Below are 56,736 nucleotides of genomic sequence, written 5' to 3'. Positions count from 1 at the left end.
CATGATCCGGTGAAGCGGCTGGATATCCAGTTCCAACTTGGCAGGATTTCCGATCGTATTCTCGACGGCGCGCTCAGACAGCCGGAACTGGCACCCTCGGCCTATGATGTCTGGCTGGATCACAGGCTGGAAACCGGTGAGGACCCGACCTGGCTTTCCCGGCACACGCTCTATGCCGCCACGGCCTTTTGCCGCCTGCTGGGCATAGAACTTCTGCGCCCGCGGAACATCGGCTATCGGCAGGCGGAAGTGGATCTTCGCGCCGCCCAGGCAGCGGGCTTTGAATATGCGCGGCAGGGCGAGGCCGCGATCCGTCAGGCGCTGGACGAACTGGCGGTGACGGCCAGCCGGGCGGCGGTGGAAGCACCGTCAGCCTTCGGATGGCTCTTCGTCAAACTGAGCCATGATTACCGTGATCTGCCCGAGTTCGACATCTTTCGGGATATCCTGCGCGAGGTCATCCTCTCGGTCTGGCCGGTCGCTCCCGGTGAATTTCTGCTAGGCCGCGAGGTGTCTGAGCGGCGCCTGCACTCGGTCAGAACCGCCTCTCTGGAAACCGGTGTCGGGGAGGTGGCGCTGGACCAATTCCTGACCGAGGCGGGCGCTTTCGCTCCGGGCGATGACCGACCGCGCCGCCGCAGGACCTTTCCTGCCAACATCTACGCGCCATTGCTGGCCGAGGTCGCGTCGCTGGTCACCGCCATCGGTCTCGCACAGGCCATGGGCGCGACCAAGGGTGAGGTCGAGGCGCTGATCCGCGGAGGGGTTCTGAAAGCCCGGACACAAAGCACGTCGATCAAGCTGAAATGGCGGATCCAGGATGGTCTCGCCCTGAACGCCGAGTTGCAGGCGCTGTCGGTGCCGATTCCTCCAGATGGGCAGGGGTGGGAACGCCTTGCAGGCGGCGAGCGCCCGGGCGCACATGCCGGTCGGCGACATCATCTCGGCCATCCGTGCGGGCGATTTGCAGATCGGTCGGGTCGCGACGGACGAGGGCTATCACGGGTTCTCGGTCCAGAAGTCATCGGTGGATCGATGGCGGAAAGCCCGTGCTGATCACGCGATGCGCGCGGTTGACGCCTTGCCCGGCGTCATCTCAGCAGCGGAATTCGCGCGTTCCATCGGTTTGCGGGACAAGCGGCGGTTTCAGGCGTTGATCGAGGCCCGCCATGCGGAAGCGCTGGAGACGCTGCACCCCGTCACCCGGCGGACACAGCTTCGGATGACGGAAGCGCATATCGCCTCATTCCATGAAAAATTCCTGACCCTGACCACCATGCAGACTGAAACCGGCCTTCACCGGAACACGATTCTTTCGCTGCTGAAGGCATCCGACATCCGGGCATTCGCCCCCGATGGCCTTAATTTCGGCCAGATCTATCTGCGCCAGGAGGTGATGCCGGTCCTCCTGACAGCGTCTGTCAGGGAGAAGCGGTGAAATGGCCTTCGCAGGCCTGAAATCCAGAAATTAGCCAACTCACATAAAAATATCAATATAAATCAACACGATATTCTGATCTATTTGTCGCGCCGAGATTGGCGCTTGACAGGGGTGTGGACGAAAAACCCCGGAATCGTGCACTCTTATGCCTCGTTAGCAGAATCGCAGGATTTTCTGGTGACCCCGACAGGACTTGAACCTGTAACCTGCCCCTTAGGAGGGGGCTGCTCTATCCAGTTGAGCCACGGGGCCGCCGTTGTCCTTTTGCATCGTCGCCGGGTGATTGGCAAGCTTGCCGCGCCACCCCCGGTCAGGTAACGATAATGATTATTTGAGGATCGGTCACGACATGTCCCCAAAACGCGCGCATCGCCCCCTGACTCTTCGCGACGTTTCCGAAGCGGCGGGCGTGTCCGAGATGACGGTCAGCCGGGTGCTGCGCAATCGCGGGGATGTTTCGGCGGCGACGCGGGAAAAGGTGCTGACGGCGGCGCGGACGCTTGGCTATGTGCCGAACCAGATCGCGGGCGGGCTGGCCAGCCAGCGCGTCAATCTGGTCGCGGTCATCATCCCATCCCTGTCGAACATGGTTTTCCCCGAGGTGCTGGGCGGGATTTCCGCCGAACTGGACGACACCAGCCTGCAACCCGTGGTGGGGGTCACGAACTACTCGCCCTCGCGCGAGGATCAGGTGCTGTATGACATGCTGTCCTGGCGGCCCTCGGGCGTCATTCTGGCCGGGCTGGAACACAGCAAGGCCGGGCGGGCGATGCTGGACGCCGCCGCTATCCCGGTGATCGAGATCATGGATATCGACGGCGAACCGATCGACACCGCCGTCGGCATCTCGCACCGCCGGGCGGGGGCTGACATCGCCGACGAAATCCTGGCCGCCGGCTATCGCCGCATCGGCTTTATCGGCACCCATATGCCCGAGGATCACCGCGCCCGCAAACGTCTGGCCGGGCTGGAAGAACGTCTGGCCGAACAGGGCGTGCAACTGGCCGCGCGCGAATATTATCAGGGCGGGTCGTCGCTGGCCAAGGGCCGCGAACTGACCCAACGCATATTGGCACGCCAGCCAGATCTGGATTTCCTGTATTATTCCAACGACATGATCGGCGCGGGCGGGTTGTTGTGGTGCATGGAACAGGGCATGGACATCCCCAACCAGATCGGCCTTGCCGGGTTCAACGCGGTCGAGCTGCTGGACGGGCTGCCGATGCGTCTGGCCACGACCGACGCGCGCCGCATCGACATTGGCCGCCGCGCCGCCCGCATCGTCGCGGGGAAGGAAGAGGCGCCCGAGGATGGCATCGTCGCCCTGACGCCCACCTTCATCCCCGGCGACACGATCCGCCGCCGGTAGGTCGATGGACGCCGCCAAACCCCGCGTATCCTTCCTGATCGTCGGCACCCAGAAGGGTGGCACGACCGCATTGCATGCCATGTTGCAAGCCGTGCCCGACCTGTATCTGCCCCCGGACAAGGAACTGCATTTCTTTGACAAGGACGCCGACCGCAGCGACCCGGCGCTGGCCCGCCCGGATCGCGATGACATGGCCTGCCTGAACGCGCTTTACCGCGACGATATCACCGATACCGCCGCGCTGATCGGGCGTGACCTGTCGCATTGGCTGGGAACAGCCTAAGCAAGTTTCGGCATGAACACCCCGCCGGGCGACAGGGTAAAGACCTCGCAGCCGTCGGCGGTCACGCCCACCGCATGTTCGAACTGGGCCGACAGCGATTTGTCGCGGGTCACGGCGGTCCATTCATCGGCGAGGATCTTGGTTTCCGGGCGGCCAAGGTTGATCATCGGCTCGATGGTAAAGAACATGCCCTCTTCGATGACCGGCCCCTTGCCCGAGCGGCCATAGTGCAACACGTTCGGCGGCGCGTGAAAGACGCGGCCGATGCCATGGCCGCAGAAATCGCGGACGACGGACATGCGCTGGCTTTCGGCATAGCTCTGGATCGCCTGGCCGATATCGCCAAAGGTGGCGCCGGGGCGCACCGCCTCGATGCCGCGCATCAGGCTGTCATGGGTGACTTCGATCAGCCGCTCTGCCTTGCGGTTGGTCTTGCCCGCGACATACATCCGGCTGGAATCGCCGAACCAGCCGTCATGGATCACCGTCACGTCGATGTTCAGGATATCGCCGTCGCGCAGCACCTTTTCGCCGGGAATGCCGTGGCAGACGACATGGTTCACGCTGATGCAACTGGCGTGCTGATAGCCGCGATAGCCGATGGTCGCGCTGACCGAATTCAGTTCGACCACGCGGCGCGTGATGAAGGCGTCGATTTCGCCCGTGGTCACGCCCGGCGCGATCATCGCGCCCACCTCGTCCAGGATGCGCGCGGTGATCTGGCCCGCCGTGTGCATCCCCGCGAAATCCTCGGGGTTGTGGATCCGGATACCTTCCTTGGTGACGCGCCCGTCGTTCATCTTGCCCTCGTCTTCTGCTGTTACACAGATAGTCCCCATTGCGGACTTGTTCCAGCCCCACGCGCGGACCTATACCTTGGCATCAGGCAGCCATCAGATCGAGGCCAAGCGCAATGCAATCGGACAACCCCACCGCAGCCATTCTGGTCATCGGCGACGAAATCCTGTCGGGCCGCACCCGCGAAGGCAACGCGCATTACCTGTCGCAGGTGCTGAACAGCATCGGCATCGACCTGCGCGAGATCCGCACCGTGGGCGATGACGAAGACCAGATCGTCGGCGCGATCCGGGCGCTGGACAAATCGCTTGGCGGGGCCTTTGACATGCTGTTCACCAGCGGCGGCATCGGCCCGACCCATGACGACATCACCGCCGACGCGGTCGCCCGCGCCTTCGACACCGGCATCGACATCAACCCGCAGGCCCGCGCCATTCTGGAACGCCGTTGGGGCGAGCGCGGGGTCGAGATCACGGAAAACCGCCTGCGCATGGCCCGCATCCCCTTTGGCGCGGCGCTGGTTGAAAACGCGGTCTCGTCCGCCCCCGGTTTCCACATCGGCAACACCTATGTCATGGCCGGCGTCCCCGAAGTCTTTCGCGCCATGGTCGAGGCGATCGTGCCGGAACTGCCCACCGGCCGCCCCTCGGTCAGCGAGGCGCTGGAGGTGCTGCGCCCGGAATCCGACGTGGCCGATGGCCTGCGCGAGGTCGCGGGCGAATTCCCCGATCTGTCGCTTGGCTCCTACCCGTTCCAGCGCGGGCAGCGCTATGGCACGAACCTTGTGATCCGGGGGCTGGACGGTCAGCGCGTGACCGATGCCATGACCCGTCTGCGCGAAAGGCTGGCCCTGTGATCCGCGATCCCGAACTGTCCCGCGCCTTTGAAGAAAGCTGGCCTGCCGCCGAATACCGCGATGCCGGGGGTTTCCGCGTCGGGCGGGGTCTGGGCGGCGGCGGGCGCGTCGGTTCTGCCCGCGCGCTGGAGCGCTGGACGCCGCAGGGCATCCACGACGCCATCGCCATTCACCGCGACTGGAACCAGCCCGTGCTGTTTCGCGCCATGCAGGACGATACCCCCCTGAAGGATGCGCTGGCGGGCGCGGGCCTGTCGCCCGGCAAACCCACCGCCGTCATGGTGGCCCCGACCGCCCTGCTGGCCGAGGTCGAACAGCCCTATCTGTCCGCGATCCCGTCATGGCCGCCGCTGGCGGTGCAGCGCGAAATCTGGGAAGGCGGCAGCATCGCCCCCGCCCGGCAGGCGGCGATGGACCGCGTGACCCTGCCCAAGATGTCGATTCTGGGGCGCAGCAAGGACTGGCCGGTGGCCGCCGCCTTTCTGGCATGGGCCGATGATGTCGCCATGATCCACGCAATCGAGGTCGCCCCGAACGCCCGCCGTCAGGGCATGGGCGAATGGGTCGTGCGCGGCGCGGCAAAGGTCGCGCGCGATGCCGGTGCCAGCCGTCTGGCGCTGGCCGTGACGGTCGCGAACGCCCCCGCAATCGCGCTGTATCGCAAGCTGGGTTTTGCCACGGTCGGCATCTACGACTATTGGGAATAGCACGCCCGTGGCGACCATGGGCCGCCGCCGTGTGTTGTCGTATCGCGCCCGGACATGCCCGAAAATCAGCGCGGCGTCGATCCGACCGGCAGCGGATCACCCCGGCACGCCATGATGGCCAGCACATGCCGGACCCGCCAATTCGTGCCCGTCCCAGTTTGTGCCCGTCACTGTGCCCCGGTCACTTTGGCCCCGGTCACACTGGCCCCGTCACTCTGCCGCCTCGGCCCCATCGCCCGATGATCGCCTCTCGGCAGCCATGCGGCGGAATTCGCGTTTCAGCAATTCGATCTCTGCTTTCAGCAGCGAGATTTCGGCCTGGATATCTTCGTCCAGAACCGCCCCGGCCAACAGGTTCACGACGGCCAGCCGATCCGCGCCCGGCCCCGGCGGCTCCAGTCCCGCACCGCCGTCCTCGACCAGAATAAAGCTCTGGACACCGTCCGAAATCCGATCCGACGGGATCGAAACGGCAACCCGCCAGTGGCCCGGACCGTCTTCGGTCACGCGGGCCTCAGTCACGGTTTCGCCCAGATGGGTCAGGATGACCCGCCCCGGCCGGGCGTCGCGGTGCAAAACACCCTGCCAGATGCCGCCCTTCAATCCGATCTGTTCAAATCTGTCTGCCATCTTGGGCATCCTTTCCGGCGGAGCGCCTGATTTTTCCTAGAAATCCGCGCGCAAATGACGCGAGACGAACAGCTCGCGGATGGCCAGCGCGTTCATATAGGGAGCTTCGAATATCAGGTCGATCCAGATCTTTTCCAGCCGCTTTTCGTTGATTTCGGTATAGGCCAGATCGAATTCGATGACATGCTGATGCTGTGCGCCGGGCGTCAGGTCGCCGATCTGGTGCAGCACCTGATCGGTGTTCGGCCCATTGGCGACGTTCAGCCGCGCATAGACATTCATCGGCCGTTCCAGCGCCAGCCCGGTTTCCAGCCGCAGGATATGTTCGCGCGTCAGCCCGTCCAGCGCCCGGTCCGGCAGGTCGATCGAGACCGACAGATAGCTGCCCGCAAAGCCGAACACCTCAAGGCGCAGGCCAAAGGGCGACAGGTCGGTGGCGCGCAGGTTTTCGATCTGTTCCAGAATCAGCGCGCGTTCGGGGCAGTCATGCCAGACCGCCGCCTGTTCGCCCAGCCTTTCGCCGTTTTCCGGCGCCGCGATCCCCGTCGGCCGGATGGTCGAGGTCATGAAGATCGGCCGCCACCGCCAATCCGTCCCGACCGGCAGATGCAGCGCATCCAGGCTTTCGCGGGCCAGATCGCGGCGATGGTCTGTCCGCATCAGGAACAGGTCCAGCTTGCGGCGCAGGGCCAGCGCCTCGTCGCGCAGGGCGCGCTGGCGCGAAAGCCCGAATTCCAGTTTCGACCGGGCCAGATCCGCCCAGCCCCGATAGGCCCGTTCTCTTGTGACCCTGTCCAACCACTTGCGTGGGCGCATTGCCATGACTGCAATCCGATCGTTACTGATCCATGTAAACGTGGGTTTCGGCCGCGGCACCCGGATGGGTGACCGCCCCGTAACGCGCCTTGCCGACAAGCTGGGCGTATTTCCACAAGGCGCCCGACGCATAATCGGTCCGGCGCGCACCATTCCATTCCGCCCTGCGGCGTTCAAATTCCTCATCCGAAATATCGACCGAGATTTCACCCCGGATCGCGTCAATCGTAATCATGTCGCCGTTCCGCAGCAAGGCGATGGGACCGCCATGCGCGGCCTCGGGCCCGACATGGCCGACGCAGAACCCGCGCGTCGCGCCCGAAAACCGGCCATCGGTGATCAGCGCGACCTTTTTGCCCATGCCCTGCCCCGAAAGCGCCGCCGTGGTGGACAGCATTTCGCGCATGCCGGGGCCGCCCGCCGGACCTTCGTTGCGGATGACAAAGACATCGCCTTCGCTGTAGGCGCGGTTCTGGACGGCCTCGAACGCCTCTTCCTCGCATTCGAAAACCAGCGCGGGGCCGGTAAAGACCTGGCTTTCCGCGCTCATGCCCGCGACCTTGACGATGGCCCCGTCGGGGGCAAGGTTGCCCTTCAGCCCGACGACGCCGCCGGTTGCGGTGATCGGCGTGGCGACGGGGTGGATGACGCGGCCGTCCGCCTCGCGGGTGATCAGGTCCAGTTCCTCGCCCATGCTGCGGCCGGATGCGGTGAGGCAATCCTCGTGGATCAGCCCCGCCTTGCGCAATTCGCGCATGACGACGGGGACGCCGCCCACCTCGAACAGGTCCTTGGCGACGTAATCGCCACCGGGGCGCAGGTTCACGAAATAGGGGGTGTCCTTGAAGATGTCGCAGACGTCGAACAGGTCGAAATCAATCCCGGCCTCATGTGCGATCGCGGGCAGATGCAGCCCGGCATTGGTCGAGCCGCCGGTGCAGGCGACGACCCGCGCGGCGTTTTCCAGCGCCTTGCGGGTCACCACGTCGCGGGCGCGGATGTTTTTCTCGATCAGGGTCATCACCGCCTCGCCCGAGGCAAGGCCGTATTGGTCGCGCGATTCGTAAGGCGCGGGGGCGCCGGACGAATTCATCAGCGCCAGACCGATGGCTTCCGACACGCAGGCCATGGTATTCGCGGTATATTGCCCGCCGCAAGCCCCGGCGGATGGGCAGGCGACACGTTCCAGAATTTCCAGTTCGGCGTCCGACATATTGCCGGCCGCGTGCTGGCCCACGGCCTCGAACACGTCCTGCACGACGACGTCCTTGCCGTTCAGCTTGCCCGGCAGGATCGAGCCGCCATAGATGAACACGCTTGGCACGTTCAGCCGCACCATCGCCATCATCATCCCCGGCAGCGACTTGTCGCAACCGGCCAGCCCGACCAGCGCGTCATAGCAATGGCCGCGCATGGTCAGTTCGACCGTGTCGGCAATCGCGTCCCGGCTGGCCAGCGACGACCGCATGCCTTCGTGACCCATGGCGATGCCGTCGGTGACGGTGATCGTGGTGAATTCGCGCGGGCAGCCGCCGCCCTTTTTCACGCCCTGCTTGACCGATTGCGCCTGACGGTTCAGCGCGATGTTGCAGGGCGCGGCCTCGTTCCAGCAGGTGGCGACGCCGACCCAGGGGCTGTGGATTTCGTCTTCGGAAATGCCCATCGCATAGAAATAGCTGCGATGCGGGGCACGCGCCGGGCCTTCGGTCACATGCCGCGACGGCAGGCGGGATTTGTCGAAACGCTGGTTCGTGGTCATCGAACGTCCTTTGGCTGGGCTATTCGGGCTAAGGAAAAGCGATAGGCCCCCCGCCCCCGCAGTGCAAGACCGCCCGTCCGCAGCCCGCCCGTCACAGCCCGACCGTCCCCCGGCTGGCACGACAGCGCCTAGCAGACCGCGTTCAGCCGCGCCGCGCAGATCAGGTCGTTCATCGTGACGCCGCCCGCCGAATGGGTCGAATAGCGCACGCGGGCATAGCCCCAGCCATAGGCGATGTCGGGGTGATGATTGGCCATTTCCCCGATCCCGCCCGCCAGAGCCGCAATCGCCTGCGCCCGGACAAAGCTTTTCGTGGCAAAGGCGCGCTCGATCGCGCGGCCATCATCGACGAGCGCCCAACCTTCGAGGTCTTTCAGGATCAGCGCGGTTTCGTCAGCGGGCAAAAGCGGCGCGCCATCGACAATGCGGGCATCGGCTATCGACATGGTATCCCCCTATAAAAGCGGGCTGGCCAGAGCCAGCAGGTTGTTGCGCAATCTGCGCCAGACCGACCAGTCACGGATTTCCTGGATCGTCAGGGGCCGCGCCCGGCGGATATAGCTGTCCTGACGCTGCAGGATCTGCGCGGTCAGGGCGTTGTCCAGAATCAGCATGTTCATCTCGTAATTGATCTCGAAGCTGCGGCGATCCATGTTGGCGCTGCCGACCATGGAAAAGGCATTGTCGACGGTGATCGTCTTGGAATGCAGCAGCCCCGCGCGGAACAGATACAATTCGACCCCGGCCGACAGCAGGCTGTAATAGAAACCCTCGCTGCTGGCGGCAACGACCAGCAGATCGTTGCGCTCGGGCAGGATCATGCGGACCCGGACGCCGCGCCGCGCGGCCGAACGGATTGCGACGTCCAGCGCCGCATCCGGGACGTAATAGGGCGTGGTGATGGTGACGGATTCGCGCGCCGCATACAGCATCGTCGCCATGCAGTCGGACAGCGTGCCATGGCGGCGGTCGGGGCCGGTGCCCGCGACCTGCGCGATGATGCCGGGTTCGTCGGCCGGGACGGTCTGTTCCAGCATCTCGCCCAGATCCTCGCCGGTATAGCTCATCCAGTCCTGCAAAAAGACCGCCTGCATCTGCCGCACGACCGGGCCGTTGATGCGCAGCAGGATATCGACCCAGGGGGCAAAGCGCGGCTTGGCGGCAAAGGCCATGTCCGAACAGTTGCGGCTGCCGGTAAAGCCCGTGTCATTGTCCACGACCAGAATCTTGCGGTGGTTGCGCAGGTCCATGCGCTGAAACAGCGCCCCGATGATCGGCAACCCCAGGGGCAAGGCGATCACACATTCGATCCCCGCGGCCTTCATATTGGCCCATGTCACGCTGCGCGAAAACGCGCGCGAGCCGATGGCGTCCACCATCACCCGGACGGCAACGCCCCGGCTGGCCGCGCGAATCGTCGCATCGGCGACCTTGCGGCCCGACACATCGTCCAGCCAGATATAGAACAGGATGTGGACATGATCCTGTGCGGCGTCGATGGCCGCGACCATCTGGTCCATCGCCGTGTCGTCTTCGGGCAAAAGCTCGATCCGGTTGCCGCGCACGGCATGAAAGCCGCCCGTCGCCTCGACCGCCGCGACCAGCGGGCCGGCAACGCCGCCAAAGCGCGCGACGGTCTGGTCGCTGGCACGCCACAGGCTTGACAGGCGGTCGCGGACATCGGCCATGCGCTGCACTTCGGCGCCGCGCATGCGGATCTCTCCGAACAGGACATAGGCCAGGATGCCGACCAGCGGGATCAGCTGGATGATCAAGATCCACGACAGCCGCACGGAAGGTTCCAGTCGCGGCCGCAACAGCACGCGAATCGCAACCGCCAGCGTGACCCCGTAATGCAGGAAAATAAGCGTTTCGGTCCACATGCGAACCATTTAGGCGCGGCCAACGCGGAATTGCAATTCCGCGCGTCTCGGCCTATTTCATGCTGCGGCAGCAGCGAAAGGCTAGGGATGAACTGGATCACCAATTATGTGCGCCCGCGCATCAATTCGCTTTTCTCGCGGCGCGAGGTGCCCGAGAATCTGTGGACGAAATGTCCGGAATGCGGGACGATGCTGTTTCACCGCGAACTGGCCGACAATCTGAACGTCTGCACCAGTTGCGACCACCATCTGGCGATCTCGCCCCGCGACCGTTTCAAGGCGCTGTTCGACGGCGGAATCTTCAACGAAGTCAAGGTGCCAGAACCGGTGGCCGACCCCCTCAGCTTCCGCGACCAGAAGAAATATCCCGACCGGATGAAGGCCGCGCAGAAATCGACCGGCGAAAAGGAAGCAATGCTGGTCGCCGAGGGCGAAATCGGCCGCACCCCGATCGTCGCCGTGGCGCAGAATTTCGCCTTCATGGGCGGGTCGATGGGCATGTATGTCGGCAATGCGATCATCGCCGCCGCCGAGGCCGCGGTGCGCCTTGGCCGTCCGCTGGTGCTGTTTTCCGCCGCAGGTGGCGCGCGCATGCAGGAAGGCATCCTGTCGCTGATGCAGATGCCGCGCTCGACCGTCGCGGTCGAAATGCTGAAAGAGGCGGGCCTGCCCTATATCGTCGTCCTGACCCACCCGACCACCGGCGGCGTCACCGCATCCTATGCGATGCTGGGCGATATCCAGATTTCCGAACCGAATGCGCTGATCTGTTTCGCCGGGCCGCGCGTCATCGAACAGACCATCCGCGAGAAATTGCCCGAAGGCTTCCAGCGCGCCGAATACCTGCTGGAACACGGGATGCTGGACCGGGTCACCCACCGCAAGCAGTTGCGCGAAGAACTGATCACCATCCTGCGCATGACCCTGCGCGAACCGGCTGCCGTGGTCGCCGACCTGCCCGCACCCGGCCAGATCGAAACCGGCCAGATCGAAACCACACAGCCCGAAGCCGAGCCCGCTGCGGCCCGGGCCGAATAAGCAGACAGGAAACGCCAAGATGACCGGATCGGACGCCATCCTGTCGCGGCTGATGTCGCTGCACCCCAAGGTCATCGACCTGTCGCTGGACCGGATGCACCGGATCCTCGCCGCGCTTGGCCATCCCGAACGCCACATTCCCCCGGTGATCCATGTCGCGGGGACGAACGGCAAGGGCTCGACCGTGGCGATGATCCGCGCCGGGCTGGAATCGGCGGGGCTGAAGGTCCATGTCTATACCTCACCGCATCTGGCATGGTTTCACGAACGCATCCGGCTGGCGGGCGATCTGATTTCCGAAGACATGCTGGCCGCCACGCTGGAAGAATGCGAAACCGCGAATGCGGGCCAGCCGATCACATTCTTCGAAATCACCACGGCGGCGGCCTTTCTGGCCTTTTCGCGGGTCGAGGCCGATTTCACCCTGCTGGAGGTCGGTCTGGGCGGGCGGCTGGATGCCACGAATGTCACCGATGATCCGCGCCTGACCGTGCTGACGCCGATTTCCGTCGATCACACGCAATATCTGGGCGAGACGATTGAGGCGATTGCGGGCGAAAAGGCGGGCATCCTGAAACGCGGCGCCCCCTGCATCCTCGCCCCGCAACCGCCCGAGGTGCGCGAGGTTGTGCAAGACCGCGCCGACGCCCTGCGCGCCCCCCTGCGCATCGCAAATCAGGACTGGCAGTCGCGCCGCGAAGGCGATGCGCTGATCTATCAGGACGATCACGGGCTGATGGACCTGCCCCTGCCCGTCCTGCCCGGCCCCCATCAGATCGAAAACGCCGGCACCGCCATCGCCGCCCTGCGCGAGCTGGGCTTTGGCCGGATCGAGGCCCGCGCCGCCGTGACAGAGGCCGAATGGCCCGCCCGGATGCAGCGCCTGACGCATGGCCCGCTGGTCGATGCGGCTGCGGGGTGCGAATTGTGGCTGGACGGCGGGCACAACCCGGCGGGCGGTCAGGCCGTCGCCGCAACGCTGGCGATGCTGGCCCCGCGCCCCGTGCATCTGGTCTGCGGCATGCTGAACACCAAGGATGTGCTGGGCTATATGCAGCCGCTTTCGCGCGCGGCGGACAGCCTGATCGCCGTCGCCATCCCCGGCGAACCGAACACCCTGCCCGCCCCCGAAACCGCCGCCTATGCGGCCGAGGCAGGCCTGCCCGCCTCGACCGCCGATGACGTCATGGCCGCCGTCACCCGCATCGCCGACGAACACCCCGGCGCACGCATCCTGATCTGCGGCTCGCTGTATCTGGCCGGCCGCGTGTTGCGCGACAACGGCTAGACCACCACGATCCGCCCGGGCATGACATCGCCACCGCCGATCTGCTGTAACCTGCGAGAAGCGGGGCCGTGATGTTCGTTTGAGTCCATAGCCGTCATTGCGGCCCAATGGCATTCATTCACCCTCGGACCGCAGTGATCGTTTACTTGATTCTGAGGTTGTCGAAGTCCTGCCGCAGCGGTGCGGTGTCGTAGATGATCGTCAGTTTCTCGAACCGATCTCGCGCGCTGTTCAGTTCGAACACATCAACACATTCGAACGACACCTGCTTTCCGTCAGCCAAGGTCCACAGATAGCGGAAGTGCAGGGCAACCGATTTCGATGTTTCGGACGTGTCGAACACATTCAGCAAGGAGGTTTCCGACCTGTTCGTGTCATTGAAAAGTTCGGCATAGAAATCAAAGGCGGTTCGCACCCCATAGAGCGGGGATACAACTTCCGCGTCTTCGCTGAAAAGGGCACGAACATCCTCGAGATTTCCCTCGTTCAGGGCTTTCAGATAGTCGATGCAAAGCTGTCTGGTGGTCATTTCAAGCTCCGTTGAAAGAGCCGCGACCGGGGTGTCTGAAGAAGCAAACCGCCCAATCACGGCGGTTTGGATCAGCAACGTCATCCACCGCTTTAGGGGCGGGGATAATAGGTGCCTTGAGCAAGCTGGATCCGCTGATTGATCATGGCAGCGTCGGTATCAGTGGTGTCGTGAAAAATCAAGTCGTGTTCGGTCGAATGGCGGCTTAGTCCCGCAAAGCAGACATCCGGATCACTGCGTCATCCGAGCTATCAGCCGTTGTCCTGCGCTGTCCGGTTCCCCCAATCGGCATCGCGCATTTCGTGCAACCGGCTGGCGGTGCGTTCGAATTCGAATGCGCCCTCGCCTTCCTGATACAGGCGTTCGGGTTCGTCGACGGAGCTGGCGAACAGTTTGACCTGCGCCTCATACAGCGCATCGACCAGCGTGACGAAGCGCTTTGCCTCATTATAGTTCGTCATGCTCAGGCGCGGGATGGCGTCGATGAAGATCACGTCCAGCGCCTTGGCTATGGCCAGGTAATCGGCGGGGCCAAGCGGTTTGCTGCACAGGTCCCAGAAACTCGCCCGCCCGACGCGCCCGACGTGCTGCGGGATTTCGACCTTGCGGCCCATCACCTCGATCAGCAGGGGCGTCGCGGGGCGACCGCCGGTCAGGTCCGACCAGATCAGGTCCATCGACTGGCGCGCCGCCGTGTCGGCGGGCGAAAACCAGACCTTGCCGCCTTCGGCGCGGTTCTGGCGGTGATCCTGATCGGACACCAGTTCGACCACCTCCATCCGCTCGCGCAGCAGACCGATGAAGGGCAGGAAAAGCTGGCGGTTCAGCCCGTTCTTATACAGGTCCTCGGGCACCCGGTTCGATGTCGTGACGACCATCACGCCCCGGTCGAACAGCACCTGAAACAGCCGCCCCACGATCATCGCATCGGCAATGTCGGTGATCTGCATTTCGTCGAAACAGAACAGCCGGGTCTGGGCCGCGATCTCATCGGCGACGGGGACGACGGCATCGGCGACACCGGCCTTGCGCATCCGTTCAAGCCCGGCCTGAACCTCTTGCATGAACTCGTGGAAATGCACGCGCCGCTTGGCCTTGATCGGCGCGGCGTCCATGATCAGGTCCATCAGCATCGACTTGCCACGCCCGACGCCCCCCCACAGATACAGCCCCTTGGGCCCTGCGGCGGGCGTTTCGGATTTGCGCGACAGCCGCGACAGCCAGCCGCGCGACGGCGCCGCGGGCGCCGGGACCGGCAGGCGCGCGATCACCCCGTCCATGGCGGGCAGGACCGCCCTTTGGGCCGGGTCCGGTTGCAGCACGCCCTGGGCGACGCGCGCGTTGTAAAGCTCTGATACCGTAGCTCATGTGCCAACCCTGCCACCTGTCGCGCCGCGCCGCAGGGGTCGGTTGCGCGGTTCATACGCTGTGGCTAGGGTTGGGCGCAGGGGGACCGCCGATGCAGGATCAGTTCACCGCCATGCGGGCCGCCAGCCGGGCCGGACCTGCCGTGCCGCACAAGCTGCGCGACGAACGCCTGCAGGCGCTGCACGGGCTGGTGATGGACAACCGCCAGGTCTTTGGTCAGGCGATATCGCAGGATTTCGGCCAGCGCCCGCAGGCCGAAACCGATCTGGCCGAAGTCACCCCCATTCTGGAGGAACTGCGCGAAGCCCGCCGCCACATGCGCCGCTGGATGGCGCGCAGGCGCGTGCCCGTCGGGCGCTGGTTTCATCCGGCGCGGGCATGGGTGCAGCCGCAGCCGCTTGGGCTGATCGGCATTGTCGCGCCCTGGAACTACCCGCTGCAACTGGCCGTCGCGCCGCTGATCTGCGCCTTTGCGGCGGGCAATCGCGCGATGGTCAAGCTGTCCGAACACACCCCGGCCTTTTCCGCCGCCTTTGCCCATGCCGTGCGGCGTGATTTCGACCCCGATGTGCTGTCGGTCGTCACCGGGGATGCCGGGGTCGCGTCCGAATTCTGCGCCCTGCCCTTTGACCATCTGCTGTTCACCGGCTCGACCTCAGTCGGGCGCAAGGTGATGGCGGCGGCGGCGCCGAACCTGACCCCGGTCACGCTGGAGCTGGGCGGCAAATCTCCCGTGCTGATCGCCCCCGATGCGCGTTTCGACCATGCCGTGGCGCGGATCATGGCGGGCAAGATGCTGAATGCGGGCCAGACCTGCACCGCGCCCGATTACGTCCTGCTGCCGCGCGGCCGCGAACAGGATTTCATCGCCGCCGCGCGCAGATGGGTGGCGCGGCACTATCCGAAACTGGCCGCCAACCCCGATTACACCCGCATCATCAACGCCGCGCAATTCGCGCGCCTGACCGATGCGCTGGATCAGGCGAAACAGGGCGGCGCGCTGCTGCACCCGCTGACGGATGCCGAACCCGATCCGGGCCGGCGCCTGATGCCGCCCATCGTCACCACCCTGACCACCGGCCCCCTGTCCGAGGATGAAATCTTTGGCCCGATCCTGCCGCTGGTCCCCTATGACACCCTGCGCGAGGCGGTCGCCGATATCATCGCCCGCCCGCGCCCGCTGGCCTTCTACCCCTTTACCGAAAGCGCCGAGACGCGGGACCTGTTGCTGTCGCAGGTCGTCGCCGGGGGCGTGTCGGTCAATGACACGCTGTTCCACGTCGTCCAGACCGGCCTGCCCTTTGGCGGGGTCGGCGCCAGCGGCATGGGGGTCTATCACGGCCGGGCGGGCTTTGACCGGATGTCGCATCTGATGCCGGTCTTTGCGCAGTCGCGGCTGAACGGCGCGGGGCTGATCGCCCCGCCCTATGGCGCGCGGTTTCGCAATGTGCTGCGCTGGATGATGCGCTAGCCGATCGAGACGTTGCGGGTTTCGACCTGGATCATCAGCGTCGCCACCGCCGCCAGAACCAGCAGCGCCGCGAACATGCCGATGGCCACGCCAAAACCCTGCGCAAAGACATAGGCCAGCATCGACGGCGCCAGCAGCCCGCCGACGCGGGCCATGGCGCTGGCCGTGCCCATGCCGGTGCCGCGCAGCCCGGTCGGGTAAAGCTCGGGCGTAAAGGCATATAGCGCGCCCCATGTCCCCAGCAGGGCAAAGCTCATCAGCAGCAGCGATGCCGCGATCAGCGCGGTGCTGCCCGCGATGGTGAACAGGAAACAGCCGATCGCGCTGAGGATCAGGAAAATCTGCAAGGTCGGCAACCGGCCCCATTTTTCGACGCCGTAAGCCGCCAGCGCATAGCCGGGGATCTGCGCCAGCGCCATCAGGACAAGGAAACCATAGCCCCGGACGAAACCGAAACCGCTGGCGAAAAGCTCGGACGGGACCCAGACAAAGATGCCGTAATAGGACAGCGACACCAGAAACCACACCGCCAGAATGGCCAGCGTGCGGCGCAGCAGGGTCGGGCCAAAGATGCCTTCCTGTTCGGTGTTGATCGGGGTCGGGACGATGCGGACGCCTTCGGGCAGGGGATCAGCGCCATTGACCTGCAAGACGCGGTCGATGACGCGCCGCGCCTCGGCGTCGCGGCCCGAACGCAGCAGATACATGGGCGATCCGGGCACGAACAGCCGCAGCCCCATGCCGATGATCGCGGGGACGGTGGCAACGAAAAAGATCCAGCGCCATGCCTCGACCCCTTCGCGACCGGCGACGGCCCATGCGGTGACGGCGACGATGATCGTGCCGATGGCCCAGAAACCTTCCAGCCAGACCAGCCAGCTGCCCCGGTTCCGGGGCGGCAGGAATTCGGCCATCATCGCGTAATCGACGGGCAGGGTGCCGCCCACCGCCGCGCCGGTCAGGAAACGCAGCACCAACAAAGCGGTGAAACCGGGCGCAAAGACCGACAGCAGGCCAAACAGCGCCTCGGCCGCGACGGTCAGCAGCAACACGTTGCGCCGCCCGATCCGGTCCGCGATCCGGCCAAAGACGGTGGCGCCGACGAACATCCCCAGAAAGAACAGCGTGCCGGTCATCAGCGCCTGAGGCACCGTCAGCCCGAAACTGGCCGCGATCGAGGGCGCGGCGATGCCGATGGCAATGACCTGCATCGCATCGGCGGTCCAGACCAGCCCGAAGACCCCCAGAAGCCGGGCCTGATAGCGCCCCGCACCCCCGCGCGCCAGCGCATCGTCGATCATCATGTCCATGCCCGGCTTCTCCTGTTCGGTGGCGCCTGTTCGATGTGCGACGCAACAACGATTGCCGCAGCGCGTCAAGCCCCGCGGCGATTGACTTGCCCGAGCGCCGGGCGATATGTTTTCGCGAACACAACCAACCTTGCCAACAGGATATCGCGATATGAGCGCCAGCCTGCGCCCGCATGAGCGCGCCGTCACCGCCCCCGACCGACAGGATGCCGCGCTGTGGTTCATCGGACAGATCCACACGCCATGGGCCGACCGCTCGGACTGCCCGCGCAAGGGCGATCCCGTGAACGGCCCGCTGTGCCGCATCGCGCTGGACCCGCTGTGGTCCGAGGCGCTTTTGGGCGTCGAGGACAAGGATCACCTGCAAATCCTGTATTGGTTGCACCAGTCGCGCCGCGATGTCGTGCAGCAGAACCCGAATTTCGGCGACCGCGCCATCGGCACCTTTGCCCTGCGTTCGCCCCTGCGGCCAAACCCCATCGCCTCGTCCACCGTCAGGCTGGAACGGATCGCGGGAACCGACCTGTTCGTGCGCGGGCTGGATTGCGTCACCGGCACGCCGCTGGTCGATATCAAGCCGGTGTTCTGCTGCGACGAATCCAGCGAAAGGCGGCACGGCTGATGCGTATCTTGGGGATTTTCGCGACCGCCCTGCTGATCGCGCTGGCGCCGCTTGGGCCTGCCGATGCGCGGATGGTGCAGGATGCGACCGGCCGCCAGATCGAACTGCCGGATGACAGCAGCCGCATCTATTCCGCAGGCCCGCCCGCCGATGTGCTGCTGTATGTACTGAAACCGCATGCCATGCTGGGCTGGGTCCGCGCCATCCCCGATACGGGCCGCCCGCTGATCCTGCCCCAGACCTGGGACCTGCCCGCGCTTGGCCGCCTGACCGGCAAGGGCGATACGCTGAACCTGGAAGGTCTGCTGGCTGCGAACCCGCAGATGATTCTGGATTACGGCAATATCAACGCGACCTATATCGACCTTGCCCGCCGCGTGCAGGACCAGACCGGCCTGCCCTATCTGCTGCTGGACGGCGCCTTCGACCGCATCCCCGAAACGCTGCGCACATTGGGCGCGGCGCTTGGCACGCCCGAACGGGGTGACGCGCTGGCGATACGCGCGACCGAGATGATCGCGGAAACCGAGGCGCTTGTCGCCGCCATCCCCGCCGATCAGCGCCCCCGCGTCTATCTGGCGCGCGGGCCAGAGGGGCTGGAAAGCGCCGCCAAAGGCTCGATCCATTCCGAAATCATCGAACGCGCGGGCGGCATCAACGTGGCCGAAGGCGACGCGGACAGCCTGATCACGGTTTCGCCCGAACAGTTGCATCTCTGGGCGCCCGAGATCATCATCACCGTCGATGCCGATTTCGCACGGAACGCGCCGGACATGCCCGAACTGGCGGGGATTCCCGCCATCGACAACCGCCGCATCCATCTGGCCCCGCAGGAACCGTTCGGTTTTATCGACGCGCCGCCCTCGGTCAACCGGCTGTTGGGGCTGCGCTGGCTGGCCGCGAAATTCCACCCCGGACAGGCGGGCGCCGGGCTGGACCGCGATATCCGCGATTTCTACGCGCAATTCTATCAGGTCGATCTGGACGACGCGCAGTTGAAGGCCCTGATGGGTGAGTAGGATCGGCTGGACCCTGCCCCTTGGCGTGGTCCTGATCGCGGCCCTGCTGTCGGGGATCATGCTTGGCCCCTACCCGCTGTCGCCCGGTCAGGTGCTGGCGCAGCTTGCCGGGCGCGGCGTGCCGGGGACAGAGACGACGGTTTTCTGGCATATCCGCCTGCCCCGCGTGCTGGCCGCCGCCTGCATCGGCGCGGCGCTGGCCGCAGCCGGTGCGGCCTATCAGACCGCGTTCCGCAACCCGCTGGTCTCGCCCGATATTCTGGGCGTATCCTCGGGCGCGGGTCTGGGCGCGGTGCTGGGCATCTATCTGGGCCTGCCGGTGCTGGCGATCCAGATGCTGGGCTTTGCGACCGGGCTGGCCACGGTCTTTGTGGTCGTCACGCTGGCGCTGGCGATCCGGGGCTCGGCGCTGGTCATGGTGCTGTGCGGCATCGCGGTCGGCGCGCTGGCGGGCGCCGGGATTTCGCTGGTCAAGCTGCTGGCCGATCCCGATGACCAACTGCCCGCCATCACCTTCTGGCTGATGGGCAGTCTGGCGGGGATGAAACGCGGCGATCTGGCTGCGGGCGCACCCGCGATCCTTCTGGGCCTGCTGCCGCTGGTGCTGCTGCGCTGGCGGATCGGGTTGCTGGCGCTTGGCGATGACGAGGCGCGCAGCCTGGGCGTCAATGCCGGTCGCCTGCGTGCGGTGGTCGTCGCGGGCGCAACGCTGATGACGGCCGCCGCCGTGTCGATGGCGGGGATCGTCGGTTGGGTCGGGCTGATGGTGCCCCATATGATGCGCCTGCTGACCGGCCCGCGCTTTGACCGGCTGCTGCCCGCATCCGCGCTAGGGGTGCGGTCTTTCTGGTGCTGGTCGATTGCGCGGCGCGGATGATGGCACGACAGGAAATCCCGCTTGGCATCCTGACCGCCGTTCTGGGCGCGCCGGTCTTTTTGCTGCTGCTGGCGCGCGGCGGGCCGGGGTGGCGGCAATGACGGCGCTGATCGGGGCCAGCGGTCTGGCCACCGGACATGGCCGCAGCCCCTTGCTGTCCGGCGTCGATCTGGCCCTGCATCCGGGGCAGGTGCTGGGCCTGCTTGGCCCGAACGGGGTCGGCAAGACGACGCTGTTTCGCTGTCTTCTGGGTCTGCTGCCCGTGCTGCGGGGGCAACTGACCCTGCAGGGCCGCGACATCGCGCGGCTGGACCGCAGGCAGATCGCGCTGGCCATCGCCTATGTCCCGCAGGCGCAAAGCCTGCCCTTTGCCTTCAGCGCCCGCGACATCGTGCTGATGGGCCGCAGCGCGGCGCTTGGCCCCTTTTCAGCGCCGGGGCCGGATGATCTGCGACGGGCCGACGCCGCGCTGGACCGGCTTGGCATCCTGCATCTGGCCGCGCGCGACATGACGCGCCTGTCGGGCGGGCAGCAACAGATGGTGCTGATCGCCCGCGCCCTTGCCCAGCAGGCCCCCGCGCTGGTGATGGATGAGCCGACAGCCAGCCTTGACCTTGCCAACCGCGCCCGGATCGAGACCCTGATCGCCGAACTGGCCCGCGACGGCATCGGCATCATCCTGTCGACCCATGACCCCGATCAGGCGGCAAGGCTGGCCGATCAGGTGATCTTGCTGGGCGCGGGCGGTGTCGTGGCCCAGGGCCCGATGCGGCAGGTGCTGACCGCGTCGCATCTGTCCGGGCTGTATGGAACGCCCATCCGGCGCGAGGAGCTTTCCGACGGCGGCCTGCATTTCCGCGCGGATCACCAGACTGGGGATCACCCGGCAGCGGGCTGAAACCGCACCCAAACCACGCCGCAGACAAAAAAATCCCCGCTCTTTCGGGCGGGGCGGGAGGAGGTGCGAGGGACGATCAGGCCCCTCGCTGGACCACAACAGGTAACCATTTAACATTTTCTTATACCTATCAAAGTATAGGGTCTGCGGTAAGTTGTCGTCATTGCCTACGACTTTAGTCGTAGCATGCTGATGCGGTCCTTTTCACCCCTCAAAAGGTGATGCGGTTGTTCAGGAAAAAGCTGCGGCCCTGTTCGGGAAAACCTTCGACCAGCGCATAATCCTTGTCGAAAACATTGCGCAAGCCAAAGACGACATTGGCATTTTCCGTGATCTGCCAATCCACGTCCAGGTTCACCAGACCGAAGCCCGGCATCCGCGTATAGGCAACCTCGGTCGGGTCCGAGGGCTGGATCGCGCTGTCCGACCAGCGCGAGCTGGCCAGTTCGATCGACGGCGCGATGCGCAGATCGTCCTGCACCTGCCAATCCAGCCGCAGATAGGCCGAATGGCGCGGGATATCGGTCGAACGCAGGCCCGCGCGGACCGGATCCTCGATCTTGCGATGCAGATAGGTATAGTTCGCGACCAGCGTGAGCGCGGGGCTGATGTCATATTGCGCGGCCAGTTCCAGACCGCTGATCCGCCCCTCACCCACGTTCTGCGACTGGCTCAGATCGGTGCCGACCGTGACCGACTGGATCATGTCCTTGACGCGGCTGTGGAAAATCGCGGCCTCGATACCCACCGGGCCCAGATCGCCGCCATAGCCCAGTTCGACCGTCAGCGCGCGTTCCGAATTCCAGATCCGGATTCGGAACCGCCGTGCCGAAGCGTGTCGAATAGCGGTTGAACATCGTCGGGAACCGCGTGCGCGACGACAGGCTGGCGTGGAAATCGCCCATGTCGGTCGCATAAAGCGCCGCCAACTGCCAGTTCACCGCATGCGAACTGCCGGTGGGCCAGCCCGGATCCTCATCCGTGCGGCTGGCCTTGACCACCTTGGCGTGATCATAGCTGAGACCCGCGATCACCGTCAGCGCATCATTCGCGCGCCAGGTGTTTTCCAGCGCCAGCGACCATGTCCGCTCTTCGCTTTTCTCGACCGGATCGGGGATGTCGTTGATGCCCGGCTGCGACAGTTGCTTGTCGTCATGGCGGTCGACGCGATAGTGCAGCGCGCCGCGCAGGGTGTTGTTCGCCGTGATGTCGCTGCCTGCCTCGACGCTCAGGCCCCATGCGGCATCGTCATAGGTGCTGCGAAAGGCCCGGCGCTGTTCCTGCGTGGTATGGGTATGGTCGTCATAGGCCAGCAACACGTTGTCGAAGGTGTTGTAATAGGCCCGCGTCTTGACATAGGAACCGGCCCCGATCGCGGTATGCGAATAGAACGCCACGCTTTCGATATCCCATTCCGGCCATGTCCAGTCGCGCTGATAGGACTGGCCGTCGGGCAGCGGCTCGGGCGTCAGGCCACGGATCGGCTGGTCGGTGTTGTAGGGCGCGTTCTTGGCGCCGGTCTGGCGGGTATAGCTGAGGACATATTCGTCGGTCGCATTGGGCGTATAGCCCAGCTTGAGGTTCAGGCGCGTATCCTTGGTGTCGGAATAATCGCGCAACCCGCTGCCCTGCCCCGGAGTCGGCGTATAATCCTTGGACAGATAGAACCCATCGCTGTCGCGCCACATATAGCTGGCCTGCGCATAGAACTGGTCCTGTTTCGTGCCGAATGACAGATAGCTGCTTTTCGCGGTGATATCGCCGCGATTGCCGGCCTCGATGCCGACGCGCGCCTCGCCCTCAAAGGGTTTGACGGGTTTGCGCGTGACAAGGTTGATCGCCCCGCCCATCGCCCCCGGCCCGTTCAGGACCGAGACATAGCCCTTTTGCACCTGCACCTCGGCCAGATCGGGGGTCAGGAAGCGGCCAAAGTCCAGCCGGTTGTCGGCGGGCAGGTAAACCCGGATGCCGTTGATCGACAGCGGCACCTGAATACGGTCAAAACCGCGGACATAGATCAGGCGTTCGTTCCGGCTGCCGCCCGTGTTGCCGACCGTGACGCCGGGCTGGATGCGCATGGCATCATCCAGCGTCTGGCGGTTGGTTTTCAGGATTTCTTCAGAATCCACGGTGGTCGTGGTGCCCGCGCCAGCGGATTCGTCGGCGCTGCGGCTGATGGTGATGGTGCCCAGAACAAAGACGTTGCCTGCGCGTGCATCCTCTGTCTGGATCTCTTGCGCCATGGCCCAGCCGGTCATCAGGCCGGGCATGACAAAGCCCTCCAGAACGAGCCTTTGGATAAGTGACATATTGCTTCCTGTCCCTGATTTTGCCCGCCAAGGGGATCATTGGCGAGAATCGTTGTATATCATCAAGCACATCGTATCACGGAGCAATATGGCTTTTGGGACCAGCAAGGCACGCCAAAGCCGCATTGAGTTTCAAGAAAACGCGCAATATGGCGCCATCGCCTTTGCGCCTTTCATCAGATGCGGCGGGGCGGGATGCGGCGGGGCGGGATGCGGCGGGGCGGCAATGGCGGCAGGCGCGAAACCGGAAAGGGCAAAAGCCGTCCCAAAGGACGGCTTTTTCGCTGAAATACCAGTCGGTTGACTGGTGCCGGTGAAGGGACTCGAACCCCCGACCCCATCATTACGAATGACGTGCTCTACCAGCTGAGCTACACCGGCATTATCCCGTCGACCGGGCTGGTGCCGCGCCGGATATCAGGTTCCGGCGCGGTGGGAAAGGGGCATTCTGCCATTTTCTGGCAAAAGCTCAATCATCGCCGATCGGTTCGACATCGGGGCGGACCGGAACGACATCGCTGTCGCGCACCATGCGGCTGTCCGGACGGGCGGCGCTGGCCTTTGGCTCTGCCGGTTTCGGCGTGGCAGGGTTAGGGACGGACGGTGCTTCGCCCGGTGTGTCGGCGGTGGTGCCGATCCCGGTTTCCGTCACGGGATCGGACCCCGCACGAAGCGGTTCCGGCCGCAACTGTTCCGGGTCGGGGTCGGTCAAGGTCATCACCGGCTCTGGTTCTTCGGGGGTGGTCTCTGCCTGTCGGGGCCGGACGCTGACGTAATCGGATTCGCGCGGGACCATGCCGGGCGCGACATTCGCGACATGCCCGACCGACGGAGGCACCTCTGCCGCGACCGCAGGCGCCGGATCGGCGGCAGGCGCGGCCGGGATCGCGGTCGGGGTCTGCAGCGGTCCGGACACCGCCGCCCCGCCCTTGCCGACCAGCAGGGGCAGCATTTCGGCGCTGCTGCCGGCGGGGGCATAGGCGGTGCTGCGGCTGCCTTCGGGTTCGCGCCAGGTCAGCGTGTCAAAGCCGCCGCAACTGTCGCAGACCGGGGACCAGTCGGCCATGATGTTGTGGCATTGGTCGCAGACCCATTGCGGGCCACGGCTGGCCGTCATCGCCCGTGTCAGCCAGGCGCGCACGATGGCATCGTCCGAGCCTTCGCCGCGTTCGATGGCGGCCATGATCGACAGGGTCCGCGTCGTCGGATGCTTTTCCGCCAGATCGCCAAGCGCGCGGCGGGCACCGGGAAAATCCTCGGCGGCCAGCAACAGCTCGGCGCGCAGCAGGCGGGTCTCTTCGTGATCGGGATTCTTGCGCATCAGCGCGTCAAAGCGCGACAGCCGCGCGGCGGGCGTTTCATCCGGCACGATTTCGGCATAGGCCGCCGCGACCGAGGGATGCGGGCGCACCGACCAGGTCTTTTCCAGAATGCGGCTGGCATTGCGGAAATCCTTTTGCGCGATATAGCTGCGCGCGGCCAGAACGGCGGCGGGAATCAGGTCGGGGCTGGCCTTGGCGGCGGAAATCGCGGCCTCGCGGGCGCTGATCGAATTGCCCTGCGCCAGCACGTCCGACGCCTCTTGCAGCGCCAGAACCGCATCGCGGCGCATCACCACATCCTGCGGCAACTGGCCCTGTCTGCGCTTGTCCTTCAGCACCGCGCGGGCGCCCTTCCAGTCGCCCGCCTGCGTCTGCAACTGCAACAGCGTGTCCTGCAACTCGCGGTGTTTGGGCTTCAGCGCATAGGCCTTTTCCGCCAGTTTCAGCGCGGTCGCCGTATCGCCATCGGCCAGTTTCTGGCGCATCAACCCGCGAATGCCGACAAAGCGGGTGCGTTCGTCCGACAGCAGGCGGCGATAGATGTCCAGCGCCCTGGTCCTGTCGCCCGAAACCTCTGCCGCCTGCGCGGCCAGGACATCGGTGACATGGGGTTTATCCAGATATTTCGCGGCCTTGGCGGCCTTGTCCTGGGCCAGACGCCCCTCGCCCGAGGCGACGGCCAGCATGCCTTCGGCCAGCGCGTCATAGCCCTTGCGTTGGCGGGCACGGTGAAAATAGCGGTTGATCGCGGTTTCATCGCCGGTGACGAAACGCAGAACCGCGATGGTCAGGCCGATCAGCCGCATGACGACCCAGCCCAGCACCACGACCAGCACGACCGCGACGAAAAGCTGAACGGGGCCAAGCGTGTATTCGACGCCATCATAGACCAGACGCAGCCCCTGTCCGTTTTCGGACAGGTAGACGGCGCCCAAGGCGATGGCCAGAACGACCGCGAAGAAAATCAGGATCTTGAGCAGCGACAGCAGCATATCGGCAACCTCACTTCACGCTGGCGGACAGATCGCCAAGCGCGGCGCGGGCGGCGACCCAACGCTGCGCCTCGGCGGTCCAGCCCGACATGGCATCCTGCCCGGCGGCGGGCAGGGTCGCGATATCATCCAGCGCCGCCTGAATATTGCCGCGACGCACCGCATCCGCCGCGCGCGACAGCACGGCATCCGGGTCCTCGCCCTCGCGCGGTTCGACCGAACGGGCGCCGGTCTGGACGCGCAGGAAGTTCCCGATGGCGCCCATCGCCCCCTCGCCCTGCGATTCCGCCTTGAGCGCGGCATTCAGCCCCGCGCGGGATGCGGCGTCGAAATCGGCCTGCAACTGCACGAGCGAGGGCACATCCGCCGTCAGCCCTTCGGGCAGGGTGATGCCGCCCGCCGTCAGATCGGCGATGCCGCCCTCCAGGCTGCCGCCGGTTTCCAGCGCGGCCTGCAGCCCTGCGACGGCTGCCGAAACCGGGCGCGGCGACCGATCTGGGCGGTCTGTTCCTGCACGGCGGCGGCCTCGGACCGGGCGCTGGCAATGCGCTGTTCAGCCTCGGCCGCGGCGGCGGCGATGCTGTCCTGCATCTGCGCGGCCTGCTGCTGCAACTGTTCAAGCTGCGCGGCGGCCTGAGGGTCGGCGGTCGGGCGCGCGGCCAGATCGGCAAGCTGCCGGTCCTGCGCATCGACGCGGGATTTCAGCTGAGCCAGCGCCGATTGCAGCGCCAGCACGGCGCGCTGATCGGCATCTGCCAGACCTGCGGTCGAGGCGCCCTGCCCCGGCGTTTCAGCGGGAGTCGGGGTGGGGGTCGCGGCGGGCGCGTTCAGGGCGGAAAGGGCGGCATCCAGCCCTTCGATCCGTTGGTCCTGCGCCTGCAACTGCGATTCGATGGCCGAGAGATCGACGGTCGGCGCCTCGGCAGGGGCGGCAGGGATCGCACCGGCCAGCGCCTCGCGGGCGGCAGCGTCACCGGCTTCGCGGGCGGCAGCGGTCGCATCCTCGATCAGCGCGGCGCGGCCGGCTGCGATCTCGCTGCGGGCGGCCTCGGTCCCGGCGGTGCGGGCGGCGTCGATCTGGGCCTGCGGGTCGATTGCGGGGGCGCTGACGGGGCGCCAGCCCTCGGGCAGTTGGGGAATCGCCCACCATGTCGCGGCGGCCCCCAGCCCGGCGGCAACCACGCCGCCCAGCAGAACCGGCATGAATCCGGCCTTGCGGACCTCGACCACGCGGGTTTCGGATGTCGTGGCAGGGGCTACGGCAGTTTCGGGTTTCACGGGTTCAGTTTTCACGGGCGCGGCCTTGAACGGTTCAGGCTTGTCCGGTTCGGGCGTGTCGGTGGCGGCAGGCGGGACCGGGGTCGTCGCATCCTTGCGGGCGGCGGCATCGCGCGGCTTGCCCTGCGGCGTCCCGACCAGCGCGGGATCAATCGCGGGTTTCGGCGCGGGCTCGGCCTTGGCACCGGGGGCATCTGACGGCTTTGGCACATTCGGCACGACCGGCGTGGTCGAGGCGGCCTTTTGCGGCGCGGCGGTTTCGGTGATACCCGCGCTGGCGGAATCTTCTGGCTTGGTCACGGCGGTCCCCCGTAGTTCTGTCCGCATATCTGTCGGCTCGGCGGCGGGAATCCGTCCGCACACCGCGTTACTCTAGACGGCAGATATCATGGCCTCAAGTCGCGGAAAGGATGATTGTTCCCATGCAACAGCCCCGTGACAGCCGACTCGATCCCCGGCGCGTCGGGGTTTCGGCCTGCGACAGCCGGGCCGGACGTGGACCCTGCGCATTTTCCCAGGCCCTGCCCGCCGCCGCGCTGATCGGCACCAGCCACAGGGGCGCGCGCGCATGCCGCGCCCCATCGGCCACGATCGCCGCGCTGCGGGGCGAAAAAAGCGGCACGATCACCGGCTGATCGCCCGCCAGCGCCGCCAGCGCCGCATCATTCAGCGCCCGCGCCTGCTGGTCATAGACCGCCACGCCGGGCAAGGGCAGTTCGCGCGCGCGGTGAACGCCATGCAGATGCAGCCAGCCGGGGCCCAGATCCTGCACCAGCGGCATCAGCCGTTCGGCATCGCCGGGGCCGGCGGTCGCGCGAAACCCCGCCGCCCCGGCCACGGCGGCGGTGCGCGGCCCGACGCAGATCGCAGGCCGCCCCGCCCCCGGACCGGCAAGGCGCACCGCGTTTCCGAGGTAAAGACCAGCCCCTTGCCGCCGCCACCCGCGCCGCGTCATGGGCCACCGGCACGATCCGCAGCACGGGCGAAATCACCACCGGCAACCCCAGATGCGCGATCTGGGCGGCAAAGCGTTCGGCGGCAGGTTCGGGGCGCGTCAACAAGAGCAGCGGCATGGTCTTCCTTTGACCGCGGTGATAGGTCCATCCTGCGTAGGCGACAGGCGTCGCGGGAACAAGAGGCAGCCATGACCCTGAGATTCCTTGGCATCGAAAGCAGCTGCGACGACACCGCCGCCGCCGTGGTCACGGGCGATGGCCGCGTGCTGGCATCCGTCGTCGCGGGCCAGACCGCGCTGCATGCCGATTTCGGCGGCGTCGTCCCCGAAATCGCCGCCCGCGCCCATGCCGAAAAGCTGGATATCTGTGTCGAGGATGCCCTGTCGCAAGCGGGCCTGACGCTGGCCGATCTGGACGGCATCGCGGTCACCGCCGGGCCGGGGCTGATCGGCGGGGTTCTTGCCGGGGTGATGCTGGCCAAGGGGCTGGTCGCGGGCACCGGCCTGCCGCTGGTCGGCGTCAACCATTTGGCCGGTCACGCCCTGACACCGCGCCTGACCGATGGCGTGGCCTTTCCCTATCTGATGCTGCTGGTGTCGGGCGGGCATTGCCAGTTCCTGCGCGTCGATGGCCCGGATGATTTCACCCGCCTTGGCGGCACCATCGACGATGCACCGGGCGAGGCCTTTGACAAGGTCGCAAAGCTGTTGGGCCTGCCCCGGCCCGGCGGCCCGCAGGTCGAAACCGCCGCCCGGCAGGGCGATCCGAAACGCTTTTCCCTGCCCCGGCCGCTGCTGGACCGGCCGGGATGCGACATGTCCTTTTCCGGGCTGAAAACCGCTGTCCTGCGGCTGCGCGACGAACTGGTGGCGGCGCAGGGCGGGCTGCATGAACAGGACCGCAACGACATCTGTGCGGCGTTTCAACGCGCCGTGGCCGATGTGCTGGCCGAAAAATCCCGCCGCGCGCTGGCCCTGTCGCCGGTCGAGACCTTTGCCGTCGCGGGCGGCGTCGCCGCGAATGGCGAATTGCGCGCGGCGCTGGAACGCACGACGGACGCGGCGGGCGCGCGCTTTGTCGCGCCGCCGCTGGCGCTGTGCACCGACAATGGCGCGATGATCGCATGGGCCGGGATCGAGGCCTTTCGCGCCGGTCAGCGCGACGGCATTGATCTGGCGGCACGGCCGCGCTGGCCCCTGGATCAGAAATCCGCGCCGATGCTGGGCGCGGGCAAACAGGGGCCAAGGCATGAGCGTCGCGGTTCTGGGCGCGGGTGCCTCTGGCACGGCGCTGGCGGTATCGCTGGCGGCGAACGGGCCGGTCACGCTATGGGGGCGCGACACAAGCTGGTCGGTGGATCGTGAAAACCCGCGCCTGCCGGGCGTAACCCTGCCCGACAATCTGCATGTCACCGACCGTCTTGACGATATTCAGGCGCAAACCCTGCTGCTGGCCCTGCCCGCGCAAAAGCTGGGCGGTTTTCTGGCCGAACATGGCCCGGACCTGAACCGCCCCGGCCGCCGTTTCGTCAGCTGCGCCAAGGGGATCGACTCTGGCCACGCTGACCGGGCCATCGACGCTGATTGCAGAGACGTTTCCGGGGCGCCCGGTCGCGGTGCTGACCGGCCCGTCCTTTGCCGCCGATATCGCGCGCGGCCTGCCGACGGCGCTGACGCTGGCCTGTGCCGACGGGGCTGCGGCGACATCCCTGCAACATGAACTCTCTACCCCGAACCTGCGGCTTTACCGGACCAGCGATGTCACCGGCGCCGAACTGGGCGGGGCGCTGAAAAACGTCATCGCCATCGCGGCGGGCGCGGCCATTGGCGCGGGCTATGGCGACAGCGCCCGCGCCGCCGTGGTGACGCGCGGCTTTGCCGAAATGACCCGGCTGGCGGTTGCGATGGAGGCCCTGCCCGAAACGCTTGGCGGGCTGTCGGGGCTGGGCGATCTGGTGCTGACCTGCACATCCGAACAGTCGCGCAATTTCCGCTATGGCACATCCATCGGCAGCGGCACCGGCACTGACGCCGCGACCACCGTCGAAGGCGCCGCCACCGCCCGCGCCGTCACCGCGCTGGCCCCCCGCCTTGGGCTGGAGATGCCGATCTCGGCCATCGTCTCGGGGCTTGCCCGGGGGCATGTCGGCATGGGACAAGCCCTTGAAACCCTGCTCAACCGTCCGCTGAAGGAAGAATGATGCCTCTTTTCGCCCTGATCTGCCGCGACACACCCGGCCAGTTGCAAACCCGTCTGGACACGCGCGACGCTCATCTGGCTTTTCTGAAGGCCGCCGACCACCTGCGCATGGCCGGCCCCCTGATCGAGGAAGGCGAGATGCGCGGCTCGCTGCTGATCGTCGAAATGGACGATCTGGCCGCCGCACAGGACTGGGCCGCGGCCGACCCCTACAAGGCGGCGGGGCTGTTTGACTCTGTCGAGGTGATCGAATGGAAAAAGGTGATTGGCTGATGCGTTACTGGCTGTTCAAATCCGAACCCGATGTCTTCAGCTTTGACGATCTGGTGGCCAAGGGCGACGCGGGCGAGGAATGGGACGGCGTGCGCAACTATCAGGCGCGCAACAACATGCGTGCCATGCAGATCGGCGACCGGGGCTTTTTCTACCATTCCAACATCGGCAAGGAAATCGTCGGCGTGGTCGAGGTGATCGCGCTGGCCCATCCCGACAGCAAAGCCGCCGATCCGAAATGGGAATGCGTCGATATCAAGGCGATTGCCCCGGTCAACCGCCCCGTGACGCTGGATCAGGCCAAGGCCGAACCGCGCCTGGCCGATATGGTGCTGACCAACAATTCGCGCCTGTCGGTGCAGCCGGTCAGCGAAGCGGAATGGCAGGTCGTTCTTGACATGGCGCAAGGCACCGCCTGACGGGATAGGATCAACATCCTGTCGCGGCGCGGGCGCCATTGATGGACCGGACTGCAACCTTCGCAGGGCTTTGCTTGCCTTGCGCCGCCACCATACCTAAACCCTGCGACAGCCTTTTCAGAAAGATGCCATGGCCCGCCAGCCCAAGATCCTCGCAGACCGTCCGACCACCAAACGCATCGGCGCGCTAAGCGCGCTGTTTCCGTTTTTGCGCCCTTATGCGGCGCTGCTGACATTGGCATTGCTGGCGCTGGTGATTACTGCCTCGATCAGCCTTGTCCTTCCGGTCGCGGTGCGTCGCGTCGTCGACGGTTTCGACAGCGGATCGGCGCTGCTGGACGAATATTTCTCGGCCGCGCTGATCATCGTGGCGCTTTTGGCCTTTGGCACGGGGGCGCGCTATTACCTGATCACCCGGCTTGGCGAACGGGTGGTGTCGGATATCCGCAAGGCGGTGTTCGACCGCGTGATCACGCTGAGCCCCGCCTTTTACGAACGGGTGATGACCGGCGAAATCATCAGCCGCATCACCACCGACACGACGCTGATCCAGTCGGTGATCGGCTCGTCGATCTCGGTCGCGCTGCGCAATGTGATGATCCTGATCGGCGGCATGGCGATGCTGATCCTGACCTCGGCCAAGCTGAGCGGGCTGGTGTTGCTGCTGGTTCCCATCGTCGCCGTGCCGATTGCGGTCATGGGGCGACGGTTGCGCGTGCTGTCGCGCGAAAATCAGGACTGGATCGCGGCATCGTCGGGGATGGCCTCGGAAAACCTGCTGTCGGTGCAGACGGTGCAGGCCTTCACGCATGAGGACCTGACCCGCAGGCAGTTTTCCGACGTGACCGAAAACGCCTACGATTCCGCGCTGCGCCGGGTCACGACGCGGTCGGTGATGACGGTGATCGTGGTTTTCCTGATCTTTGCCGGGGTGCTGGGCGTCCTGTGGATCGGCGCGCGCGATGTCTATGCGGGCACGCTGACGGTCGGTGCATTGGTGCAATTCGTGATCTATTCGGTGATGGTGGCGGGTTCGGTCGGCGCCCTGTCCGATATCTGGGGCGAGTTGCAACGCGCCGCAGGCGCGACCGAACGCATGGCCGAACTGCTTTCGGCCCAGGACAATTTGTCCGACCCCGCGCAGCCCAAGGTGCTGCCGCAGCCGGTGCGGGGGCAGATCGACTTTGAAAACGTCGGTTTTCACTATCCCTCGCGGCCCAATACCTCGGCGCTGCATGAGGTTTCGCTTTCGATCAGGCCGGGGGAAACCGTGGCGCTGGTCGGCCCTTCGGGTGCGGGCAAGACCACCATCGTGCAGTTGATCCAGCGGTTCTGGGACCCGGAAACGGGTGCGGTGAAAATCGACGGCATCGACCTGCGCCAGATGTCGCGCGGCGCATTCCGGCAGTCGATTGCGCTGGTCCCGCAAGAACCGGTGATCTTTGCCGCGACGGCCCGTGACAACATCCGCTTTGGCCGCCCCGATGCCAGCGATGCCGATGTCGAGGCCGCCGCCCGCGCCGCCCATGCCCATGATTTCCTGACCGCCCTGCCCGAAGGCTACGACAGCTTCGTCGGCGAACGCGGCGTGATGCTGTCGGGCGGTCAAAAACAACGCCTGGCCATCGCCCGCGCAATTCTGCGCAACGCCCCGATCCTGTTGCTGGACGAGGCGACCAGCGCGCTGGACACCGAATCCGAACGGCTGGTGCAAGAGGCCGTCGACCATCTGGCGCAAAGCCGCACCACGATCATCGTCGCGCACCGCCTGTCCACGGTGCGCAAGGCCGACCGGATCGTGGTCATGGATCAGGGCCAGATCGTTGCACAGGGTCGGCACGACGATCTGGTGGCACAGGGCGGGCTGTATGCGCGGCTGGCCCGGCTGCAGTTCAGCGACACATCGGCATAACGCCGGGGCATATCCCAGGGACAGGCTGCGTCCCGCTTGCCGGCCCGTCCCGCCAGCCTGTGTCCCGCCAGCCTGTCCCGCCGGGATGCCCGGCATCCTGCCGCGTCAGGCCGGCCGGCTCCCATCCCGCCGCATATGGGATCCGACACGGGTCATACGGGCACCGCCTTGTCTGCACCCCGCACCCCGCCTTTGCCTGCGCTATCGCCGGATGGGCGAAAAGCTCAGCGCGGCGCGGCGTATACAGCGGCCCAGTAAACCGTGCGCCCGTCCGCGGCGACGGCACGGCCGATGCCGAATTCCTCGACCTGAGGCAGCAGGATATTCGACAGATGCGAGCGCGAATTCACCCAGGCACGCTGGATCTGTTCGGCGCTGTCGAAGCCCTTGCCAATGTTTTCCGCAACGATGGTCTGGCGATACCCCTGCGCCCGGACACGGTGCGAGGGCTTGCGCAACCGGCTGCCCTGATGGGTCATTTGATTGCGTTGCGCCATATCGCAGGCGTGGCGCGCCGCCGCCGCCGCCAGCTTGTCATTCGGACGCATATCCCCCAATCCGCGCGAGGCGCGGATGGCATTCGCTGTGGCCGCGCCATTGGCATTGTCCCGCCTTGTGGTCGCAAAGCACTGAACGGTGCCGGTGACAATCGGGCGGTTCGCCGTCGAGGCCGCGCCGCCAAAGGACTGCGCCTGAACGACACCGACGGCCAGACCGCCCGCGATCAGCCCCAAAACACCAATCAGGACGCCCAGAAAAAACGACTTTGCCTTGAACATTACAGACGCTCTCCGTTGTCACGACCCGATCCGGCATGTGGGGTCGTTCCGGTATAACAACCCGGAGTTGAAAATACTGTTAACGGCAGGTCAGCAGAACGCAGTCCCTATGAAAATAATCGTTAAAATTTGAACATCCGCGTTTTAACTGCGCGGCGCATTGCGGCAAAGCAGAGTCTTTCGCCCCTGCAAGGGATTGCCAACCGCGCAGCCGGAACCGGCAAAAACCAGCCGGTTGCCTTTTTATTGCGCGCATTCATCGAAAATTCACTTTTGGCACACAGAATAGATCTGTTCCGACCGTCCGCCGCGCCCCCGGAACTGACCTCCCGATGCCCGTCGGTCTTACGCTGCGTTGCCCGCGCGGCGCAGGCTGCGGCCAGACTTGCCCAAAAGGTCGCTTTTGGCACATGCTGTTTGGGCAAGATCAGGGCTCGCGACCACAACGCCGGGCCCGCAACGGGAGGCGAGGAGAGGAATGGTTCAATTTAGCGGCGTCGCAACGCGGGACGCGGTCGAACGGGAATTGCCCTATGAACAGCGGGAACTGCCCCGGACAATTTATTCCTTCGTGACCGATGTCCGGGACCGCTTTCCGGATCGCCCCGCCATTTCCTTTCAGCTTTTCTCGGGCGCCGATGCGCCGGCACGCACCCTGACGTGGAATGACGTGCATGAGCGCGTGACCGAAGCCGCCAACCTGTTTCGCAGCCTGGGCATCGGCCCCACGGATACGGTGGCTTATCTGCTGCCCAACAGCGCCGAAACCCCGATCATCCTGCTGGGTGCGGCGACGGCGGGCATCGTCAACCCGATCAACCCGCTGCTGGACGCCGAACAGATCAGCGGCATCCTGCGCGAGACGAATGCCAAGGTGCTGGTCACGCTAAAGTCCTTTCCGAAATCCGATGTCGCGCAAAAGGCGGCGGCGGCGGCGGCCCTTGCCCCGAATGTGCAGACCATCGTCGAACTTGATCTGCGCAGCTATCTGACCGGGATCAAGCGCCTGCTGATCCCGCTGGTCCGGCCCAAGAATCCGGTCAGTCACAAGGCCCGCGTCATTGATTTCGAGGCCGCGGCCAGCGCCCAGCCCCATGACCGCCTGACCTTCGACGACCCGCTGCAGGACCGTGTCGCCGCCTATTTCCACACCGGCGGCACGACCGGCACGCCCAAGGTGGCGCAGCACAAATATTCGGGCATGATCTATAACGGCTGGCTTGGGCACACGCTGCTGTTCAGCGAAAAGGACGTGCTGATGTGCCCGCTGCCGATGTTCCACGTCTTTGCCGCCTATCCGATCCTGATGTCCTGCATCGCCTCGGGCGCGCAGATGATCATGCCGACCCCCGCCGGCTATCGCGGCGAGGGTGTTTTCGACAATTTCTGGAAACTGATCGAACGCTGGCAGGTGTCCTTCCTGATCACCGTTCCGACCGCGCTGGCCGCGCTGATGCAGCGGCCTGTCGATGGTGATGTTTCATCGCTGCGGACCGCGATTTCCGGCTCTGCCCCCCTGCCGATCGAGCTGTATAACCGCTTTCATCAGGCCACCGGGGTCGAGGTCGCCGAAGGCTATGGCCTGACCGAAGCGACCTGTCTGGTCAGTTGCAACCCGGTCGATGGCAAGAAGAAAGTCGGCTCGGTCGGGATTCCGCTGCCCTATACCCATGTCCGCATCCTGCGCGAAAACCCGGCGGGCGGCTTTGACGAATGCGCGACCGATGAGGTGGGCGAAATCTGCATCGCCAGCCCCGGCGTCTTTGAAGGCTCGACCTATACCGAAACCGACAAGAACCGCGATCTGTTCGCCGAAGGCCGGTTCCTGCGCACCGGCGATCTGGGACGGCTGGATCCGGACGGCTATCTGTGGATCACCGGCCGCGCCAAGGATCTGATCATCCGCGGCGGCCACAACATCGACCCCGCCGTGATCGAGGAAGCGATGCTGTCCCATCCCGCCGTGGCCTTTGCCGGGGCGATCGGCCAGCCCGATTCCTTTGCGGGCGAACTGCCCTGCGTCTATCTGGAGCTGATGCAGGGCGCCAATGTCACGCCTGATGAGCTGGAAGCCCACGCCCGCACCCATATCCACGAACGCGCGGCCATTCCGAAACATATCGAAATCCTGCCCGAACTGCCCAAGACCGCCGTGGGCAAGATCTTCAAACCCGATCTGCGCAAGATGGCGATCAAACGTGTCTATGATGCCGCATTGGCGGAAACCGGCGCATATGTGACCACCGTGGTCGAGGATAAAAAGCGCGGTCTGGTCGCCAGGCTGGGCAGGGCCGACACAACCGATCCCGATGCCGTGACCGCAAGGCTGGGCCAGTTCACCCGGCCGTGGGAATGGGGCTGAGAACTTTACTTTCGGGGTGGATAATGCTGTCTAGGGGCCATGAATCGCCGCGCCACCGGGCCGGTGACCACCGCGAATGGGCACAGGATCATGACAGACCAAGAGGCCGAGGAAACGGTCGACATCGGCGATGACGACGCTTCCGAACAGGCTGCCGAACGGGTGGCCGAGCCTGCCCCCGAATGGCTGATCGACTTTCGCAGGTCGGGTTTTCCCAAGGGTTTCTACCGTTCGGGCGATGGCTATGGGATCGTCTTTGCGGAACGCAGCGCCGATACGCTGGTCGTCAGTTTCGACAACCTGTCATCGGCCCGCGACGATGCGATCGACCGCACGCCCTGGGGCTATGGTTTCGTCGCCAAGAACGGCTGGTCGCAACTGGGGGTGATGACCTTTGCGCCCGACTGGTTCCGCAACGGCGAATTGCTGGATTATCTGCAGAATCTGGCGGATTCGAGATTCCTCAAGCGGTTCAGGACCGTGGTGATGACCGGAACCTCGATGGGGGGCTATGCGGCCTGCGCCTTTGCCTCATTGGCGCCATGCTGCACGGTCATCGCCTTTTCGCCGCAATCGACGCTGAAAAAGGAACTGGTGCCGTGGGAAAAACGCTTTTCGTCCGGGCGGCGCGCGGATTGGAGCGGGCCTTTCGCCGATGGCGCACAGGAATCGCTGGCGGCGGGGAAGGTTCTGCTGCTGTATGATCCGCATTTCGCCGAAGACGTCGCCCATGCCGACCGCTTTACCGGCGATAATGTCGTCCGTCTGAAAGCGCGCTATTCGGGCCATAAATCGGCGCTGTTCCTGCGTCGGGCCGGGCTGTTGTCGACCATCGTGCGCGAAACGGTCGAAGGCAGGATGTCCGAACAGCGTTTCTACGAAATCTATCGCGCAGGCCGGGCGCTGCCCTGGTATGTAAACGCCGTCGCCGGGCGGTTGGCGGAAACGAACCGCCACCGCCTGCTGCCGCGAATGTCGCGGGCAGTGAGCAAGCTGGGCTTTGAACAGATCTCGCGTTCCGTCGTCGCCCGCGCGGTCGAGGCGGGCGTGATGGAGGCGCCACCGCCCCCGCAGCGGCAAGCCCCCGGCCCAATCAACCGGCCCAATCAACCGGCCAGCCCCGCCCGCCCCGCGCAAGCGCAGCCTTCCGGCGGCGCCCGACCGCACAGGTCCAGCCCGTCGAAGCCGCCCCCGCCCAGCCGGAGCCCGAGGAAACGGTCGATCTGTATCTGAGCGATCCCGACCTGCCGCCGCTGGAAAACGTCGATCCGGCGCCCTGGCAGGTGACACGGGCCCAGTCCGTGGGAACGCAAACGGCGGACGCGAATGCGGCGGATCTGCCGAAACCCGTCTGGCATATCCCCAGACGGATGCGCAAAGCGGATCAGAACAGCAACCGACCCATGAAAAAGGCCCGCAATCGCGGGCCTTTCGTCATTCCGGCCGGATCAGGCGACCCTGGCCATATCCTGCACATGGCTTTTGATGAAATCCGCCAGCACGAAATAGCCCTTGCGGGTGTAATGGTCGCTGTCCACGAATTCCTCGCGCGGGACAAGCTGGTCGACGTCGATGAAATGCGTGTTCGGATGGCTGTCGCAAAAACTCCGGCACATCGCGTTATAGGCCACGCGCTTGTCGGCCGTCCGCTCTGCCTGCGGGCCGAAAGTGGCCGAGCAGCCCAGAATGAACAGGCTCGCTTCGGGGCGCATCAGACTGCGGGCGCGTTCGAAACATTGGCGGATCATGCCCAGATGCGCCTCATCCTCCAGCCGCAGATGATGCAGGGTGCGCAGCATCCGCATCGCGATTTCGGGATTGCGCACCAGCGTGCCCAGCCGTTTCGGCGGCAGCGTCGCCAGATAGCGATCCGGGTCGCCCTGCGCCTCGAAGGTGAACAGGTTATGGGTGATAAAGGCGAACAGCAGCGACAGGATCGTGACATCCGCGCGGCCCAGGCTTTCGTCCAGCCCCAGCATGTCGTCCAGACTGTGGCCGACGATGTTTTTCAGCACCCAGTTGTTGGCCAGCGACTTGTCGCGCGGATTCAGGAAAAAGCCCGCATCGTCATAGCGCACGATCAGCCCGTTATCGTCAGGCTTGTTGACATATTCATCGCGCTGCGAGCCGCAGTAGAACGACACCTGTTGCAGGTCGCAGCCGCCGACCAGACACAGGCGCCGGTCGCTGATGCTGGACTGTTCGGCGTCGAAATCATCGACCAGCGCAATCCAGTCGACCTTGGCCGGGTCGTCCAGACTGCTGGATACCGGCCCCACCACCTTGAATTCGGGGCGGTCCAGATGCTGCCAGACCCATTGCTCGATCCCCATGTTCAGGGTGCGGCAGGAAAAGGCGAAATGATGGACATTGGTGCCGTTGAAACGCTTGTGGACGCAAAAGAACCCGACGATCCCGTAATCGCCGTAACGGTCCTGCACCTGCACCAGACCGGCATGCACGCCCGGCACGCGCAGGATGCGGGCCAGTTCGGCCTTTTCTTCGGGCGTGTTGACGCGATGCTTGGTGAAATTCAACTGGTTGGTGCGGTTGATCAGTTCATGCACGCGGTCCATCTGATCGTCGAAATCGGTGATGACGCGGACCTTGATGCCCGACTGACGCAGGAAATCCTCGTTCGAGAGGTTGCCTTCCGTCTGGTCGCTTTCCTTGGTTTCCAGCACCCGATACTGCTGCAGACGGCTGTGGCCCTTGTCCGCCTTGCCCTTGAGCTGCGGCAGATCCAGCAACCCGGTCAGATCGGCCTGCGTCCCGTCTGTCGATCCCGCCGCATCAACGCAGGCGATGCCGGGCGAAAAGAATTTCACCTCTTGCAGGTTCATGTGGTTGTCGTCCAGAAACAGCGCGTTTTCGTCACGCAGCTGCATCCGGGTCAGGATCGACTGCACCGCCTGCCCCTTGGGCGACCAGTCGATATGGGGAAAGACAAAGCGGTCCCAGATGCCCAGTTCGACCAGTCTGGCCCTGGCGGTTTCAAAATCATTCTTGGAACAGATCGAACACATGATGCCCCGGTCGACCAGTTCGCGCACCATGTCGATATGCGCCTGAACGGGCGTGATCCCGCCTTCGGACAGGGTGCCGTTCCAGAACGTCTCGTCCAGGTCCCAGATCACGACCTTGATGTCGCGGGTCACATCCTGGAATCTTGCATCGCTCATGTCATCTCCACAAACTTCACCCCAGACCGTCCGGTCGGGGATTCAAAACGCTCTTAACTCTGAACTTGAGGACCGCAAAGTTTACCCTTGGGTCTTGGATGGCCATTTACGCTTCAGGCCCCATGGCATAACGCCGCACCATATCCGAATCATGCTCGGGTCTCAGAAAACCGACCTCAACCGGAAGTAGCGGGCCATGTGCCGTCAGGTCAAGGCGGGCAGCGAACCCCTTGAAGTTTTTTCTAATTCTGACGTTTTTGCAACCATGCCATTGCAAATCGAGGCAGGGGCAAGGGCTGATCCGACGGCACCAAGGCGGTCAAGAGGGAAAGCCCCGCCCAAACTGGTGCGGGGCTGATCCGATTTCCGGCAATCAGCGGGTGAATTTCTTGTATTTCACACGCTTGGGTTCGACCGCATCCGGGCCAAGGCGGCGGATCTTGTCGGCCTCATAGGCTTCGAAGTTGCCTTCGAACCATTCGACATGCGCATCGCCTTCGAAGGCCAGAATATGGGTGCACAGCCGGTCAAGGAAGAAACGGTCGTGCGAGATGATGACCGCGCAGCCCGCGAAATCTTCCAGCGCGGCCTCCAGCGCCTGCAGGGTTTCCACGTCCAGATCGTTGGTCGGTTCGTCCAGCAGCAGGACGTTTCCGCCTTCTTTCAGCAGCTTGGCCATATGGACGCGGTTGCGTTCACCGCCCGACAGCAGGCCGACTTTCTTCTGCTGATCCCCGCCCTTGAAGTTGAAGGACGAACAATAGGCGCGGCTGTTGACCTGCGCATCGCCCAGTTCGATCAGTTCCGCCCCGCCCGAGATTTCTTCCCAGACCGTCGCATTCGGGTTCAGCGCATCGCGCGACTGATCGACAAAGGACAGCTTGACCGTGTCGCCATAGGTGATTTCCCCGGCATCGGGTTTTTCATGGCCGGTCAGCATCTTGAACAGCGTCGATTTACCGGCGCCGTTCGGACCGATCACGCCGACGATGCCGCCGGGCGGCAGGGCGAAATCCAGATTTTCGATCAACAGCTTGTCGCCCATCGCCTTTTTCAGCCCCTCGACCTCGATCACCTTGTCGCCAAGGCGCGGGCCGTTCGGGATGATGATCTGGGCGCGGGTCAGCTTTTCGCGTTCGGATTCGCCAGCCAGTTCGTTATAGGCGTTGATCCGGGCCTTTTGCTTGGCCTGACGGGCCTTGGCACCGGCGCGGATCCATTCCAGTTCGCGTTCCAGCGTTTTCTGCTTGGCCTTGTCCTCGCGGCCTTCCTGTTCCAGCCGCTTGGCCTTTTGTTCCAGCCAGGACGAATAATTGCCCTCGTAGGGGATGCCCCGGCCGCGATCCAGTTCCGAGATCCAGCTGGTGATGTCGTCCAGGAAATAGCGGTCGTGGGTCACGGTCAGGATCGTGCCCGGATATTCGATCAGGTGCTTTTGCAGCCAGGCGATGGTTTCCGCGTCAAGGTGGTTGGTCGGCTCGTCCAGCAGCAGCATGTCGGGCTGTTCCAGCAGCAGCTTGCACAGTGCGACGCGGCGACGTTCGCCGCCCGACAGGCTTTCGACATCCGCATCGTCGGGCGGGCAGCGCAGGGCCTCCATCGCGACGTCGATCTGGCTGTCCAGATCCCACAGGTTCTCGGCGTCGATCTGGTCTTGCAGCGCGGCCATTTCCTCGGCGGTTTCGTCCGAGTAATTCATCGCCAGTTCGTTGTAGCGGTCCAGCTTGGCCTGCTTGGCCTTGACGCCCTCCATGACGTTGCCGCGCACGTTCAGCGCCGGGTCAAGCTGGGGTTCCTGCGGCAGGTAACCCACGGTCGCGCCCTTGGCGGCCCAGGCCTCGCCGGTGAAATCCTTGTCGATGCCGGCCATGATGCGCAGCAGCGACGATTTACCCGCGCCGTTGACGCCGACGACGCCGATCTTGACGCCGGGCAGAAAGTTCAGCCGGATGTTTTCAAAAACCTTCTTGCCGCCCGCATAGGCCTTGGACACGCCGTCCATGTGATAGACGAACTGGTAAGAGGCCATGATCGTTTTCCCTTTCGCTGCATCTGGCCCGCCTTTTAGGACAGGAACGCGCAAAGGGAAAGCGGACAAGAGGTGCAGACAGACCCGGATCGTTTAGCGGATCTGTTCGGTGAATTCCTTGGGAAAGGCGCTTTCCAGATAGGCGAATTGCGGCTCCAGCCGGGCGCGCAATGCAGCCCGCGCCTCATCCGGGACCGACAGCCCCCTGACCGAGGCAAAGACCTTGTTGCCCAGATTGCGATAGTCATGGGGCCGGATCGACAGGAATTTTTCGACCTGACGCATGACGCCCAAGGGATCGCGGGCAATCGCGCCAAAGGGCAGGATCAGCAACTGGTCATCGCCGAAATACTGTTTCCAGCGCGGCACATAGGTCGCGTAATCGCCCCGGTCATACAGCACCGGATCCTGAATTTCCTGCATCCAGTCATCGACCGTGGCGGGTTTGCGGCCTGCCCGCGTGATATTCATCTTCATCTGCGAAATCGCCCGGTCGACGGGGTGGCGCAGGATATAGATAAATTTGGAATTGCTCAGGAATTTCGACACGAATTCAACGCCCTGTTCGGGAAGGGTCGAATATTCGGGGGTGATATCCATGGGCAGCGTCCCGGCAGGGGCGGGCGCGAACATCATTTTATACCAGTGGTTGGTGAACATCGGCTCGCGCGTGACGCGGGCCAGATAGCGTTTCAGATGGGCGGGCATTTCCTCGCCCCGCGCGTCGAAACGTTTCTGGATGTTCAGCTTGCCGCGCCGGAAATGCCAGGGCAGCCATTTCATATGTTCGGGGACATAGCGCGCGTTGAAAAACTGCGCCTCCTTGAAGGGCGGGGTCCAGATGCGGGGATGCTGGGACAGGATCTGGCTGAGCCATGTCGTCCCGGCCTTTTGCGCGCCGATTCCCACCACCGCAGGCTTGCGCGGCCTGCCGTCATCGTCCCAATCGGTCTGTTCTGCCATGCTCATCACGCGGTCAATCGGCTGTGCGGTTGTATCCGTGTCTAAGCCACCCGTCCTTGATCGGAAAGGCTATTTCCGCCGATTGCACCACGTCACCCGCCGCACCGAATGGACAGGCGCGGAAACAGCGCCTAACCTGCCCCCGTGACCAAGAATGGAGAGCGGGCAATGTCGGGTCAGACACGGCAGAGACAATCTCAACCTTCGCAGGCGGGCAGCGGCGACACCTATCGCCGCCACCAGATCCTGCCCCCCGCGGCCTGCACCATCCATATCGAAAAGATCGACAACATCGGCCGCCACATGCGCGCGATGGAAGACACCCACCGCGAATTGATGGCGATTCAGGACCGGCTGAATTTCGCGAACAAGGCCTATACATTCGCGCGGCTGGTCAAGGATACCAGCGTCGCCTTTCTGGATCTGGCGGGCGCGATCGTCGGCGGTCAGGCGAGCGTGGTCAGCGGGCTGGGCAATGCCGCGATCGACACGGCAGGCTCGATTTCCGAGGTCGCGCATGGTCAGGGCGATGCGACGACCATCGCGCTGCGCACGGCAAACAGCGTCGTGTCGAACCTGCCCGCCAGGGGCGCGGGCGGGCAGTTCGGGGTGATGACCGGCCAGCAGGTTCTGGGCATGGCCAATACCGTGAACGAGATGAAAACCGCCCCGAACATCCAGACCGCCCAGCAAAAGGCCGCGCAGGGCGGGGTCAATCTGCTGGCCGATTCGATCAAGGGGGTCGCGGATATGGCCTCGACCGCCGAGGGCAACACCTATAGCAAGGTCGGCCGCGCGGCGGCGCTGGTCAAGGCGGTCTATGCCTATGACCGCGCGCTGAACGAAACGCTGGAGCAGCGGTTGCAGACCGAATACGATATCGCCTCGGCCCGGCAGGTCTATATCCACAACAACCGCATGGTCATGCAGCGCCTGCGCCGCGACCTGACCGAGGCGATGGATCTGCTGAAATCCTGCCAAAGTGGCGGCTGACTAAAGCCGCCCCCACAGATCGTATTCCCCGGCCTCGTCCACCGTCACGGTGACGATATCGCCGGGGGTCAGGCCCTCGAACCCTTCGTCAATGAACAGGTTGCCGTCGATTTCCGGGGCATCGGCCTTGGTCCGGCAGGTCGCGCCGTCCTGATCCACGCTGTCCACGATCACGTCGATGCGTTGGCCGACCTTGGCGGCCAGCTTCGCTTCGGAAATGGCCTGCGCCTTTTCCATGAAGCGGTCCCAACGGTCCTGTTTGATCTCGGCCGGGACATGGTCGGGCAGCAGGTTCGCCCGCGCGCCCTTGACGTTTTCATATTGGAAACAGCCGACGCGATCCAGTTGCGCCTCGTCCAGCCAATCCAGCAGGGTCTGGAATTCGGCCTCGGTTTCGCCGGGATAGCCGACGATGAATGTCGAACGCAGGGTGATATCCGGGCAGGCCGCGCGCCATGCCGCGATTTCATCCAGCGTTTTCGCCGCCGCCGCAGGGCGCGCCATGCGTTTCAGCACATCCGGGTGGGCGTGCTGGAACGGGATATCCAGATAGGGCAGCACAAGGCCATCTGCCATCAGCGGGATCAGGTCGCGCACATGCGGATAGGGATAGACGTAATGCAGCCGCACCCAGGCCCCCAACCCGCCCAGATCGCGGGCAAGGTCGGTGATATGCGCGCGGTGACCGCGTTCGGTTTCATATCTGCGATCCAGCCCATAGGCGCTGGTGTCCTGCGAAATCACCAGCAGCTCGCGCACGCCCGCCTGAACCAGCTTTTCGGCCTCGCGCATGACAGCATGGGCGGGGCGGCTGGCCAGCTTGCCGCGCATGTCGGGGATGATGCAGAACTTGCAGGCGTGATTGCAGCCTTCGGAAATCTTGAGATAGCTGTAGTGGCGCGGCGTCAGCTTGACCCCGCTGGCGGGCAGCAGGTCGATGAAGGGGTCGGGGCTGGGTGGCACGGCGCGATGCACGGCGTCCAGCACCTGCTCGTATTGCTGCGGGCCGGTGACGGCCAGAACCGACGGGTGAACGCCGGTGATATATTCGGGCTCTGCCCCCAGACAGCCGGTCACGATGACCTTGCCATTCTCGGCCAGCGCCTCGCCGATCGCCTCAAGGCTTTCGGCCTTGGCGCTGTCCAGAAAACCGCAGGTATTGACGATGACCGCCCCCGCCCCGCGATAATCGGGACTGATCGAATAGCCCTCGGCCCGCAGACGCGTCAGGATGCGTTCGCTGTCGACCAGCGCCTTGGGGCAGCCAAGGCTGACCATGCCGATGGTGGGCTGGCCCTCGCGCCGCTCATCGGGGATGGCGGCACGGGCGAGGTCGGGGCGGAGATCTGGCGGATTGGCTTGCATCCTCGCGCATATAGCGCAGGGCGTTCGGATGACAAGCGGGCAGATAAGACGCCCGCATCTTCGTGGCTTTTCAACATCGCGCGAAAGCGGCAAGGTTCGGGCATGAGAAACATGTTCATCCGCCCCCTGATGTTTGCCGCCCTGGCCGCGATGGCAGCCTGCGTGCAAACCGTGTCGCCCACCGGTCCATCCGGCGGCGGCGGCAACATGCCCGCGCCAAGCCGCGAGCCGATCATCGTCGGCGATCGCGGCGGCAATGTCATGGCCGCGATCCAGCGCCGCAACGAACTGGCGCGCTCGGGGCGGCCGGTCGAGGTGCGGGGTTACTGCGGTTCGGCCTGCACGCTGTATATCACCCTGCCCAATGCCTGCCTTGGCCCGCGCGCCACGGTCGGGTTCCATGCGCCGCGCATCCCCGGCACGACCATCATCCCGCAGGGCGTCGATAACATCATGGGGTCCTATTACCGGAATGGCATCAAGCGCCGTTGGGACGCGGAATGGAAACATTCGCTGGAGATCCAGAAGATCACCGCCCGCGAATATGTCCGACTGGACCCGCAAACCCGGCTGTGCGCCAACTGACCGACAAGATAAGGAACGACCGATGAAACGCCTTGCCCTTCTGGCCACCCTGTCGATGTCCGCGCCCGCATTCGCCGGGGCCGGCGTTACCCTGCCGCTGACGGGTGGCGACGCCACGATCCAGTCGTCGCGCTATTCCTGCGACGGCGGACCGGCTTTCGATGTGCAATACATCAATGTCGGCCCGAACAGCCTGGCGGTACTGACGCTGGACGGGCAGGATATCGTCTTTGTCAACGTCATCTCGGGATCGGGCGCGCGCTATGCGGCGGGCGCGATGGAAGTGGTGGACGAAAGGCGAAACCGCCACCTTCACCGATGCGATGAAGGATGACGGCAAGGCGCAGGACTGCGTTCCGGCGCAATAAGCCTGGTGGGTGCACGGGCGAGGTTACTCGCGCAGGCGCCAACCCGTCGCAAAGATCTGGCGGATCAGGAACAGGCAGATCACCAGCATCACCGAAACCGCCAGCAGCGACACCTTGACCGGGACATCCGCGATATCGAAAAACGACCAGCGGAAACCGGAAATCAGGTAAAGCACCGGGTTCAGCTTGGCCACGGCTTCCCAGAACGGGGGCAGCATGGATGCCGAATAAAAGGCGCCGCCCAGAAAGACCAGCGGCGTGATGACCATCAGCGGCACGATCTGCAACTGTTCGAAATTCCTGGCCCACAGCCCGATGATGAAACCCAGCAGGGAAAAGCTGATCGCCGTCATGATCAGGAAAGCCGCCATCCAGAACGGATGCGCGATATGGACGCCGACAAAGAAAAAGCTGGTCAGCAGGATCACCACGGCAATCAGCATCGCCTTGCTGGCGGCGGCGCCGACAAAGCCCATCGTGACCTCGATCCAGCCGGTGGGGGCGACCAGGAATTCATAGACCGTGCCCGAGAATTTCGGGAAAAAGATCCCGAAACTGGCATTCGACACCGACTGTTGCAGCACCGTCAGCATCATCAGCCCCGGCACGATGAAAGCGCCATAGGCGACGCCTTCGACCGACTGGATGCGCCCGCCGATGGCCGCGCCAAAGACCACGAAATACAGCACCGTGGACAGCACCGGCGATGCCAGAGACTGCCATGTCGTGCGAAAGAAGCGCGACATTTCGTGGTGATAGATCGTCCTGACCGCCTGCCAGTTCATGCCGTTTCCTCTACCAGCGAAATGAACACTTCCTCCAGCGAGGATTGCTTGGTCGCCAGATCGCGCACCGGAATGCCAAGCGCCACGATTTCGCCCAGAAGCCGCGCGATGCCGGTGCGTTCGGCGCGGGTGTCATAGTCAAAGCCCAGCTCCATCCCGTCGGGGGACAGCGCCACGCCCAATTCCTGCAATTCCGGGGTCAGCGCGGGCAAGGGCGTCGAAAGCTGGACGGTCAGGCGCTTGCGGCCGAATTCGCCCATCAACTTTTCCGTCGGCTCGACCAGCAACAGGCGGCCCTTGCGGATGACGCCGATGCGGTCGGCCATTTCCTCGGCCTCTTCCAGATAATGGGTGGTCAGGATGATGGTCACGCCCTGATTGCGCAGATCGCGCACCACATCCCACATCTCGCGGCGCAGGGCGACGTCGACGCCAGCCGTCGGTTCATCCAGGAACAGCACGCGCGGACGATGCGCCAGCGCCTTGGCAATCATCACGCGCCGCTTCATCCCGCCCGACAATTCGCGGGTGCGGGCATCGCGCTTGTCCCACAGGGCCAGGCTGCGCAGCACCTGTTCCAGATAGGCATCGTCCGGCGGCATGCCATACAGACCGCGGGTAAAGCGCACGCAGTCGATGACCTTTTCGAACGGCTCAAGCGAGATTTCCTGCGGCACCAACCCGATCAGCTTGCGCGCCGCGCGCCAGTCGGTGCGGATGTCATGGCCGCCGACCAGAACGCGCCCGCCGGTCATGCGCACCTGTCCGCAGATGGTGGAAATCAGCGTCGTCTTGCCCGCGCCATTCGGTCCCAGCAGGGCCAGAATCTCGCCATCGCGGATGTCCAGCGAAATGTCGTCCAGCGCGCGGGTGCCGCTGTCATATTGCTTGGTCACATGTTCGATTTCGATGATCGGCGGCATCGTGCATCCCTGATCCGGCGCGGAATTGCCCGGCAGGGTTTGCCCGGCGCAGCGTTAGGTAGGCACGGCAAGGGCGCTTGTCCGCCGGGGCGGCGGAATAATCGGCAATGACGGCGGTCAGTTGCCCGTGCGGCCCACCGCGTTGATCTCGCCTGCCTCGGCCATCAGCCGGTCGCTGCTGGTTTCGATGGCCATCGGCAGCCGGCGCATCACCGCCAGATGCGACAGGCCCGAGGGCATCACCGGCAGGAATTCCACAATCGCCGTGCCGGACCGGATCGGAATGCCGCGCCGCGTCCAGAACAGCCCGCAGTTGACGCCCACCGGCACGATATCCAGCCCGGTCTGGGCATAGATGACGCCGACGCCGTGCTTGTATTTGACCTTGTCGCCGGGGCGCGTGCGCGTCCCTTCGGGATAGATGATCAACTGCCCCAGCCCTTCGGGGCGTTCCTGTGCGCGCGCGACCTCGTCGGTGATCTGCTGCAAGGCCTCGGAGCCGCGGGCGCGGTCGATCGGGATGCAGCCGACCTTGCGGGCGTAAAAGCCCATGATCGGCACGGCCAGCAATTCGCGCTTCATGATAAAGGCGCATTGCGGCACGGCATGGGCGATGGCCAGAATATCCAGAAAACTGTGATGCTTGGCAGCGATGATGCAATCGCCCGTGGGGGGCGTACCGCGCACCTCGACCCGCAGGCCCAGAATGACGCGGGCGGCCAGCAGAAGCTGGCCGGTCCAGGCGATGCCCAGCCGGTGCGCGGCCATCGGGCGCATGACCACGACGGGCAGCCAGCAGATGCGCACATGACCAGCGTGACGCCCGCAATCCACAGGTAAAAGACGACCGTCCGCAGCCCCGCCAGCACCCCGGCAGGCCCCGGCCGATAGCGCGGATCGGTCGGCGCGGGCATCAGCGCACTTCCCGCAGCATCTTCAGCGCCGCCCAACGGGTCGCGAAAAAGCCGATCCCGGCCGCGACCACGCGGATCAGCAGCGCCAGAAGCCAGCTCCACCCGACAAAGCCAAGCCCGGTCAGAAAGCCGCCCGCCTCATTCATGCCGGGCAGCGCCAGCACGGCCAGCAGCCCCAGCAGCGTCCCCGCCCCCGACCCCAGCGCCGCGCGCCGGGTAAAACGGCGCACGAAGGCCGTGGCGATGGTGATGTCGCGCGCCCCGATCAGCCGCAGCACGCGGATCACCTGCCCGTTCGCGGCCAGCGCCGCCTTGGCGGCCAGCGTGATCATCGCGCCAGACGTCGCCGCGATCAGCAGCAACGAAAAGAGGCCCAGAATCCGCAACCGGCTGGCCGCGCTGACCAGCGGCTTGCGCCATGCGGTATGGTCGTCCAGCACGGCATCCGGCGCCTCAGCCTGTAAACGCAGACGCAGCGCCTCGGCATCGAAATCGCTGGTGCTGCCGGTGATCTCGACCAGTTGTGGCACCGGCAGGGCATCGACGGGCACATCGGGGCCGAACCACGGCTCAAGCAGCTTTTCGACCTCGTCATCGCCAAGGACCGACGCCTCGCCCGTGCCCGGCGTGCTTTTCAGCGCCTCCAGCACGGCATTCAGTTGCGTTTCCATCTGATCGGCAGGCGCGGAAATGCGGATCGTCACGGTCTGGGCCAGCGATTCCGACCAGCGTTCGGCCAGACGGCCCGTCGCCAGCGACAGGGCCAGCGCGAAAACCGCCAGAAACGCCATCGCACCCGCCGCAAACAGCGTCAGTTGCGCGGTAAAGCCGGTGGGCGGCACGACGCGGTCGGCCACGCCGGATCTGGGCCGCGTCAACCCGCGCCACAGCGCCGCGAAATCCAGCGACTTCAGATCGAATTTCCCAGGCTTTCTCACAGATCGGCCCCCGCAAGCTGCAATTTCCGCCCCGCGATCCGCAGCACCCGCGCCGAAACGATGGTCTTGGTGGCGCGGATCAGGTTCAGGTCATGGGTCGCGATCAGCACCGTCTTGCCCGAGCGGTTCAGTTCGACCAGCAACTGCATCAGCCGCATCGACATGTCCCAGTCCAGATTGCCCGTCGGCTCATCCGCCAGAATGACGTCGGGCGACAGGATCACCGCGCGGGCCAGCGCGGCGCGCTGACGTTCGCCCCCGACAGTTCGGGCGGCAGCGACCTCGCCTGCTGGGTCATCTGGACCCAGATCAGCAATTCGCGCAATTCCTTCATGTCCACCGCCTCGCCCGAGACGGTCAGCGGCAGCGCGATGTTTTCGGCAACCGGCAGGTGATCCAGAAATTGCGGATCCTGATGGACGACGCCGACCCGGCGACGCAGCGCCGCGATCCCGTCGCGGCTCAGCGCCCGCACATCCTGATCGAAAGCCACCATCTGCCCGCCAGCGGGCAGCAGATCGGCATAGCACAGCCGCAGAAACGTGGTCTTGCCCGCACCCGAGGGCCCGGTCAGGAAATGAAACGACCCCGGCTGAAGGCTCAGAGTCATATCGGACAAAAGCGGCTCGCCCTCAAGATAGCCGAAGGACACGCCCTGCATTTCGATCACGTCAATCTCCTTATGGCCCTGCTTCTTGGCGACGGGGTCCGGGCTTGATAAAACAGTCCCGCGGCGAATGCGAGGGTCCGCACAAATCTGCGATGCCCGTCCAGCGATGCCAGTCACGGGCGCATAGCGCAAATGAAAGACGACGACATGCGACTGATCTGCCCCAACTGCGCCGCGCAATATGAAATCGACGCGGCGGTTTTGCCGGAAAAGGGCCGTGATGTCGAATGTTCACGTTGCGGCCAGATCTGGTTCCAGCCCCGCCCGCAACCCGAAGAAGACGCGAATTTCGACGCCGGGGCGCGCCCTGCGCTGAACCGCTCGCTCAGCGATCCGGTCCTGTCCGTCCTGCGCGAAGAGGCCGCCCGCGAATTGCGCGCCCGCGAGGAAGACCGCGCCCGCGCCCGCATCGAAAAGGCCCGGTTCGAGGCCGAGTCCTTTTCGCGCACACCCGTGCCGCCAGCGCCGGTGCCGCCAGACCCCGTGGCACCGGATGCCGCGCGACCCGAACCGCTCCCCGCCGATGACCGGCCCCGGCCAAAGGCCGCCCCCGCCGAAAGCCACGCGACAGAAACCGCGCTGATCGAAGCCGCATTGATCGACTGGCCCGCGACCACGATCACCGATGAGCGTTTTCACGACGCCCCCTTCCCCCCCGCAGAGACGCGCACCGTGGATGAATGGGCCGTCGCGACGCCCGACCTCGACACGCCCGAGGATCGGCCCGCAAGCGCACCGGCCCGTGCAGACCGGCGCGGTGACCAGTCTGGCGACAAACTGCTTTTGCCACCGGACACCCCGGCCGAGGACGAGCCCGTCGCAACCATCCTGTTCGATGAAGCCGTCACCGAGGCCGGTCCTGCCCTGACCAGCCCTGCCCCATCCGGCGATGCGCAACCCGGTGATGAACGGCAGGACCGGGCCAAGGCATTTTCCGGCCTGCCCGATCATGCCGACAGCAAAGCCGCGCCTGCGGTCACCGAAGACCCGCAGCCCAATGCCCCCCTGCTGCCCGTCTCTGTCGACAGCGCGTCCGAAGATGCCGGGTCTGCGACGCGCAGCGGCTATGCCCGCGGCTTTGGCCTGTCGATCGGGCTGGCCGCCGCGCTGGCGGGTTTTTACCTGATCGCGCCCAGCCTCAGCGGCCCCGGCGCGCTTGGCGGATTTGCGGCGGAATATCGCGGCACGGCCGATCAGGGCCGGATCTGGCTGGGTCACAAGCTGGGTTTTCTGACCGGCGGCGACTAGCCCCCGATCAGAAGCGGTCGATCAGCCGTCCCAGATAGTCGCGCTCATCCGTCGATCTGTCGCGTTCGCCAAGCCGGCGGCGGATTTCATCGACCAGATCGCGCGCCCGGCGCATCGGATCGGGGCCATCGGCCAGCCGGTCGCCCTGACCGAACAGATTGCCCTGCCCGTCCAGCGCCCGGCCAAGCGGATCGGTCGAGGGTTGGCGCGAATAGGGCGTGGCCAGCCCGCGCTGGCCGCGCGGATCGCCGGGGCGTCCCCGGGGGTTGTCGCCGTTCTGGTCCTGATTGCCGCGCTCGCCCGGCTGCCCCTGTTCACCCTGCTGTTCGGCCATCATGTCGCCCAGGGCGCGCATCCCTTCGCGCATCGACTGGATCGCCTGCGCCTGCCGTTCCATCGCGCCGGCGATATCGCCGTCACGCAATGCCTGTTCGGCCTGTTCCATCGCGCGCCCCGCATCATCCAGCTGACGCGCCGCCCGGTCGCCCTGATCCGAGCCCTGCCCCGGCAAAAGCCCGCGCTGACGCCCCAGTTCTTCGCGCAGATCGCGCTGACGCTCTGCCAGAGAGCGGTCATCGGACTGCCCGCCGGAGGACGGATCGCCCTGCGATCCGCCCCGGCCCGCGCCACCCGAGGGGCCGCCCGATTGCCCCTGTTCGCCCTGCTGCTGGCCCTGCGATTGTTGGCCCTGCTGGTTGAACGGGTCGGAAAACTGTTCCTGCAATTCGCGCATCGCATCATCGGACAGTTGCTGCTGTTCGCGCAGCGTATCGGCCAGCCGGTCCATCTGGCGCGGCCTGCCCATGCCGCCCTCTCCCGGAGTGTCGCTGAAGCGCAGGTTTTCCATCATGCGGTTGAACTGTTCCAGCAGTTCCTGCGCCTCGGCCATGCGGCCCTCGTTCATCAGGCGCTGGATTTCGTCCATCATCTGCTGGATCTGGTCCCCGGTGATGCGCTGGCGCTGATCCCGGGGCGAGCGGTCGAAGCGCTCGGCCGGGTCCTCGCCCTGTTCGGCGAGCATGTCGGTATAGGCGTCCGTCGCCTCGCGCAGCTCATCCATCAGGCGCTGGATTTCATCGGGGCTGGCGCCGTTCCGGATCGCCTCGGACAGGCGTTCCTGTGCCTGCTGCATACGTTCCAGCGCATCGGCCAGACCGCCGTCTTCCAGCGCGACGGCCGCCTCCCACAACAGCACGGCAAGGGCGTCGCGGGTCTTGTCATCCAGCGGACCCGATTCCAGCGTGCCGATCGCGCCCTGCAGGCCCGACAGCAGGGGTTCATCAACGAAACCATCGGGTTGCCAGACGATCGTGCGCAGCAATTCGGCGCTGCGCGGGCCGTTGTCCCGCGACCACAGCAGATCACGGCGCAATTCGATCAGCGCGGCGCCAAGCGGGTCGAAAAAGCGGCGGCCCGGCAAAACCATCGGCATCGGCGCGGATTGGCCCTTTTGCGCGATGCCGTCCTCGACCTCCAGCCGGATGGTGACGGGCAGATTGGCCCAAGGGTGCTGGGCCAGATCGGCGACCAGCTGGCCCTGAATTTCGCTGCGCTGCCCGGTCGCGGGCAAGGGCAGGCGCAGGGTCAGATCATCGCGCGGTTCGGGCGCGGGGGTCAGGCCATAGCGGCGATCAACCGCCGCCAGATCCAGCGAGATCACGGCCTCGCCCGCGGCGATGCCATTGTCGTCGCTGGCCGTGAACTGCTGGATCAGCCGCCCGTCGGCGCGGCGCACCGGGGCCGCGCCGGGCTGAACCACGGGGGCCGCGTCGGGCTGAACCGTGATCGGAAAACTGCGCCCGGCGATCTGGACCACGCCGTCGCGTTCGGCGGTGAATTCGGGCGCCATCGGGTCCGCGCCCTCGACTTCCGGGCCGATATTCTGTTGCAGATCAGCCCCTTCGCCATACAGGCGAAAGCTGACGGTGGTGCCCTTGGGGATGGTCAAGGCCTCGCCTTCGGGCAGGGAATTCAGATAGATCGTCGGACGGCGGGTATAGGCGGGCGGCTCGGCCCAGCCCTCCCATCCGGGGCCGGTGGCGATGGTCGGCGTATTCTGCGGCGCGGGCCGAAAGGTCGAGGCCAGCGCGGAAAGCCCCTGCCCGACCTTGCCCGAGGGTGCGAAAACCAGCGCCATCGCCAGCGCCGTCACCCCGACCAGCCGCAGGGCATAGGGGTCGCGGCGGGGCAGATCGGCATTCGGGGCCACGGCATTCGCCAGCGCCGCCTGCTGCATCATCCGGCGCTGATGGGCCTGCCACAGCGCGGTCGCGCCGGGATCGTCCTGCCCCAGAACCATGCTGTCGCGCAGCGCGGACAGCGGTTTTCCGGGCAGCGTCGCATCGACGCGATGCAGCGCGGCCAGATGGCTGGGGCGGCGAAAGCGACGGATGCCCAGCAGGCCGGTCGCGGCCAGCGCCAGCACGGCCAGCACCAGCCATGCGAAAGCCCAAGCGCGCGGCATCGGCTCGACCAGACCAAAGGCCAGACAGGCCCACAGCAGCCCCAGCACCGCGACCAGCGGCCAGAATGCGCGCGCGGCCTGTTCCCACCACATGCCCGCGCGGGTCAGCGCCGCGGCCAGCGCGACCCGGGGGTGCGCTTCGGGGTCCGATAGCTGCCGATCCGATACCTGCTGATTCTGGGGGCGCATGTCCATGCCCGGCGTTTCCCGTCCCTGCCTGTCCGAACCCGTCGCGCCCGGCTGTTCACCTGCCCGGACTATTCCACGCCCGCCCCGTTGCGGCAAGCGCGGGCCGGGAGGATCGGCCCTAGTCCTGCATCCAATGCGGGATGGTATCGCGGGCGATGATCTCTTCGATAGTCGGGCGGGCACGGATGACGGCGAATTGATCGCCCGAGACCAGCACTTCGGGCACAAGCGGGCGGGTGTTGTATTCAGACGCCATGACCGCGCCATAAGCCCCCGCCGACCGGAAAGCGACCAGATCACCCGCCGACAGGGCACTGAGCTGCATGCCCTTTTCAAAGGTGTCGCCGGTTTCGCAGACCGGACCCACGACGTCAAAGGGCTGGACCGCGTCGCCCGGCGCGGGTTCGATGACCGGCACGATATCGTGATGGGCGCCATACATGGCGGGGCGCATCAGATCGTTCATCGCCGCGTCCGAGATCAGGAAATCGCGGCCTCACCTCTTTCAGATAGATGACCGAGGACAGCAGGATACCGGCATTGCCCGGAAATGTGCGGCCCGGTTCGATCTCGATCTCGCAGCCCAGATCGCCCGACTTCGTCGCGGATGACCTGCCCGTATTCGAGGGGCAAGGGGCGGTGCGTTGTTGTCGCGGCGATAGGGGATGCCCAGGCCGCCGCCCGATGTCCAGACGGCGAATGTCATGGCCATCGGCGCGCAGGGCGCGTGGCCAGTTCGGCCATCTTGCGATAGGCTTGGCGGAAGGGTTCCAGATCGGTCAGCTGGCTGCCGATATGCATGTCGATGCCGATGACCTCGATCCCCGGCAGCTCGGCGCGCGCGGCATAGACCTCGCGCGGCGGGCTGATTGGGATGCCGAACTTGTTCTCCGATTTGCCGGTGGCGATCTTGTCATGGGTCGTTGCATCGACATCGGGATTGACCCGCACGGCAATCGGCGCGGTCACGCCAAGCGCGGTCGCGACGGCGGAAATCTGTTCCAGTTCGGGTTCGGATTCGACGTTGAACTGGCGGATGCCGCCTTCCAGCACCTGCCGGATTTCCGATTCGGTCTTGCCGACGCCGGAAAAGACGATGCGCTCGCCCGGCACGCCTGCCACCCGTGCCCGCGCATATTCACCGCCGGACACCACATCCATCCCCGCGCCCAGATCCCCCAGCAGACGCAGCACCGCGACGTTGGAGTTCGACTTGACCGCGAAACAGACCAGATGGTCGGTCCAGTCCAGCGCCTGCCGGAACAGGTTGAAATGCCGCGTCAGGGTCGCCGTCGAATAGACATAGACGGGCGTGCCCACCGCTTCGGCGATGCGGGTCAGGGGACATCCTCGGCGCAGAGAACGCCGTTCTGGTAGTTGAAATGGTCCATCAGGCGATCCTGCGAGAGCGGAAGAACAGATACAGCGGCAGCGCGCAGCCGATGCCCAGCACCATCGCCGGAATCGTCAAAAGCGCCGCCCAGTTGCGCCGTATCGAGGTTTCGATCAGGCACCACAAGCCCAGACAGGCCAGCGCCACCCATTCCGATGGTCGCACCTGCACCTGATCGCCCCAGATCGTCAGCGCCACACCCAAAAGCGCCAGCCCCAGCCAGACCAGCCGCAGCACCGTCAGGTCAGATGGAGGAGACGACACCGATCCGCGCCTCGCCACTGATGCTGACGCCCGGTTCGGGCGCAGCGGCCCCGGGCGCGACCGGAGGACCATCGACCCCGCAAGCCGCCAGCGCCAGAACCGCGATCACCGCCAGATATCTCATGCCCCCGTCCCCGTTGTCGTGGCCCCCAGTTTTTCCTGCCACCGCGCGACCTGCGCCCGCACCTGATCGGGCGCCGTGCCGCATCAGCTTTGCCGCGAGGGCCACGCAGATTCATGCACCCCCAACACGTCATACACGTCAGAGGTTATCGAAGCGTGAACGGATTGCATCTGTTCCAGCGTCAGTTCCGGCAGATCGACGCCCTGTTTTTCGGCCATCGCGACCAGCGCGCCGGTGGCGTGATGGGCATCGCGGAACGGCAGGCCCGGCCTTGCGCACCAGCCAGTCGGCCGAGGTCCGTCGCGGTGGAAAAGCCCGAGCCCGCCGCCGCCTCCAGCCGGTCGCGGTTGGCGGTCAGGTCGGCCAGCATCCCGGTCATCGCGGCCAGCGCCAGCATCAGGTTGTCGGCCGCGTCAAAGACCTGTTCCTTGTCCTCTTGCATGTCCTTGGAATAGGCCAAGGGCAGGCCCTTCATCACCACGAACAGCGCGACCGCCGCCCCAAGGATGCGGCCGATCTTGGCCCGGATCAGCTCGGCCGCGTCGGGGTTCTTCTTTTGCGGCATGATCGACGAGCCGGTGGAGAACCGGTCCGACATGGTCACGAACCGGAACTGCGCCGAGGACCAGATCACCAGCTCCTCGGCCAGTCGCGACAGGTGAACGGCGCAGATCGCCGCCGCCGACAGGAACTCCAGCGCGAAATCCCGGTCGCTGACGGCATCGAGGCTGTTGGCCATCGGCCGGTCAAAGCCCAGCGCCTGCGCCGTCGCCTGCCGGTCGATGGGAAAGCCGGTGCCGGCCAGCGCCGCCGCGCCGAGGGCGATTCGTTCATCCGCTTGCGGGCGTCGCGGAACCGCGACAGGTCGCGGCCGAACATCTCGACATAGGCCATCATGTGATGGCCCCAAGTCACCGGCTGCGCGGTTTGCAGATGGGTAAAGCCCGGCATGACCCAATCGGCGCCCCTGTTCGGCCTGCGACAAAGCCGCGCGGATCAGCGCGTCCAGCCCCTGGATCGCGGTGTCGCACTGGTCGCGCACCCACAGCCGGAAATCCGTCGCCACCTGGTCATTGCGGCTTCGCGCCGTGTGCAGGCGACCCGCCGGCTCGCCGATGATCTCTTTCAGCCGCGATTCCACGTTCATGTGGATGTCTTCCAGCGCGGTGCGGAACGGAAAACCGCCGGCCTCGATCTCTGACAAGACGGTGAGCAGCCCTTCCCCGATGGCCTCGGCATCGCTAGTGCTGATGATGCCCTGCGCCGCAAGCATCGCCGCATGGGCGCGGCTGCCCCGGATGTCCTGGGCATAAAGCCGCTGGTCGAAGCCGATCGAGGCATTGATCGCCTCCATGATCGCGTCCGGCCCGGCGGCAAATCGTCCGCCCCACATCTGGTTCGCGCGGCTGTCGGACTGCTCGGTCATATCTTGCCCTTCGGAGGTCACATGCTTCGTTCCATCCTGCTTTATACGGCGCTGGTCATGGGTGCAAACGCCGCCACCGCGGGCGAGATCGACTTTCAGGCTGCCCATGCCGGCAATCTGGCCAAGCTGACCGAAGGCAGCGGACAGGTC

51 protein-coding genes, 2 tRNA genes and 4 pseudogenes (1 of these 57 only partly in view) are annotated in these 56,736 nt (G+C 65.3%); 25 read left to right on the top strand and 32 right to left on the bottom strand.

Annotation, left to right across the window (positions count from 1 at the left end; all coding sequences use genetic code 11):
• On the top strand, positions 1–1,056 hold the 3' portion of the coding sequence (locus PE067_RS17140) for a hypothetical protein (protein ID WP_276191064.1). It extends 78 nt beyond the left edge of the window; the window shows 1,056 of its 1,134 coding nt (coding positions 79–1,134); the start codon falls outside the window, past its left edge; the stop codon is at positions 1,054–1,056.
• 25 nt (positions 1,057–1,081) lie between these two features.
• Positions 1,082–1,438, top strand: coding sequence for a hypothetical protein (locus PE067_RS17135; protein WP_276190907.1), 357 nt, complete (start codon positions 1,082–1,084; stop codon positions 1,436–1,438).
• 178 nt (positions 1,439–1,616) lie between these two features.
• Here the strand turns inward: PE067_RS17135 and PE067_RS17130 are convergent.
• Positions 1,617–1,693 (bottom strand) — tRNA-Arg (locus PE067_RS17130).
• 97 nt (positions 1,694–1,790) lie between these two features.
• On the opposite strand from PE067_RS17130, the gene PE067_RS17125 reads away from it, so the two are divergent.
• Both PE067_RS17125 and PE067_RS17120 read left to right on the top strand, forming a co-directional pair.
• Positions 1,791–2,810, top strand: coding sequence for a LacI family DNA-binding transcriptional regulator (locus PE067_RS17125; RefSeq protein WP_276190906.1), 1,020 nt, complete (start codon positions 1,791–1,793; stop codon positions 2,808–2,810).
• A 4-nt stretch (positions 2,811–2,814) separates the two neighbouring features.
• Positions 2,815–3,093, top strand: coding sequence for a sulfotransferase (locus PE067_RS17120; protein ID WP_276190905.1), 279 nt, complete (start codon positions 2,815–2,817; stop codon positions 3,091–3,093).
• Here the strand turns inward: PE067_RS17120 and map are convergent.
• Positions 3,090–3,893: a type I methionyl aminopeptidase gene (map, locus tag PE067_RS17115; RefSeq protein ID WP_276190904.1), complete on the bottom strand. Its 804-nt coding sequence runs from the start codon at positions 3,891–3,893 to the stop codon at positions 3,090–3,092. The two genes, PE067_RS17120 and map, sit on opposite strands and share 4 nt — an antisense overlap.
• Before the next feature lie 113 nt (positions 3,894–4,006).
• Between map and PE067_RS17110 the strand changes: the two genes are divergently transcribed.
• Entirely contained in the window at positions 4,007–4,747 is a 741-nt protein-coding gene (locus tag PE067_RS17110) for a molybdopterin-binding protein (RefSeq protein WP_276190903.1), read from the top strand.
• Positions 4,744–5,454 carry a GNAT family N-acetyltransferase gene (locus PE067_RS17105; RefSeq protein ID WP_276190902.1) on the top strand — a complete coding sequence of 237 codons (711 nt, stop codon included), beginning with the start codon at positions 4,744–4,746 and terminating at the stop codon, positions 5,452–5,454. Before PE067_RS17110 ends, PE067_RS17105 begins: the two co-directional genes overlap by 4 nt.
• Positions 5,455–5,664: 210 nt before the next feature.
• On the opposite strand, the gene PE067_RS17100 is transcribed toward PE067_RS17105, so the two are convergent.
• The 5 genes from PE067_RS17100 to cls form a co-directional block, all read right to left on the bottom strand.
• Positions 5,665–6,084, bottom strand: coding sequence for a hypothetical protein (locus PE067_RS17100; protein WP_276190901.1), 420 nt, complete (start codon positions 6,082–6,084; stop codon positions 5,665–5,667).
• 36 nt (positions 6,085–6,120) lie between these two features.
• Entirely contained in the window at positions 6,121–6,906 is a 786-nt protein-coding gene (locus PE067_RS17095) for a DUF6478 family protein (RefSeq protein WP_276190900.1), read from the bottom strand.
• 16 nt (positions 6,907–6,922) lie between these two features.
• Positions 6,923–8,659, bottom strand: a complete 1,737-nt coding sequence (gene ilvD / locus PE067_RS17090; RefSeq protein WP_276190899.1) for a dihydroxy-acid dehydratase — start codon at positions 8,657–8,659, stop codon at positions 6,923–6,925.
• A 128-nt stretch (positions 8,660–8,787) separates the two neighbouring features.
• Entirely contained in the window at positions 8,788–9,105 is a 318-nt protein-coding gene (locus PE067_RS17085) for a 4a-hydroxytetrahydrobiopterin dehydratase (protein ID WP_276190898.1), read from the bottom strand.
• Positions 9,106–9,114: 9 nt separating this feature from the next.
• Positions 9,115–10,542: a cardiolipin synthase gene (cls, locus tag PE067_RS17080; RefSeq protein ID WP_276190897.1), complete on the bottom strand. Its 1,428-nt coding sequence runs from the start codon at positions 10,540–10,542 to the stop codon at positions 9,115–9,117.
• 87 nt (positions 10,543–10,629) lie between these two features.
• Here cls and accD point away from each other — a divergent pair, with 87 nt between their 5' ends.
• Complete coding sequence (gene accD, locus PE067_RS17075) at positions 10,630–11,580, top strand: acetyl-CoA carboxylase, carboxyltransferase subunit beta (protein WP_276190896.1); 951 nt, start codon at positions 10,630–10,632, stop codon at positions 11,578–11,580.
• Between the two features lie 19 nt (positions 11,581–11,599).
• The gene (locus PE067_RS17070) at positions 11,600–12,868 is read left to right on the top strand and encodes a folylpolyglutamate synthase/dihydrofolate synthase family protein (protein WP_276190895.1); all 1,269 of its coding nucleotides are present in this window, start codon (positions 11,600–11,602) and stop codon (positions 12,866–12,868) included.
• Positions 12,869–13,010: 142 nt separating this feature from the next.
• On the opposite strand, the gene PE067_RS17065 is transcribed toward PE067_RS17070, so the two are convergent.
• Positions 13,011–13,481, bottom strand: a complete 471-nt coding sequence (locus PE067_RS17065) for a nuclear transport factor 2 family protein (RefSeq protein WP_276190894.1) — start codon at positions 13,479–13,481, stop codon at positions 13,011–13,013.
• Between the two features lie 167 nt (positions 13,482–13,648).
• Positions 13,649–14,719 carry a cell division protein ZapE gene (zapE, locus tag PE067_RS17060; RefSeq protein WP_276190893.1) on the bottom strand — a complete coding sequence of 357 codons (1,071 nt, stop codon included), beginning with the start codon at positions 14,717–14,719 and terminating at the stop codon, positions 13,649–13,651.
• Positions 14,720–14,856: 137 nt separating this feature from the next.
• On the opposite strand from zapE, the gene PE067_RS17055 reads away from it, so the two are divergent.
• Complete coding sequence (locus tag PE067_RS17055; protein WP_276190892.1) at positions 14,857–16,236, top strand: coniferyl aldehyde dehydrogenase; 1,380 nt, start codon at positions 14,857–14,859, stop codon at positions 16,234–16,236.
• Here PE067_RS17055 and PE067_RS17050 read toward each other — a convergent pair.
• Positions 16,233–17,546 (bottom strand): MFS transporter, encoded by a 1,314-nt coding sequence (locus PE067_RS17050; protein ID WP_276190891.1) that lies wholly within the window; start codon positions 17,544–17,546, stop codon positions 16,233–16,235. The genes PE067_RS17055 and PE067_RS17050 overlap by 4 nt on opposite strands.
• Before the next feature lie 151 nt (positions 17,547–17,697).
• On the opposite strand from PE067_RS17050, the gene tsaA reads away from it, so the two are divergent.
• From tsaA to PE067_RS17030, 5 genes are read left to right on the top strand one after another with little or no spacing between them, the layout of a single operon-like run.
• The gene (gene tsaA / locus PE067_RS17045; protein WP_276190890.1) at positions 17,698–18,168 is read left to right on the top strand and encodes a tRNA (N6-threonylcarbamoyladenosine(37)-N6)-methyltransferase TrmO; all 471 of its coding nucleotides are present in this window, start codon (positions 17,698–17,700) and stop codon (positions 18,166–18,168) included.
• Positions 18,168–19,187 carry an ABC transporter substrate-binding protein gene (locus PE067_RS17040; RefSeq protein ID WP_276190889.1) on the top strand — a complete coding sequence of 340 codons (1,020 nt, stop codon included), beginning with the start codon at positions 18,168–18,170 and terminating at the stop codon, positions 19,185–19,187. Before tsaA ends, PE067_RS17040 begins: the two co-directional genes overlap by 1 nt.
• Positions 19,180–20,064 (top strand): iron ABC transporter permease, encoded by an 885-nt coding sequence (locus tag PE067_RS17035; RefSeq protein WP_346429721.1) that lies wholly within the window; start codon positions 19,180–19,182, stop codon positions 20,062–20,064. The genes PE067_RS17040 and PE067_RS17035 overlap by 8 nt, the downstream gene beginning before the upstream one ends.
• Positions 20,064–20,165 (top strand): hypothetical protein, encoded by a 102-nt coding sequence (locus PE067_RS21980; protein ID WP_346429720.1) that lies wholly within the window; start codon positions 20,064–20,066, stop codon positions 20,163–20,165. Before PE067_RS17035 ends, PE067_RS21980 begins: the two co-directional genes overlap by 1 nt.
• Positions 20,162–20,962: an ABC transporter ATP-binding protein gene (locus tag PE067_RS17030; RefSeq protein WP_276190888.1), complete on the top strand. Its 801-nt coding sequence runs from the start codon at positions 20,162–20,164 to the stop codon at positions 20,960–20,962. Before PE067_RS21980 ends, PE067_RS17030 begins: the two co-directional genes overlap by 4 nt.
• A 211-nt stretch (positions 20,963–21,173) precedes the next feature.
• Here the strand turns inward: PE067_RS17030 and PE067_RS17025 are convergent, their stop codons facing one another.
• From PE067_RS17025 to PE067_RS16995, 7 genes are all read right to left on the bottom strand, one after another.
• Complete coding sequence (locus PE067_RS17025) at positions 21,174–21,710, bottom strand: TonB-dependent receptor (protein WP_276190887.1); 537 nt, start codon at positions 21,708–21,710, stop codon at positions 21,174–21,176.
• A complete protein-coding gene (locus tag PE067_RS17020) occupies positions 21,613–23,271 on the bottom strand; it encodes a TonB-dependent receptor (RefSeq protein ID WP_276190886.1) in 1,659 nt (552 codons plus the stop codon). Before PE067_RS17020 ends, PE067_RS17025 begins: the two co-directional genes overlap by 98 nt.
• Before the next feature lie 305 nt (positions 23,272–23,576).
• Positions 23,577–23,652 (bottom strand) — tRNA-Thr (locus tag PE067_RS17015).
• A gap of 88 nt (positions 23,653–23,740) precedes the next feature.
• Entirely contained in the window at positions 23,741–25,585 is a 1,845-nt protein-coding gene (locus PE067_RS17010) for a heme biosynthesis HemY N-terminal domain-containing protein (RefSeq protein ID WP_276190885.1), read from the bottom strand.
• Between the two features lie 10 nt (positions 25,586–25,595).
• Positions 25,596–25,946: a hypothetical protein gene (locus PE067_RS17005; protein WP_276190884.1), complete on the bottom strand. Its 351-nt coding sequence runs from the start codon at positions 25,944–25,946 to the stop codon at positions 25,596–25,598.
• A gap of 41 nt (positions 25,947–25,987) precedes the next feature.
• Positions 25,988–27,163: a hypothetical protein gene (locus tag PE067_RS17000; RefSeq protein WP_276190883.1), complete on the bottom strand. Its 1,176-nt coding sequence runs from the start codon at positions 27,161–27,163 to the stop codon at positions 25,988–25,990.
• A 94-nt stretch (positions 27,164–27,257) separates the two neighbouring features.
• Positions 27,258–27,818: a hypothetical protein gene (locus PE067_RS16995; RefSeq protein ID WP_276190882.1), complete on the bottom strand. Its 561-nt coding sequence runs from the start codon at positions 27,816–27,818 to the stop codon at positions 27,258–27,260.
• A gap of 189 nt (positions 27,819–28,007) precedes the next feature.
• Between PE067_RS16995 and tsaD the strand changes: the two genes are divergently transcribed.
• The 5 genes and pseudogenes from tsaD (at position 28,008) to PE067_RS16970 (ending at position 32,622) form a co-directional block, all read left to right on the top strand.
• On the top strand, positions 28,008–29,183 hold the full coding sequence (gene tsaD / locus PE067_RS16990) for a tRNA (adenosine(37)-N6)-threonylcarbamoyltransferase complex transferase subunit TsaD (RefSeq protein WP_276190881.1): 1,176 nt from the start codon (positions 28,008–28,010) through the stop codon (positions 29,181–29,183).
• A pseudogene (locus PE067_RS16985) lies at positions 29,068–30,019 on the top strand (NAD(P)H-dependent glycerol-3-phosphate dehydrogenase). Before tsaD ends, PE067_RS16985 begins: the two are co-directional and overlap by 116 nt.
• Complete coding sequence (locus tag PE067_RS16980; RefSeq protein ID WP_276190880.1) at positions 30,016–30,291, top strand: YciI family protein; 276 nt, start codon at positions 30,016–30,018, stop codon at positions 30,289–30,291. Before PE067_RS16985 ends, PE067_RS16980 begins: the two are co-directional and overlap by 4 nt.
• Positions 30,291–30,710, top strand: a complete 420-nt coding sequence (locus tag PE067_RS16975) for an EVE domain-containing protein (protein ID WP_276190879.1) — start codon at positions 30,291–30,293, stop codon at positions 30,708–30,710. The genes PE067_RS16980 and PE067_RS16975 overlap by 1 nt, the downstream gene beginning before the upstream one ends.
• Positions 30,711–30,840: 130 nt before the next feature.
• A complete protein-coding gene (locus PE067_RS16970) occupies positions 30,841–32,622 on the top strand; it encodes an ABC transporter transmembrane domain-containing protein (protein ID WP_276190878.1) in 1,782 nt (593 codons plus the stop codon).
• Positions 32,623–32,846: 224 nt separating this feature from the next.
• Here PE067_RS16970 and PE067_RS16965 read toward each other — a convergent pair whose 3' ends face one another.
• On the bottom strand, positions 32,847–33,401 hold the full coding sequence (locus PE067_RS16965; RefSeq protein ID WP_276190877.1) for a CAP domain-containing protein: 555 nt from the start codon (positions 33,399–33,401) through the stop codon (positions 32,847–32,849).
• Between the two features lie 478 nt (positions 33,402–33,879).
• Between PE067_RS16965 and PE067_RS16960 the strand changes: the two genes are divergently transcribed.
• On the top strand, positions 33,880–35,763 hold the full coding sequence (locus PE067_RS16960) for an acyl-CoA synthetase (RefSeq protein ID WP_276190876.1): 1,884 nt from the start codon (positions 33,880–33,882) through the stop codon (positions 35,761–35,763).
• A 90-nt stretch (positions 35,764–35,853) separates the two neighbouring features.
• Entirely contained in the window at positions 35,854–36,996 is a 1,143-nt protein-coding gene (locus tag PE067_RS16955; RefSeq protein ID WP_276190875.1) for a hypothetical protein, read from the top strand.
• Between the two features lie 215 nt (positions 36,997–37,211).
• On the opposite strand, the gene PE067_RS16950 is transcribed toward PE067_RS16955, so the two are convergent.
• The 3 genes from PE067_RS16950 to PE067_RS16940 all read right to left on the bottom strand — a co-directional run bounded on the left by PE067_RS16950 (position 37,212) and on the right by PE067_RS16940 (position 41,943).
• Entirely contained in the window at positions 37,212–38,945 is a 1,734-nt protein-coding gene (locus PE067_RS16950) for a hypothetical protein (RefSeq protein ID WP_276190874.1), read from the bottom strand.
• Between the two features lie 373 nt (positions 38,946–39,318).
• Positions 39,319–40,974, bottom strand: coding sequence for an energy-dependent translational throttle protein EttA (ettA, locus tag PE067_RS16945; RefSeq protein ID WP_276190873.1), 1,656 nt, complete (start codon positions 40,972–40,974; stop codon positions 39,319–39,321).
• 93 nt (positions 40,975–41,067) lie between these two features.
• Positions 41,068–41,943, bottom strand: coding sequence for a sulfotransferase (locus PE067_RS16940; RefSeq protein WP_276190872.1), 876 nt, complete (start codon positions 41,941–41,943; stop codon positions 41,068–41,070).
• A 162-nt stretch (positions 41,944–42,105) separates the two neighbouring features.
• On the opposite strand from PE067_RS16940, the gene PE067_RS16935 reads away from it, so the two are divergent.
• Complete coding sequence (locus PE067_RS16935; RefSeq protein WP_276190871.1) at positions 42,106–42,930, top strand: hypothetical protein; 825 nt, start codon at positions 42,106–42,108, stop codon at positions 42,928–42,930.
• On the opposite strand, the gene rimO is transcribed toward PE067_RS16935, so the two are convergent.
• Positions 42,931–44,295 (bottom strand): 30S ribosomal protein S12 methylthiotransferase RimO, encoded by a 1,365-nt coding sequence (gene rimO / locus PE067_RS16930; RefSeq protein ID WP_276190870.1) that lies wholly within the window; start codon positions 44,293–44,295, stop codon positions 42,931–42,933. It abuts the gene before it with no gap.
• Positions 44,296–44,397: 102 nt separating this feature from the next.
• Here rimO and PE067_RS16925 point away from each other — a divergent pair, with 102 nt between their 5' ends.
• Together PE067_RS16925 and PE067_RS16920 are read left to right on the top strand one after the other, a co-directional pair.
• The gene (locus PE067_RS16925) at positions 44,398–44,880 is read left to right on the top strand and encodes a hypothetical protein (RefSeq protein ID WP_276190869.1); all 483 of its coding nucleotides are present in this window, start codon (positions 44,398–44,400) and stop codon (positions 44,878–44,880) included.
• A 22-nt stretch (positions 44,881–44,902) separates the two neighbouring features.
• Entirely contained in the window at positions 44,903–45,214 is a 312-nt protein-coding gene (locus PE067_RS16920; protein ID WP_276190868.1) for an MliC family protein, read from the top strand.
• 57 nt (positions 45,215–45,271) lie between these two features.
• On the opposite strand, the gene PE067_RS16915 is transcribed toward PE067_RS16920, so the two are convergent.
• The 5 genes and pseudogenes from PE067_RS16915 to PE067_RS16895 form a co-directional block, all read right to left on the bottom strand.
• Positions 45,272–46,033, bottom strand: a complete 762-nt coding sequence (locus PE067_RS16915; RefSeq protein WP_276190867.1) for an ABC transporter permease — start codon at positions 46,031–46,033, stop codon at positions 45,272–45,274.
• On the bottom strand, positions 46,030–46,956 hold the full coding sequence (locus PE067_RS16910) for an ABC transporter ATP-binding protein (RefSeq protein ID WP_276190866.1): 927 nt from the start codon (positions 46,954–46,956) through the stop codon (positions 46,030–46,032). Before PE067_RS16910 ends, PE067_RS16915 begins: the two co-directional genes overlap by 4 nt.
• A gap of 117 nt (positions 46,957–47,073) precedes the next feature.
• On the bottom strand, positions 47,074–47,763 hold the full coding sequence (locus tag PE067_RS16905; protein WP_276190865.1) for a lysophospholipid acyltransferase family protein: 690 nt from the start codon (positions 47,761–47,763) through the stop codon (positions 47,074–47,076).
• 106 nt (positions 47,764–47,869) lie between these two features.
• A complete protein-coding gene (locus tag PE067_RS16900) occupies positions 47,870–48,808 on the bottom strand; it encodes a cell division protein FtsX (protein WP_276190864.1) in 939 nt (312 codons plus the stop codon).
• A pseudogene (locus PE067_RS16895) lies at positions 48,805–49,478 on the bottom strand (ATP-binding cassette domain-containing protein). The gene PE067_RS16900 and the pseudogene PE067_RS16895 overlap by 4 nt, the downstream one beginning before the upstream one ends.
• A 147-nt stretch (positions 49,479–49,625) precedes the next feature.
• Here PE067_RS16895 and PE067_RS16890 point away from each other — a divergent pair.
• Complete coding sequence (locus tag PE067_RS16890) at positions 49,626–50,726, top strand: zinc-ribbon domain-containing protein (protein ID WP_276190863.1); 1,101 nt, start codon at positions 49,626–49,628, stop codon at positions 50,724–50,726.
• A 7-nt stretch (positions 50,727–50,733) separates the two neighbouring features.
• Here PE067_RS16890 and PE067_RS16885 read toward each other — a convergent pair whose 3' ends face one another.
• The 5 genes and pseudogenes from PE067_RS16885 to argH all read right to left on the bottom strand — a co-directional run bounded on the left by PE067_RS16885 (position 50,734) and on the right by argH (position 56,586).
• Positions 50,734–53,379: a DUF4175 domain-containing protein gene (locus PE067_RS16885; protein ID WP_276190862.1), complete on the bottom strand. Its 2,646-nt coding sequence runs from the start codon at positions 53,377–53,379 to the stop codon at positions 50,734–50,736.
• A 118-nt stretch (positions 53,380–53,497) separates the two neighbouring features.
• A pseudogene (lysA, locus tag PE067_RS16880) lies at positions 53,498–54,770 on the bottom strand (diaminopimelate decarboxylase).
• A complete protein-coding gene (locus tag PE067_RS16875) occupies positions 54,770–55,036 on the bottom strand; it encodes a DUF2834 domain-containing protein (RefSeq protein WP_276190861.1) in 267 nt (88 codons plus the stop codon). The pseudogene lysA and the gene PE067_RS16875 overlap by 1 nt, the downstream one beginning before the upstream one ends.
• A complete protein-coding gene (locus tag PE067_RS16870) occupies positions 55,017–55,160 on the bottom strand; it encodes a hypothetical protein (protein WP_276190860.1) in 144 nt (47 codons plus the stop codon). The genes PE067_RS16875 and PE067_RS16870 overlap by 20 nt, the downstream gene beginning before the upstream one ends.
• A pseudogene (gene argH / locus PE067_RS16865) lies at positions 55,157–56,586 on the bottom strand (argininosuccinate lyase). The gene PE067_RS16870 and the pseudogene argH overlap by 4 nt, the downstream one beginning before the upstream one ends.
• Positions 56,587–56,736 lie beyond the last annotated feature (150 nt).

Source organism: Paracoccus sp. DMF-8, assembly GCF_029309835.1.
In the GTDB taxonomy this organism is placed as follows: Bacteria; Pseudomonadota; Alphaproteobacteria; order Rhodobacterales; family Rhodobacteraceae; genus Paracoccus.
Note: the sequence above shows the minus strand (reverse complement) of the source record. Positions and strands in the feature narration are given on the sequence as shown.

What these genes read in the sequence shown, in the direction of transcription:
- PE067_RS17125 (WP_276190906.1), top strand. Translation starts at nt 1,791, where the DNA reads ATGTCCCCAAAACGCGCGCATCGCCCCCTGACTCTTCGCGACGTTTCC.
- PE067_RS17120 (WP_276190905.1), top strand. Translation starts at nt 2,815, where the DNA reads ATGGACGCCGCCAAACCCCGCGTATCCTTCCTGATCGTCGGCACCCAG.
- map (WP_276190904.1), bottom strand. Translation starts at nt 3,893, where the DNA reads ATGAACGACGGGCGCGTCACCAAGGAAGGTATCCGGATCCACAACCCC.
- PE067_RS17110 (WP_276190903.1), top strand. Translation starts at nt 4,007, where the DNA reads ATGCAATCGGACAACCCCACCGCAGCCATTCTGGTCATCGGCGACGAA.
- PE067_RS17100 (WP_276190901.1), bottom strand. Translation starts at nt 6,084, where the DNA reads ATGGCAGACAGATTTGAACAGATCGGATTGAAGGGCGGCATCTGGCAG.
- PE067_RS17095 (WP_276190900.1), bottom strand. Translation starts at nt 6,906, where the DNA reads ATGGCAATGCGCCCACGCAAGTGGTTGGACAGGGTCACAAGAGAACGG.
- ilvD (WP_276190899.1), bottom strand. Translation starts at nt 8,659, where the DNA reads ATGACCACGAACCAGCGTTTCGACAAATCCCGCCTGCCGTCGCGGCAT.
- PE067_RS17085 (WP_276190898.1), bottom strand. Translation starts at nt 9,105, where the DNA reads ATGTCGATAGCCGATGCCCGCATTGTCGATGGCGCGCCGCTTTTGCCC.
- cls (WP_276190897.1), bottom strand. Translation starts at nt 10,542, where the DNA reads ATGTGGACCGAAACGCTTATTTTCCTGCATTACGGGGTCACGCTGGCG.
- accD (WP_276190896.1), top strand. Translation starts at nt 10,630, where the DNA reads ATGAACTGGATCACCAATTATGTGCGCCCGCGCATCAATTCGCTTTTC.
- PE067_RS17070 (WP_276190895.1), top strand. Translation starts at nt 11,600, where the DNA reads ATGACCGGATCGGACGCCATCCTGTCGCGGCTGATGTCGCTGCACCCC.
- PE067_RS17065 (WP_276190894.1), bottom strand. Translation starts at nt 13,481, where the DNA reads ATGACGTTGCTGATCCAAACCGCCGTGATTGGGCGGTTTGCTTCTTCA.
- PE067_RS17055 (WP_276190892.1), top strand. Translation starts at nt 14,857, where the DNA reads ATGCAGGATCAGTTCACCGCCATGCGGGCCGCCAGCCGGGCCGGACCT.
- PE067_RS17050 (WP_276190891.1), bottom strand. Translation starts at nt 17,546, where the DNA reads ATGGACATGATGATCGACGATGCGCTGGCGCGCGGGGGTGCGGGGCGC.
- tsaA (WP_276190890.1), top strand. Translation starts at nt 17,698, where the DNA reads ATGAGCGCCAGCCTGCGCCCGCATGAGCGCGCCGTCACCGCCCCCGAC.
- PE067_RS17040 (WP_276190889.1), top strand. Translation starts at nt 18,168, where the DNA reads ATGCGTATCTTGGGGATTTTCGCGACCGCCCTGCTGATCGCGCTGGCG.
- PE067_RS21980 (WP_346429720.1), top strand. Translation starts at nt 20,064, where the DNA reads ATGGCACGACAGGAAATCCCGCTTGGCATCCTGACCGCCGTTCTGGGC.
- PE067_RS17030 (WP_276190888.1), top strand. Translation starts at nt 20,162, where the DNA reads ATGACGGCGCTGATCGGGGCCAGCGGTCTGGCCACCGGACATGGCCGC.
- PE067_RS17020 (WP_276190886.1), bottom strand. Translation starts at nt 23,271, where the DNA reads ATGTCACTTATCCAAAGGCTCGTTCTGGAGGGCTTTGTCATGCCCGGC.
- PE067_RS17010 (WP_276190885.1), bottom strand. Translation starts at nt 25,585, where the DNA reads ATGCTGCTGTCGCTGCTCAAGATCCTGATTTTCTTCGCGGTCGTTCTG.
- PE067_RS16995 (WP_276190882.1), bottom strand. Translation starts at nt 27,818, where the DNA reads ATGACGCGGCGCGGGTGGCGGCGGCAAGGGGCTGGTCTTTACCTCGGA.
- tsaD (WP_276190881.1), top strand. Translation starts at nt 28,008, where the DNA reads ATGACCCTGAGATTCCTTGGCATCGAAAGCAGCTGCGACGACACCGCC.
- PE067_RS16980 (WP_276190880.1), top strand. Translation starts at nt 30,016, where the DNA reads ATGATGCCTCTTTTCGCCCTGATCTGCCGCGACACACCCGGCCAGTTG.
- PE067_RS16975 (WP_276190879.1), top strand. Translation starts at nt 30,291, where the DNA reads ATGCGTTACTGGCTGTTCAAATCCGAACCCGATGTCTTCAGCTTTGAC.
- PE067_RS16970 (WP_276190878.1), top strand. Translation starts at nt 30,841, where the DNA reads ATGGCCCGCCAGCCCAAGATCCTCGCAGACCGTCCGACCACCAAACGC.
- PE067_RS16965 (WP_276190877.1), bottom strand. Translation starts at nt 33,401, where the DNA reads ATGTTCAAGGCAAAGTCGTTTTTTCTGGGCGTCCTGATTGGTGTTTTG.
- PE067_RS16960 (WP_276190876.1), top strand. Translation starts at nt 33,880, where the DNA reads ATGGTTCAATTTAGCGGCGTCGCAACGCGGGACGCGGTCGAACGGGAA.
- PE067_RS16955 (WP_276190875.1), top strand. Translation starts at nt 35,854, where the DNA reads ATGACAGACCAAGAGGCCGAGGAAACGGTCGACATCGGCGATGACGAC.
- PE067_RS16950 (WP_276190874.1), bottom strand. Translation starts at nt 38,945, where the DNA reads ATGAGCGATGCAAGATTCCAGGATGTGACCCGCGACATCAAGGTCGTG.
- ettA (WP_276190873.1), bottom strand. Translation starts at nt 40,974, where the DNA reads ATGGCCTCTTACCAGTTCGTCTATCACATGGACGGCGTGTCCAAGGCC.
- PE067_RS16940 (WP_276190872.1), bottom strand. Translation starts at nt 41,943, where the DNA reads ATGAGCATGGCAGAACAGACCGATTGGGACGATGACGGCAGGCCGCGC.
- PE067_RS16935 (WP_276190871.1), top strand. Translation starts at nt 42,106, where the DNA reads ATGTCGGGTCAGACACGGCAGAGACAATCTCAACCTTCGCAGGCGGGC.
- rimO (WP_276190870.1), bottom strand. Translation starts at nt 44,295, where the DNA reads ATGCAAGCCAATCCGCCAGATCTCCGCCCCGACCTCGCCCGTGCCGCC.
- PE067_RS16925 (WP_276190869.1), top strand. Translation starts at nt 44,398, where the DNA reads ATGAGAAACATGTTCATCCGCCCCCTGATGTTTGCCGCCCTGGCCGCG.
- PE067_RS16920 (WP_276190868.1), top strand. Translation starts at nt 44,903, where the DNA reads ATGAAACGCCTTGCCCTTCTGGCCACCCTGTCGATGTCCGCGCCCGCA.
- PE067_RS16915 (WP_276190867.1), bottom strand. Translation starts at nt 46,033, where the DNA reads ATGAACTGGCAGGCGGTCAGGACGATCTATCACCACGAAATGTCGCGC.
- PE067_RS16910 (WP_276190866.1), bottom strand. Translation starts at nt 46,956, where the DNA reads ATGCCGCCGATCATCGAAATCGAACATGTGACCAAGCAATATGACAGC.
- PE067_RS16890 (WP_276190863.1), top strand. Translation starts at nt 49,626, where the DNA reads ATGCGACTGATCTGCCCCAACTGCGCCGCGCAATATGAAATCGACGCG.
- PE067_RS16885 (WP_276190862.1), bottom strand. Translation starts at nt 53,379, where the DNA reads ATGCGCCCCCAGAATCAGCAGGTATCGGATCGGCAGCTATCGGACCCC.
- PE067_RS16870 (WP_276190860.1), bottom strand. Translation starts at nt 55,160, where the DNA reads ATGAGATATCTGGCGGTGATCGCGGTTCTGGCGCTGGCGGCTTGCGGG.